The organism is Leeuwenhoekiella blandensis MED217, assembly GCF_000152985.1.
Lineage (GTDB): Bacteria > Bacteroidota > Bacteroidia > Flavobacteriales > Flavobacteriaceae > Leeuwenhoekiella > Leeuwenhoekiella blandensis.
Map to the genome: position 1 here is coordinate 3,259,823 of NZ_CH672395.1, position 57,671 is coordinate 3,317,493.

The window sequence follows — 57,671 nt, forward strand, 5'->3', positions numbered from 1 at the left end:
GCTGCGTAAGCACAGTGTACACCTCGCTACCTGCTGGCCCATCAGGATTTTCATCATTAGTTCCTACATCTCCGCTCACCGGCTGACCTTCGAACGTATCGTTGATGTCATTGATCGCCAGGATGGTGTTTCCACCATTTTCACTTGGATCTACACTGATGTATACCGTTGCGGTATCCTGTGCTCCGTTGGCATCTTCAATGGTATAGGTAAACTGATCTGCACCGCTGAAGCCTACACTTGGTATATAGCTTACGCTTCCGTCTGCGTCAACACTTACGCTTCCGTTTGCAGGCTGCGTATTGCTGATCACACTGATCGCATCTCCTTCAGGATCGCTATCATTAGTAAGCACGTTTCCGGTGATCTCTTCTCCGATGTAACCGAAGAATGCATCGTCATTCGCTACTGTGGTGTTATCGGTATCTGCGATCACTTCAATAGTTACTGTTCCCGTTGCACATAATGATGGATCTGCATCATCACATACCGTGTACTCAAAACTATCCTCGCCTACAAAGCCAGGCTCTGGAGTATAGGTGAAGGTTCCGTCAGGATTTACAGTAACGCTTCCGTTAGTTGGTTGCGTATTTCCTGTTACAGTAATGGTATCACCATCAGGATCAAAGTCATTTACCAATACATTACCATCAACAGGAGTTCCTGTTTCTGTAATGGCCGTGTCGTCATTCGCTACAGGTGCTGCATTATCAGGAGTACCAATCGGTAATACCTGAATGATCACATCTGCATTATCACAAGCCTGTGGACTACCACCGTCACATACTTCATAGCTGAAGGTATCTTCACCGATGAAGTCATCGTTTGGTGTGTAGGTATAGGTTCCGTCAGGATTGAAGACTAACGTACCGTTGGTTGGCTGCGTAAGTACAGTGTACACCTCGCTACCTGCTGGTCCGTCAGGGTTCTCATCATTGGTTCCTACGTCTCCACTTACCGGCTGACCTTCAAACGTATCGTTGATGTCATTGATCGCTAGAATGGTGTTTCCGCCATTTTCACTTGGATCTACACTGATGTATACCGTTGCGGTATCCTGTGCTCCGTTGGCATCTTCAATAGTATAGGTAAACTGATCTGCACCGCTAAAGCCTACACTTGGTATATAGCTTATGCTTCCGTCTGCATCAACGCTTACGCTTCCGTTTGCAGGCTGCGTATTGCTGATCACACTGATCGCATCACCTTCAGGATCGCTATCATTAGTAAGTACATTACCAGTGATCTCTTCTCCAATGTAACCGAAGAATGCATCGTCATTTGCTACTGTTGTGTTATCGGTATCGGCGATCACTTCAATAGTTACTGTTCCCGTTGCACATAATGATGGGTTTGCATCATCACATACCGTGTACTCAAAACTATCCTCGCCTACAAAGCCAGGCTCTGGAGTATAGGTGAAGGTTCCGTCAGGATTTACAGTAACGCTTCCGTTTGTTGGTTGTGTATTACCGGTTACAGTAATTGTATCTCCATCAGGATCAAAGTCATTTACCAATACATTACCATCAACAGGAGTTCCTGTTTCTGTAATGGCCGTGTCGTCATTCGCTACAGGTGCTGCATTATCAGGAGTACCAATCGGTAATACCTGAATGATCACATCTGCATTATCACAAGCCTGTGGACTACCACCGTCACATACTTCATAGCTGAAGGTATCTTCACCGATGAAGTCATCGTTTGGTGTGTAGGTATAGGTTCCGTCAGGATTGAAGACTAACGTACCGTTGGTTGGCTGCGTAAGTACAGTGTACACCTCGCTGCCTGCTGGTCCGTCAGGGTTCTCATCATTGGTTCCTACATCTCCGCTTACCGGCTGACCTTCAAACGTATCGTTGATATCGTTGATCGCTAGGATGGTGTTACAAGTAATTGTCACCTCTTGTGTAATCTCACAACCATTTGAATCAGTTACCGTTACACTATGCACACCTTCAGTAAGGTCTGTCGCCACAGCAGTAGTCTGTCCACCAGCACTAGCACTCCACAGGTAAGTATAATTTCCACTACCTCCAGAAACTGTGGCTGTAGCCGTTCCATTAGAGCACATAAAGTTAGATGATCCTCCTACAACGTCTGTAAACACAAGTTCTAGTTGTTCTGGCTGAGCAACTTCTATATTAAATTCCTTCTCGATACCTACAGCATCCGTAATCACAAGATTGTAAACTCCAGCAGTTAAGCCTGTCTGATCTTCCTGCCCATCAGCCAAACCACTACCATCTATTGTACTCCAATTAAAGCTGAATGGAGCTGTTCCTCCTGATGTGGTTATATCAATTGCACCATTGGCATCTCCAAAACAAGAAACATCTGTAGTACTTACTAAACCATCTAAACGTGGTCCTGAGTAACAGTACGGATCTGATGGAGGATAATTCACTACAATAGTTTGACTAGGATTGATTGAGAATACCACATTTACATCAGGTCTTACATCTAAAAATCCGTCATCACCTTCAACCCAAACACCATCTTCAAGAATCCATCCAGGCCAATTAGTAGGGTTACCATTAGCATCTACTTCTGCACCTAGCCAAAGCACTCTTCCTGTTAAAGGAAGATCTGTGTATTCTAGAAGACTATTACCAGAATTATCTAAGAATGTTATGGTAAGTGGTCCTGTTGCAGCAAAATTGTTTAGGTCAATATCATAAACCAAATAAGGAACATCTCCATCACATTCGCCGTCGGCAATAGATATTGTGAATGATTTTTCCTCCAGGCTTATGTAAACCGTTGCCGTGTCCTGTGCTCCATTTGCATCTTCAATAGTGTATGTAAACTGATCTGCACCATTATAACCTGCATTTGACACATAAGTGAAACTACCGTTTGTGTTAACCGTTACGCTTCCGTTTGCAGGCTGCGTATTGCTGATCACATTGATCGCATCACCTTCAGGATCGCTGTCGTTAGTAAGTACATTACCGATGATTTCCTCTTCAGTATACCCAAAAAATGCATCATCATTGGCTACTGTTGTGTTATTAGTATCGGAAATAACTTCAATAGTTACTTTTCCGGTTGCACATAACGATGGATCTGCATCATCACATATCGTGTACTCAAAAGTATCTTCGCCTACAAATCCAGACTCCGGAGTATAGATGAAGGTTCCGTCAGGATTTACAGTTACACTTCCGTTAGTTGGTTGTGTATTACCAGTTACGGTAATTGTATCGCCGTCAGGATCAAAATCATTTATTAATACATTACCGTCAACAGGAGTGTTCTCTTCTGTAATGGCTGTATCATCGTTAGCAATAGGAGCTGTATTTTCAGGACTAGCTATAGGTAGCACTTGAATGATTACATCTGCATTATCACAAGCCTGTGGACTACCACCGTCACATACTTCATAGCTGAAGGTATCTTCACCGATGAAACCATCGTTTGGTGTGTAGGTATAGGTTCCATCAGGATTGAAAACTAACGTACCGTTGGTTGGCTGCGTAAGCACTGTGTACACCTCGCTACCTGCTGGTCCATCAGGGTTCTCATCATTAGTTCCTACATCTCCGCTTACCGGTTGACCTTCGAACGTATCGTTGATGTCATTGATCGCTAAGATTTCATTTGAAATTATTGTTCCAGTACCTCTTGTCGTAGCATTAGAGGTTGTTCCTGCTACAACAGTACCTACCACTATAAAAGTCTCATCGTCTTCAAAAGCAGTATCGTTGATCGTTGGGAATGTAATACCCTCGCTAGTAGTTGATCCCGCCGGAATCGTCACCTGTAATGGTGTACCATCCCTGTAATCTGCAGGATTCGTCGCTGTTCCATCAGCAAAAGTGATGTCTACTACTATATCTTCAAAGCTCACCTGATCCGTAGTTACATAGAACACTGCATCATCGCCTTCTTCGACACTCACATCTGCAATACTGATTCTTGGAGCGTCTCCGTCATTGTCGGTGATCGTTCCGGTAGCATCTGCACTTGGGTTTGCTGTCGTGCCGCTGCTTACGCTTCCGGTTACCGTGAAGAATTCATCTTCTTCATAGATCGTATCATCCTCGGTAGGGAACGTGATCGCTCCGCTGGTTTGTGTACCCGCTGCAATGGTAACCTGTAATGGTGTACCATCACCGTAATCTGCAGGGTTTGTTGCTGTTCCATCTGCAAAGGTGATATCTACTACGATATCCTCAAAGCTTACCTTATCAGTGGTTACATAGAACACTGCATCATCGCCTTCTTCGACACTCACATCTGCAATACTGATTCTTGGAGCGTCTCCGTCATTGTCGGTGATCGTTCCGGTAGCATCTGCACTTGGGTTTGCTGTCGTGCCGCTGCTTACGCTTCCGGTTACCGTGAAGAATTCATCTTCTTCATAGATCGTATCATCCTCGGTAGGGAACGTGATCGCTCCGCTGGTTTGTGTACCCGCTGCAATGGTAACCTGTAATGGTGTACCATCACCGTAATCTGCAGGGTTTGTTGCTGTTCCATCTGCAAAGGTGATATCTACTACGATATCCTCAAAGCTTACCTTATCAGTGGTTACATAGAACACTGCATCATCGCCTTCTTCGACACTCACATCTGCAATACTGATTCTTGGAGCGTCTCCGTCATTGTCGGTGATCGTTCCGGTAGCATCTGCACTTGGGTTTGCTGTCGTGCCGCTGCTTACCGTTCCGGTGATCGTGAAGGTTTCGGTTACCTCATAGATCGCATCGTCTACCGTTGGTACCGTGATCGCCTCACTAGTAGTTGATCCAGCAGGGATGGTTACCTGTAGTGGATTGGTATAGGTATAATCCTCAGGACTTGTTGCAGTCACATCGGCAAAAGTGATGTCTACTACTATATCTTCAAAGCTCACCTGATCCGTAGTTACATAGAATACCGCATCATCTCCTTCTGCTACAGTGACATCGGCAATGCTGATCGTTGGTCCGTTACCGTCATTGTCGGTGATCGTTCCGGTTCCGCTAGTCGTTGTGTTTGCTGTCGTACCGCTGCTTACGCTTCCGGTGATCGTGAAGGTTTCGGTTACCTCATAGATCGCATCGTCTACCGTTGGTACCGTGATCGCCTCACTAGTAGTTGATCCAGCAGGGATGGTTACCTGTAGTGGATTGGTATAGGTATAATCCTCAGGACTTGTTGCAGTCACATCGGCAAAAGTGATGTCTACTACTATATCTTCAAAGCTCACCTGATCCGTAGTTACATAGAATACCGCATCATCTCCTTCTGCTACAGTGACATCGGCAATGCTGATCGTTGGTCCGTTACCGTCATTGTCGGTGATCGTTCCGGTTCCGCTAGTCGTTGTGTTTGCTGTCGTACCGCTGCTTACGCTTCCGGTGATCGTGAAGGTTTCGGTTACCTCATAGATCGCATCGTCTACCGTTGGTACCGTGATCGCCTCACTAGTAGTTGATCCAGCAGGGATGGTTACCTGTAGTGGATTGGTATAGGTATAATCCTCAGGACTTGTTGCAGTCACATCGGCAAAAGTGATGTCTACTACTATATCTTCAAAGCTCACCTGATCCGTAGTTACATAGAATACCGCATCATCTCCTTCTGCTACAGTGACATCGGCAATGCTGATCGTTGGTCCGTTACCGTCATTGTCGGTGATCGTTCCGGTTCCGCTAGTCGTTGTGTTTGCTGTCGTACCGCTGCTTACCGTTCCGGTGATCGTGAAGGTTTCGGTTACCTCATAGATCGCATCGTCTACCGTTGGTACCGTGATCGCCTCACTAGTAGTTGATCCAGCAGGGATGGTTACCTGTAGTGGATTGGTATAGGTATAATCCTCAGGACTTGTTGCAGTCACATCGGCAAAAGTGATAGCTACTACTATATCTTCAAAGCTCACCTGATCCGTAGTTACATAGAATACCGCATCATCTCCTTCTGCTACAGTGACATCGGCAATGCTGATCGTTGGTCCGTTACCGTCATTGTCGGTGATCGTTCCGGTTCCGCTAGTCGTTGTGTTTGCTGTCGTACCGCTGCTTACGCTTCCGGTGATCGTGAAGGTTTCGGTTACCTCATAGATCGCATCGTCTACCGTTGGTACCGTGATCGCCTCACTAGTAGTTGATCCCGCAGGAATGGTTACCTGTAGTGGATTGGTATAGGTATAATCCTCAGGACTTGTTGCAGTCACATCTGCAAAAGTGATAGCTACTACTATATCTTCAAAGCTCACCTGATCCGTAGTTACATAGAATACCGCATCATCTCCTTCTGCTACAGTGACATCGGCAATGCTGATCGTTGGTCCGTTACCGTCATTGTCGGTGATTGTTCCGGTTCCGCTAGTCGTTGTGTTTGCTGTGGTTCCTAAAGTAACCTCCCCATTTAAGGTAAAGTTCTCATCAACCTCATAAATAGCATCGTCAATGGTAACGATGGTAATATTTTTACTCGTCTCTCCAGGAGCAAAAGTGATCGCCCCTCCAGTATAACCTGTATAATCTTCAGGGTCTAAAGCAGTACCTTCAACTGTAGCAAGGGCTACCGTGATTGACTCAAAACTTGGCTTATCCAGGCTTACCGCAAAAACTGCATCTACGCCTTCAACTACACTTACATCTGAAATGCTCAATGTTGGAGCATCACCATCATTATCGGTGATCGTTCCGGTTCCACTAGCGGTTGTGTTTACTGTGGTGCCTGAAGTTACCTCTCCATTTAAAGTGAAGTTTTCAGTTACTTCATAGATCGCATCATCAATGGTTGCGATGGTAATATTTTTACTCGTCTCACCAGGTGCAAAAGTGATCGACCCTCCGCTATAACCCGTGTAATCCTCAGGATCTAAAGCGGTTCCTTCAGCTGTAGCAAGGGCTACCGTGATCGACTCAAAACTTGGCTTATCCAGGCTTACCGCAAAAACTGCATCTACGCCTTCAACTACTGTAACATCTGAAATGCTCAATGTTGGAGCATCACCATCATTATCGGTGATCGTTCCGGTTCCACTAGCGGTTGTGTTTACTGTGGTGCCTGAAGTTACCTCTCCATTTAAAGTGAAGTTTTCAGTTACTTCATAAATAGCATCATCAATGGTTGCGATGGTAATATTTTTACTCGTCTCACCAGGTGCAAAAGTGATCGACCCTCCGCTATAACCCGTGTAATCCTCAGGATCTAAAGCGGTTCCTTCAGCTGTAGCAAGGGCTACCGTGATCGACTCAAAACTTGGTTTATCAAGGCTTACCGCAAAAACTGCATCTACGCCTTCAACTACACTTACATCTGAAATGCTCAAGGTTGGTGCATCTCCATCATTATCGGTGATCGTTCCGGTGGTGGCTACATTTAAATTTCTTGTATTATTCGTTTGAACCGCACCAGAAATATTGAACGACTCTGCTACTTCGTAAATTTGATCCTCAAGCGAATTCACTACAAAATCAACAGATAGCTGACCAGCAGGAATAGTAATCAACTGATTTACTGCAGCTGTATAATCAAGTCCTGCAATAGCTGTATCATCTGATGTATTTACATTAATAACAATGTCTTCAGCAGAAACTGTATTTATACTAAATGTAAAAGTAAGTGGATCTCCTTCGGTAACCGTTACAGGGTCAACTGAAAGCGTAGGATCTGCCTCAACAAGAATAGTTACAGTTGCAACGTCACAATCGCGATCTCCAACAGGCGTGTCTCCATCGCATATCTGATATTGGAATGAATCAGTACCAAAGAAATCTGCATTTGGAGTATACTCATAAAAATCATCTGAAACATCGCCAGGTGTATTATTATCGTTAAGAACAACAACACCATTTGCAGGACCAGAAAGTACTGAAACTGAACCAGCACCATCATTTCCGAAGTAATCATTTGATAATATGTCTAATACATTATCCCGAGAGTCTTCAGAAACGGTATAGTTGTCATCTTCAGCAATCGGATTATCATCACTAACAGTAACAGTAACTAGCGCGTCATCACAATCCCCATCCTCATCACATATTTGATATTTAAAGGTGACTGTAACTAAATTTTCAGACGGAGGAATGTACGTTATATAATCATCTGTTGGGTCGTTTGGTGTACCTGCATTATTTACTTCTGCACTACCTAGACTAGGTTGAGATACAGTAGTAATAGCTCCTGTTGACGGACCATCAGGACCAAAATTATCATTAGCAAGAACATCAATATCAATAGGTTGAACCGGACGCAACGGACTTACTTCTGCACTATCGTCATTAGCTTCAGGTCTACCATCATCAACAAAATTATTTTGACAAGACGAGATCAAGTTGATGGTGCGTACAATCACATTATCGGTAGGATCACCTTCAGCATCATCAACACTAACATAACCATCCAAATCGGTTTCTGTAATTGTATAAACAACATCTACTAATGCTGACGGAATCGCAGTAGCATATCGATAATCACCATTTGAATTGGTTGTTAAGGTTGTAGAGCTACCATCACTTCCTTCGATTTTTACACTAACTCCGCTTAAAGGCTGACCTCCTTCATCTGAAACATTACCACAAATTACAGGTGCAGTGACAATATAAGATTGCGGGTTGTTATAATTTGCATTACTAAACGCCAAAGAATAGTAACGATCTATATTTCCGTTTTGCTTTCCTATAATATATTTAAGAGAAGATCTTCCTTCATAATACGTACTAAACGTGTAACGTGGATCGGTAGAAATATCTCCACCTGGTGCAGTACTCTCATTTGCAGCGGTTCCTCTTACTGAGTTAGGTCTGCGCTCAATATTGATGAGTGTATTTCCTGATTGATAATAAGCATCAGAAAGCGTAAGCTCTGCATACTCTCTTGTCTGCACACTATCCCCATCAATATCGAAAGGCGTAGCAAAAAATGAAATCACAACTTCATCGCCATAAGTTCCTCCAGACTCGACAAAAGTGATATCAAATTCAATATTTTGATCTCCGTTGTTGGTACTGTTTAACTGTGGCTGAAAGTTTGAATCTACACCATCTCCAGTCACATCAATATTCGCTAGCGTCGCTCCATTACGCATCGCTTCAATTCGCACTAATGCATCAATAGGCTCAGGACTATCTAAAAATACATTTGAAAATCTATAAACCGCACCTACCTGACCACTTGAGCCAGATACCAATGTTGGATTTTTGAAATTCGTACTGCTGTATAATGGCGCACAATCACATCCACGTTCTCCAGGAGGCACAACAATCACATCAGAAATTGTTATCTCTACGGTTGCTTCGCTCTCGTCACCATCTAGGTCTACAATCTTATACTTAAAAGTATCAACACCATCATAATCTTGGTTTGGCGTATAAACTATAGTATCATCTGCTAAGTTTGAAGGAGTTCCGTTGTCATTTATAACTACTGAGCCATTTGCAGGTTGCTCGGTAATTATCAATGGTTGAGATGCAGACGGGCCATCCCCTCCAAAATCATCATTTGCCAACACATCAATATTCAGGGATGTATTTAGACTTACTTGTCTTTCATCGTCGATTGCTGTTGGCACATAACAAGCAGAAATTGAATTATCTATTACCGCTTGTGCATTTCCTTGAGGCGAACCTGCTATGGTAGGCACCCCAAATTCATCAACACCGTCTGGTGTGTTAGCAAGATTCAAGTCTGCCGTAAGGTGTGTTTTATTAAAAGACCCTGCACCCTCAATAGCATCAGGACAACCGTCATTATCTGAGTCAACATCCTTAGAATCTACGATCCCATCACCATCTGTATCTCTAAATCGCTCTTCAAGCACTCCGAAAATGATTCCGTGCGGATCTTCATTCTGAAATTCAATCTCAAATTTAGAAACATTCTCATCGTCGATATAAAAGAACGTATACCCTTGAAAAGTTCGTGGTTCTGAAGATGAAATTGTATTGCCTAATGTATTTCTTTCGGGCGGTGTATTACCAGCAAAAGTGGAATAAGTATCTGTATCAAAAACATCAACATTACCAATAACTCTTAGCGTAACATTGGCTATGTCAACCCCCATTTCATCTCGCGAAGAAGGACCACCTAAACCTGCGATTCCTACAACATATCTATATTTTGAGGTAGTCGTAGAAAGCTCACTCGCTGACTGGCCATAATCAAACTCTACAGTTCTCGGAATACCATTTATAACATCTAGATATTCTGTAGCAAACTCAACATCACCTCCGTTTATATTGATTATCCCGTTATCAAGAACAGGCTGAAAAATACGCCATTTATTAGGGTTAGGATTTGAGTTATTATAACTTAAAACACTTACTCTAACACCTCCACTAGCTAAAGAAGCCGGTCCAGGAACATTTAACTCAAATAGTCCTGTCCCTGTATTATTTAAATCATTCACTGTTGCTTGACTAGGATTTGCTAATACCGCTACAGAAGAATTTCCTTCGTCAGCATCCAAAATACCATCATTATCATCATCATCATCACAATTATCAGGTATTCCATCACCATCTGTATCAACTCCAGAACAATAGTTATTGAAGAACACCGTAAAATCATCAGTAGCTGAAACTTCGGTATCTAATTCATCAATCCCTCTTACTGTAGCCTCATTATAAACTGAACCTGTTGTTAAATCAGCTGCAATTACCGAGTAAGATGCTGTTGCCGTAGTGGATTCCCCCGGATCTAATGTTCCAGGCACACTTAACGTACCCAGACCAAGCTTACCGTCTTCAATAACAATATCCCTAAGTACTTTTTGACCAGTATTTGTAATCTCAAAAGTATAATCAATAGTCTCACCAACTTGCGTTCTACCATCTCCATTTTCATCTTGAAAAACACCAGTCTTAACTAAAGAAATAGCTGGAAAATTACCAGAAAGATCAGGACAAGGAAGACCTGCAGAAACTTTCTCTGCAGCGCAAGTTCCTGACTCACAATCGTAAACAACTCCAGGCAAAATAGTTAAGCTTCTTGCATTATTTCCAAAAACAGATCTAGCATTAGAAGGCCCAGCAGTTCGTTTGAAATTTAAATTAGGTCCAATGGTTCCACTATTTAAAGTTGAAGCATTAGCCAACTCAAAATAACCAAGTTTAGAATTATCTGTAGGTCCTAAAATATTCCCTGAAGCCTGAAAATTATTATCTAAAACAACGCTACCCTCATTATAGAAACCACCATATAAAGAACCATCAACTCCAGAAAAGTTAACTTGTTCTACCTACACTATACCGTAATTTTCAAATCGCGCGGTACTGCTTCCAAAATCTATAGAACCGTTATTTGAAATAAATGAACCCGTGTTTACTACACGGCCACCACCTAAATTAAAACCTGTAGCAGTCTCTATAACCCCACAGTTTACGTATACACTGGTAGCATTACAGTTAAAACTAGCCCCAACATAAATATCTTTTTGATTGCGAAACTCTGTATCTCCAGAGATATTAATATTTCTTGAAATAGTGAAGGTTCCTGAATTATCGATCGTGTTAGTAGACGATCCACTGGAAAAAGTCAAAACTCCCACTTTAACTTCCCCACTATTTAATATTCTATTTACTCCAGACCCGGCTATATTAAAATCAACTGTCCCACTGCTTCCGGTTTGAAATACACCACCCTCAGCAATAGTCATATCAAGATTGGCGTTGAAATTGACCGCCTGATTGAATTGCAAAGTTCCTTCAACATTAAACGTTACCGCTCCAGAAGCATTAATGTTGTTCTGAATGATTAACGTAACATTAGGACCAACACAAACGGCAGTTCCGTTTTGAAAGTTCACATCGCCTAATATAATTGTCGTTGGCGTTGCACTTTTAAATGCATAGCGCTCTCCAGATTGAAATGTGTAATTTCCTGAGGTCACAGACACCTCATCATACCCATCACATTGAGCATAAAGTGTATCATTAACACCCAACGCTAAAAGGTTCAAAAATAAAAACATCACAAAGCGTTGGACACACTTTGTGTAAGTGGGAGTAGTTTTATATTTCATATATTATTCTATTTGAAGTTGGAATCATTTGTATTCGACTGTAAACAAGAAAAACTCACTTAAATCAAACACATCCCGATCATCTATGCTTTAACGTTAATACAGCTAAACTTCGGGAAGCTAAGCCGCTATTTATATTTTTATTGTTTAAAATGCTCGACTCCAATGTCTGCACCTTTAGTTTGCAAAATAAATTTCTCATCGCACCACTAGCAATTGTAACAACAGTATTAACCACTGCTAAGCTCACTAGATTTATAAAAGCAGATAACGACACAAAATATTTTACATAGTTCCTCGTTATCATTTTAAATACCCGAATAATTATTTGAAAAGAACTCTACCAAATCCCGCAAGCATAGCTTTATAGCTCGCTTTTTTTAGCCAACGTTTGATTGAAAAAATTGGTAAAGTTGTTTTAATAATATTCGATTTAAAGTATACTTTGCGAGTATACGTATTGAACAAAACAAATGTTTCAATTGATGTTCAAGTTTCTTGCTTAAATAGTTCAAGAATGCTTATCGTAAAACCCTTTACCTTAAAGTGGAGAAGAATCAACTTAATACACGCCTGCGTCAATAAGAAATAGCTCTACTGATCAATTTATAAACGTATTTTAAGTTGGGACAACAAATATATTAATCGATTAAGCGCAAAGACAAAAGCTTGATGGTTTTTAGACATAAGCACACATTAATCGATAAAATACACATTAGTAGTTCATACAAGTAAGAAGCATTAAAGATAAAACTTACAAAACATAGTAATTTGTGGCAAAAATGAGATTTCTACACCCCTCATTTTCAACTGTTAATGTTTTGCCAAATTCAAGAAATACTAGTCTGTATTGAATACTTCAAAGTGGCTGACTTAATGTATATTTGCCCTCTTAAATTTGACATCCATGAGCATTAAAAAGGAAATTGCGCGTAGACGTACTTTCGGAATAATCTCGCATCCTGATGCAGGGAAAACCACGCTAACAGAAAAACTTCTTTTATTTGGTGGCGCCATTCAAGAGGCCGGTGCTGTAAAATCAAATAAAATCAAAAAGGGAGCCACGAGTGACTTTATGGAAATCGAACGCCAGCGTGGAATTTCGGTAGCTACCTCTGTACTTGCCTTTGAATATAACGGTACAAAAATCAACATCCTAGATACACCGGGACACAAGGATTTTGCTGAAGACACCTTTAGAACGCTTACTGCAGTTGATAGCGTTATCGTTGTTATTGATGTAGCAAAAGGGGTTGAGGAACAAACCGAAAAATTAGTTCAGGTTTGTAGAATGCGTAAGATCCCGATGATTGTTTTTGTAAATAAACTCGACCGGGAAGGTAAAGATGCTTTTGAACTTCTTGACGAAATAGAACAGAAGCTAGATTTACACGTCACTCCTTTAAGCTTCCCTATAGGAATGGGATATGACTTTAAAGGAATCTATAATATATGGGAAAAGAATGTCAACCTTTTTAGTGGAGACAGCCGTAAGAACATCGAAGAAACTATTGAAATAGAAGACCTAAATTCTGAAGAATTAGACACGTTAATAGGTAATGAATCGGCAGAAACTCTAAGAGAAGAGCTTGAATTGGTCACTGGTGTTTATCCCGATTTTGATCAAGAGGCATATTCTAAAGCAGAGCAACAGCCGGTCTTTTTTGGATCTGCGCTTAACAATTTTGGCGTTCGCGAACTCCTCGACTGTTTTATAAGTATCGCTCCGCCTCCACGCCCTAAAGAAAGCGAAGAACGTGTTGTAAAACCAGAAGAAAAAGATTTTACAGGTTTTGTATTTAAAATACACGCCAATATGGATCCCAAGCATCGAGACCGTTTGGCCTTTGTAAAAATCGTTTCCGGTGTTTTTGAACGCAACACCCCCTATTTACACGTGCGAAATGGCAAGAAACTTAAGTTTTCTAGCCCAAATGCATTTTTTGCTGAGCGAAAAGAAATCGTAGACATATCCTATCCCGGTGATATCGTAGGACTTCATGACACGGGTAATTTCAAAATTGGTGATACCCTTACACAAGGTGAGGAAATTCATTATAAAGGGATTCCTTCGTTTTCACCGGAGCATTTCCGTTATATTAACAATGCAGACCCTTTAAAGTCTAAGCAATTAGCAAAAGGAATCGATCAGTTGATGGATGAAGGTGTTGCGCAGTTGTTTACGCTTGAACTCAACGGCCGAAAAGTTATAGGTACCGTAGGAGCACTTCAGTATGAAGTGATTCAATACCGTTTAGAACATGAATACGGTGCTAAATGTACTTACGAACCTTTAAGCGTGCACAAAGCCTGTTGGGTAGAACCTAAAGATCCTAAGAGTGAAGAGTTCAAAGACTTTTTACGGGTGAAACAACGCTTTATGGCCAAGGACAAAAGAGGACAACTTGTATTTCTTGCCGACTCCCCTTTTACATTACAGGTGACGCAGCAAAAATATCCTAACGTTAAGCTACATTTCGTTTCAGAATTCAAATAAGCGCTTTAAATAGACCATCTTACACCAACGGGAGGATTTATTCAGATAATTTCAAAAAGCGATTTAAACAAGCTTAAAACAGATCGTTTTTTTAGACTTATCACCAAAATTTATTGAAACGAGAAAATTATCAATATTCGTTATAAAAAGAAAAACTCCTGAGATGATCTCAGGAGTTTTTCTTTTTATGCTTGACCTTTATTATTCTTAAGCCTGGCCAGTAGGACCAAAATTTAATGGAATAGGCTGCTTTTCATAGTCCTTAATTTCGCCATGCGCTTTTTCAAAACGCTTTACATTTTCCTGTAACGCTTTGGCAAGTCGCTTTGCGTGTTGGGGAGTTAAGATAATTCTTGACTTCACTTTACTCTTAGGAGTTCCCGGCATAATACTTATAAAATCAACCACAAACTCAGAGACCGAGTGATTGATTATTGCCAGGTTTGAATACTGTCCCTGAGCTGTTGCTTCATCCAATTCAATATTTAACTGCCCGTTTTGATTTTTATCTTCTTCTGCCATAAATCACAAGTTTAGCTATAAAAAAACAGCTTCATTTCTGAAGCTGTTTTTCTGTATTTGAATATTCTTAATTAAAATTTACTTCTTCGCGAGCTGCATTGAGTTCTTCAAGCTCTTGCTTGCTACCTACGATTAGTTTGTCGTAACGACGTAAACCGGTACCAGCAGGAATTCTATGACCTACAATAACATTTTCCTTAAGACCTTCTAAAGTATCTACTTTACCGCTTACAGCAGCTTCGTTAAGTACTTTAGTTGTTTCCTGGAAGGAAGCAGCCGAGATAAATGATTTCGTCTGAAGTGAAGCTCTTGTAATACCCTGTAATACCGGAGTTGCCGTAGCAGCTACAACATCACGTGCCGTTGCAAGATTTTTATCTTCTCTTCTCAAGATAGAATTTTCATCTCTCAATTCGCGAGGCGAAATAATCTGCCCTGCTTTTAAGGTTTCAGAATCACCAGCATCTTCAATAACTTTCATTCCAAAAATAGCATCATTTTCAGTGATGAAGTCATCTTTGTGTACTAGTTGATTCTCTAAGAAAATCGTATCACCCGGATCCTGAATTCTTACCTTACGCATCATTTGACGTACAACTACCTCAAAGTGCTTATCGTTAATTTTCACACCCTGTAAACGATAAACTTCTTGCACTTCGTTTACTAAGTATTGTTGAACCGCTGAAGGCCCTTTAATCGAAAGAATATCTTCTGGAGTTACAGAACCATCAGATAATGGCATACCTGCTCTCACAAAGTCATTCTCCTGAACCAAGATTTGATTAGAAAGTTTAACCAGATATTTCTTGATTTCACCAAGTTTTGACTCAACAATGATCTCACGGTTACCACGTTTAATTTTACCGAAAGAAACAACACCATCAATCTCACTTACAACAGCTGGATTAGAAGGGTTACGTGCTTCAAACAATTCTGTTACACGTGGCAGACCCCCTGTAATATCCCCTGCTTTTGCAGACTTACGAGGAATCTTAACCAAAATCTTACCTATTTTAATTTTCTCATCATCATCTACCATCAAGTGCGCTCCCACAGGTAAGTTATATGAACGAATTACTTCGTCTTTTTTACCCATAATATGTAAGGTAGGAATCATTCGCTTGTTACGAGATTCTGAAATTACTTTCTCTTGGAAACCGGTTTGTTCATCAGTTTCAACTTGATAAGTAACCCCTTGTTCTATATTCTCATATTTGATTTTACCGGCAAATTCTGAAATAATTACACCGTTAAATGGATCCCAAGTACAGATAGTATCTCCCTTAGTAACTTTATCTCCATCTTTCATAAACAGTTGAGAACCGTAAGGAATGTTATTAGTACTTAATAAAATTCCGGTCTTAGCATCAACAATTTTTGCTTCTGAAGTACGTGAAATTACAATTTGTGAAATTGAACCATCTGGCGCTTCTCCTTCAACCGTTTTAAGATCTTCGATCTCAAGACGACCATCAAATTTAGATATAACTTTATTTTCTTCTGAAATGTTACCTGCAATACCACCCACGTGGAAGGTACGTAGCGTAAGCTGTGTACCAGGCTCACCAATAGACTGTGCAGCAACAACACCAACAGCTTCACCCATTTGCACCATTTTATTGGTTGCAAGGTTTCGACCATAACATTTAGCACAAATTCCTTTACTAGCCTCACACGTTAATGGTGAACGAACTTCAACACTTTCGATTGGAGCTTTAGAAATCTCAGCACCTAACTCTTCAGTGATTTCTGCACCAGCCTCAACAATTACCTCACTGTTAAGTGGGTTGATCACATCATTTAATGCAATACGACCAATGATACGTGCCTCAAGCGTTTCAACGATTTCCTCATTCTTCTTCAATGCTGAAACTTCCACACCTCTAAGTGTACCACAATCATCGCTATTCACGATAACATCCTGAGATACATCTACAAGACGACGGGTCAAGTAACCTGCGTCTGCCGTTTTAAGTGCGGTATCTGCAAGACCTTTACGAGCACCGTGCGTTGAGATAAAGTATTCAAGAATTGATAAACCTTCTTTAAAGTTAGAAAGAATCGGGTTTTCAATAATTGCTCCTCCACCATCATTTGATTTTTTAGGCTTGGCCATCAAACCACGCATACCGGTTAACTGACGAATCTGTTCTTTAGATCCACGAGCTCCCGAGTCAAGCATCATAAACACCGAGTTAAATCCTTGTTGATCCTCACGAATACGCTTCATAGACAATTCAGTCAATGATGCGTTTGTAGAAGTCCACACGTCAATAACCTGATTATAACGCTCAGAGTTGGTGATAAGACCCATATTATAGCTAGACATAATTCCGTCTACCTGTGTATTTGCCTCTTCGATCATTTCATATTTCTCTGCAGGAATAATAATATCCCCTAAAGAGAACGATAATCCACCTCTAAATGCAAATGTATATCCAAGCGTCTTGATACTGTCAAGGAACTCAGCGGTACGCGGAACACTTGTCAATTTAAGAATACGTGCAATTACATCTCTTAATGACTTTTTAGTCAATACTTCGTTGATGTAACCACATTCTTCAGGAACGCTTTCGTTAAATAAAACACGACCTACAGTAGTATCAATAATCTGGTAAACGAGTTCACCTTCTTCATTGAAATCTTTGGTACGTATTTTAATGTTAGCGTTAATATTTACACGCTTTTGGTTGTGCGCAATAACAACTTCTTCTGCACTGTAAAAAGTAATCCCTTCTCCTAAAATTGGATGTTCTGGAGTACTCTTACGTCCTTTGGTCATATAGTAAAGACCCAATACCATATCCTGAGAAGGTACCGTAATAGGAGCACCGTTAGCAGGATTAAGGATATTGTTTGAAGCAAGCATCAACATTTGCGCTTCTAAGATAGCTTCAGGACCTAATGGTAAGTGAACCGCCATCTGGTCACCATCAAAGTCGGCGTTAAATGCCGTACATACTAATGGGTGTAATTGAATAGCTTTACCTTCAATAAGTTTTGGCTGAAATGCCTGAATACCAAGACGGTGAAGCGTAGGAGCACGGTTTAGCAATACCGGATGTCCTTTAAGAACATTTTCTAAGATATCCCAAACTACTGGCTCTTTTTTATCTATAATCTTTTTAGCAGACTTTACGGTTTTTACAATTCCTCGCTCGATCAATTTTCTGATCACGAAAGGCTTATAAAGTTCAGCCGCCATATCTTTAGGCAAACCACACTCGTAAAGTTTTAATTCTGGTCCTACAACAATTACCGAACGTGCAGAATAATCAACACGCTTACCAAGTAAGTTTTGACGGAAACGACCTTGTTTACCTTTCAATGAATCTGAAAGTGATTTTAAAGGACGGTTAGAATCGGTTTTAACCGCTGAAGATTTACGTGTATTATCAAATAATGAATCTACCGCTTCCTGAAGCATGCGCTTCTCATTACGTAAGATTACCTCTGGAGCTTTGATTTCCATCAAACGCTTCAAACGGTTGTTACGAATGATCACACGACGGTACAGATCATTTAAATCTGAAGTCGCAAAACGACCACCATCAAGTGGTACAAGCGGACGTAATTCTGGTGGAATTACCGGAACTACTTTCATAATCATCCACTCTGGCAAGTTCTCGCGATTCTTATTTGCATCACGTAAAGACTCTACCACTTGAAGACGTTTTAACGCCTCGTTCTTTCTTTGTTTTGAAGTCTCATTGTTTGCTTTATGACGCAGGTCATAAGACAACTCATTAAGATCGATACGTCTCAATAAGTCTACAAGACACTCCGCACCCATTTTAGCGATAAACTTATTTGGATCGCTATCTTCAAGGTACATATTTTCTTGAGGAATTGACTCAAGAACGTTTAGGTATTCCTCTTCAGTAAGGAAATCCATTTTTTGTAATGGCTCACCTTCTTCATTTTTAGCAATACCCGGCTGAATAACTACATAGCGCTCATAATAGATGATCATATCTAATTTCTTAGACGGAAGACCTAAAAGATACCCTATTTTATTTGGCAAACTTCTGAAGTACCAGATGTGTGCAACCGGCACAACAAGGTTAATGTGACCTACACGATCTCTACGTACTTTTTTCTCAGTAACTTCTACACCACAACGGTCACATACAATTCCCTTATAGCGTATACGCTTATACTTTCCACAAGCACACTCATAATCCTTAACAGGACCAAAGATACGCTCACAGAACAAACCATCACGCTCAGGCTTGTGCGTACGGTAGTTTATAGTTTCTGGTTTTAACACCTCACCGCGCGATTCAGCCAAAATCGCCTCTGGAGATGCAAGACCAATAGAGATTTGATCAAATCTCTTTACTGCATTCTTATCATTATCTCTTGCCATAATACCTTATGTCGAAAATTATTCTTTTTTAACTGCTTGATACTTTATAAAATCAAGTTACGCTTCCGCGGAAGCGTAACCTGTAAGTATCTATTCTTCTAGACGAATGTCTAGTCCAAGTCCTTTAAGTTCGTGCATCAATACGTTGAACGATTCTGGTAAACCAGGCTCCGGCATTGGCTCTCCTTTTACGATACTTTCGTACGTCTTGGCTCTACCAATAACATCATCAGACTTAACGGTTAAGATCTCACGCAGGGTAGCTGAAGCTCCATAAGCCTCAAGTGCCCAAACCTCCATCTCACCAAAACGCTGACCACCAAATTGTGCTTTACCACCTAATGGCTGTTGCGTTATTAATGAGTAAGGCCCAATAGAACGTGCGTGCATCTTATCATCTACCATATGCCCTAGTTTAAGCATATAAATCACACCAACGGTTGCAGGCTGATCAAAACGATCACCAGTACCACCATCGTATAGATACGTGTGACCAAAACGAGGAATACCTGCTTGATCTGTAAGCTCATTGATTTGATCTAAAGTAGCCCCATCAAAGATTGGCGTTGCATACTTACGACCTAATTTCTGACCTGCCCAACCAAGAACAGTTTCATAAATCTGACCAATGTTCATACGAGAAGGTACACCAAGTGGGTTAAGCACGATATCAACAGGAGTACCATCTTCTAAGAATGGCATATCTTCTTGACGTACAATACGCGCAACAATACCTTTGTTACCGTGACGACCCGCCATCTTATCACCTACTTTAAGCTTACGTTTTTTAGCAACATAAACTTTTGCCAGTTTGATGATTCCTGATGGAAGTTCATCTCCTACAGAAATGGTAAACTTCTCACGACGTAAATTACCTTGAAGATCATTTTCTTTAATACGGTAGTTATGCAACAAGTCTGCGATTAAAACATTAGTCGCGTCATCTGTTGTCCAAGTACCTTGATTAAGGTGTGTATAATCTTCAACTGCATTAAGCATTTTAAGTGTGAATTTCTTTCCTTTTGGAAGCACTTCTTCACCTAGATCATTCTTAACTCCCTGAGCAGTTTTTCCGTTAACTAACTGGAAAAGTTTGTCAACTAAAACAGCTTTCAAGTCATCAAATTTCTGATCGTACTCTGCCTCTAATGCAGCAATGTCTTCTTTATCTTTAGCGCGTTTACGCTTATCTTTAATGGCACGGGCAAATAACTTCTTGTCAATAACAACCCCTCTCAATGATGGAGAAGCTTTTAAAGAAGCATCTTTAACATCTCCGGCTTTATCACCAAAGATCGCGCGAAGTAACTTTTCTTCCGGAGTTGGATCTGACTCTCCTTTTGGAGTAATCTTACCAATCAAAATGTCTCCAGGCTTAACTTCTGCACCAATACGAATCATACCGTTTTCATCAAGGTCTTTTGTTGCCTCTTCAGAAACGTTAGGAATATCGTTTGTTAATTCTTCGTTACCTAATTTAGTATCTCTAACATCTAAAGAATACTCATCAACGTGAATAGACGTAAAAATATCATCGCGTACTACTTTTTCTGAAATTACGATCGCATCCTCAAAGTTATACCCTTTCCAAGGCATAAAGGCTACTTTCATATTTCTACCAAGTGCCAGTTCACCAGCCTCAGTTGCATAACCTTGACATAGAACCTGACCTTTCTTAACTCGATCTCCTCTTCTTACGATAGGCTTCAAGTTAATTGAAGTACTTTGGTTTGTCTTACGGAATTTGATCAACTGATAGGTTTTGCTATCTCCATCAAAACTAACCATACGCTCTTCGTCGGTACGGTCGTATTTAATGGTGATTTCATTAGCATCTACATATTCTACCTCACCATCACCTTCAGCGTTAATCAATACACGTGAATCAGAAGCTACCTGACGTTCAAGACCTGTACCTACAATAGGTGAGTCTGCACGTAAAAGTGGTACTGCCTGACGCATCATGTTTGATCCCATCAACGCACGGTTTGCATCATCATGTTCTAAGAACGGAATTAAAGAAGCTGAAATAGAAGCAATCTGGTTTGGAGATACATCGGCATAATGAACCGTATTTGGCTCAACAACCGGGAAGTCACCTTCCATACGCGCAATTACACGTTCTTCTTCAATCTTTCCAGAATCGTCCATAGGGTTGTTTGCTTGCGCAATCAACATACCCTCTTCTTCTTCAGCACTTAAATATTTTGGCTTAGTCTCTAAGTCAATTTTTCCATCGGTTACAGTACGATATGGAGTCTCGATGAAGCCCATATTGTTCACTTTAGCATATACTGCTAAAGAAGAGATCAAACCAATGTTTGGACCTTCAGGAGTTTCAATAGGACAAAGACGACCATAATGTGTGTAGTGTACGTCACGAACCTCAAAACCTGCACGCTCACGAGAAAGACCACCAGGTCCTAATGCTGAAAGACGACGCTTGTGCGTGATCTCTGCAAGAGGATTGGTTTGATCCATAAACTGAGATAACTGGTTTGTTCCAAAGAATGAATTGATTACAGACGAAAGGGTTTTCGCATTAATCAAATCAATTGGAGTAAACACCTCGTTATCACGAACGTTCATACGCTCACGAATAGTACGTGCCATACGAGCAAGACCAACACCAAACTGCGTAGATAATTGCTCCCCTACGGTACGTACACGACGGTTAGAAAGGTGATCAATATCATCAATCTCAGCTTTAGAATTGATAAGCTCAATTAAATATTTTACGATGGTAATGATATCCTGCTTGGTAAGCACTTGCTTATCCATACCGATATCAAGACCTAACTTCTTGTTCATTCGATAACGACCAACTTCACCTAAGTTGTAACGCTGATCACTAAAGAATAATTTATCAATAATACCACGCGCTGTTTCCTCATCTGGTGGCTCAGCATTACGCAATTGACGATAAATATGTTCTACTGCCTCTTTTTCTGAGTTAGTAGGGTCTTTTTGAAGTGTATTATGAATGATCGCATAATCAGCTAATTGATTATCTTCTTTATGAAGAAGAATCGTCTTAGCTCCAGCGTCTAAAATTTCTTCTACATGTTCCTTCTCAAGAACAGTATCACGGTCTAATACAATTTCGTTACGCTCAATAGAAACTACTTCACCAGTATCTTCATCAACGAAATCCTCGTGCCATGTATTCAATACACGTGCAGCAAGTTTGCGACCTAAATATTTCTTCAAACCTGTTTTTGAAACCTTAACCTCTTCTGCAAGGTCAAAAATCTCAAGAATATCTTTATCACGCTCAAAACCAATTGCACGGAAAAGTGTTGTTACAGGTAATTTTTTCTTACGATCGATGTACGCATACATCACGCTATTAATGTCTGTAGCAAATTCTATCCACGATCCTTTAAAAGGAATCACACGTGCAGAATATAGCTTAGTACCGTTAGCGTGAAAAGACTGACCAAAGAAAACACCAGGTGAACGATGCAGCTGCGATACAACAACACGCTCAGCACCATTGATACAAAAAGTACCACTAGGTGTCATATAAGGAATAGTACCAAGATAAACATCTTGAACTATGGTTTCAAAATCTTCATGTTCTTCATCAGTACAGTATAATTTTAAACGGGCTTTTAATGGAACACTATAGGTTAAGCCTCGCTCGATACACTCTTGAATAGAGTATCTAGGTGGATCTACAAAATAATCCAGAAATTCTAGTACAAAATTGTTACGGGTATCCGTAATTGGGAAGTTCTCTAGAAAGGTGTTGTAAAGTCCTTCATTTCCTCTTTCTTCAGATTTGGTCTCTAATTGAAAGAAATCCTGAAAGGATTTAATCTGTATATCCAAAAAGTCTGGATATTCAGGTCTGTTCTTTACCGATGAGAAATTCAGTCTTTCAGCTTGTTTTGCTTGCATCTTCAACGAACGGAATTTAATTAAAATAAATTGAGAGCTTGTTTATACAAACTCACTGACTTCTTAACTTAAGAAATCTAAGGCAATTTTAGTCGTATTTTTTAAGAAAACCTTATATACGACAAATGGTTTAGGCCCATTTCGATAAATCGAACAGACCTAAACCTTTGTATTTATAGTAGCTAAGCTTACTTAAGCTCAACTTCAGCTCCAGCTTCTTCTAATTGAGATTTGATAGCTTCTGCTTCGTCTTTAGCAATACCTTCTTTGATTGGGCTTGGTGCGTTATCAACAAGCTCTTTTGCATCTTTAAGACCAGCTCCAGTTAATTCTTTTACAAGTTTTACAACTGCAAGTTTAGAACCACCAGCGGCTTTAAGGATTACATCAAATTCAGTTTGCTCTTCAGCAGCGTCATCACCACCAGCAGCAGGACCAGCCATTGCTACAGCTGCAGCTGCAGGCTCGATACCATACTCATCTTTTAAAATAGTAGCTAACTCATTTACTTCTTTTACTGTTAAGTTAACTAGTTGTTCTGCGAAATCTTTTAAATCTGCCATTTTTCTATCGTTTTAAAAAAAAATTCTTTATTATAATTATTAAGTGCGTACTTGATTAACCTTCTCTTTCTTGAAGGGTTTTAACAAGGCCAGCAATAGTAGAACCTCCTGATTTAAGAGCGCTAATAACGTTCTTAGCAGGCGACTGAAGAAGTCCAACGATCTCTCCAATAAGTTCCTCTCTTGATTTGATATCTACAAGGGCGTCTAATTGATCGTCACCGATGTAAATTGCCTCTTCAATAAATGCTCCTTTAAGTAAAGGTCTATCAGATTTCTTACGAAACTCTTTAATTACCTTAGCAGGCGCATTACCAGTTTCAGAAAGCATGATTGAGGTATTCCCTTTTAAAATTTCAGGTAATTCACCAAAATCTTTTTCTGAACTTTCCATTGCTTTAGCAAGCAATGTATTTTTAACCACGGCCAGTTTTACGTTTGCCTTAAAACAAGCTCTACGTAGCTTAGACGTAGTGTCAGCATTAAGACCTGATATATCTGCTAAATAAATATTAGCACTATCAGCCAACTGCGCAGTCAAATCTTCTATTACTTGTGATTTTTCTTCTCTTGTCATAATTTAACTTTTACTGCTCAGCAAAACGTTTTGAATCTACTTCAACACTAGGACTCATAGTACTAGACATAAAGATGCTCTTGATATAAACACCTTTTGCTGCTGTAGGCTTCAATTTTACTAATGTGGTTATCAATTCTCTTGCGTTAGCTGCAATCTTTTCAGCATCAAAAGACGCTTTACCAATTGCCGCGTGTACAATACCAGTCTTGTCAACTTTAAAGTCAATCTTACCAGCTTTAACGTCAGAAACTGCTTTAGCAATATCCATTGTTACTGTACCGGTTTTTGGGTTTGGCATAAGTCCACGAGGACCTAAAACACGTCCTAAAGGACCTAATTTACCCATAACGCTTGGCATAGTTACGATAACGTCAACATCTGTCCAACCGCCTTTGATTTTTTCTAAATACTCATCAAGACCCACAAAGTCAGCTCCCGCTTCTTTAGCTTCAGCTTCTTTATCTGGAGTTACCAGAGCAAGAACCTTAACATCTTTACCGGTTCCGTGAGGAAGAGTTACCACACCACGCACCATTTGATTCGCTTTACGCGGATCTACATTAAGACGTACAGCTAAGTCAACAGAAGGATCAAAATTTACTTTGCTTACTTCTTTTATTAAAGCTGAAGCTTCTGCTAAAGTGTAGGTAGAACCTGCATCAACCTTAGCGCGTGCTTCTTTTTGCTTTTTTGTTACTTTTGCCATTTTAAATTGCTTTTTTGGATGTTAAAAAGGAGCCTGCCCTTTTACAGTTATTCCCATAGACCTTGCAGTACCTGCAACCATTCTCATTGCGCTTTCAACAGTAAACGCATTTAAGTCTGGCATTTTGTCTTCTGAAATAGCTCTAATTTGATCCCAAGTTACACTAGCAACTTTTTTACGGTTAGGCTCACCAGAACCCCCTTTGATCTTTGCTGCTTCCATCAATTGGATGGCAGCAGGTGGTGTTTTTACCACAAAGTCAAAAGACTTATCACCATAAACAGTAATAACTACAGGAAGTACTTTACCAGCTTTATCTTGAGTTCTAGCATTAAATTGCTTACAAAACTCCATGATGTTAACGCCGGCAGCACCTAAAGCTGGTCCAACTGGGGGAGAAGGGTTTGCAGCCCCTCCCTTAACTTGCAACTTAACAACCTTACTTACTTCTTTTGCCATTTTTAAAAATTTAGTTTGATATGCTCTTTAGTGGAAGCAGAAGAACGATATCTTATATATGTTGTAACACTTATACTTTCTCAACTTGCATGTAACTTAATTCTAATGGTGTTTTTCTTCCGAATATTTTCACCATCACCTCAAGCTTACGTTTCTCTTCGTTAATCTTTTCAACAGTACCATTAAAACCGTTAAAAGGACCATCGATTACTTTTACCGTCTCTCCCAAGACGAAAGGTATTGCAACATTGTCTGTCTTTACAGCCAATTCATCAACTTTACCTAACATTCTATTAACCTCTGAAGTTCTGAGCGGCACAGGATCTCCTCCTTTAGTTTCACCCAAAAATCCAATAACACCGTTAATAGATTTTATCATATGCGTTACTTCACCACCTAGATTCGCATGAATCATAATGTAACCAGGGAAGTAAACACGCTCTTTATTGATTTTTTTACCGTTACGTATTTGAACCACCTTCTCAGTAGGCACAAGTACTTGCTCGATATAATCTTCAAGATTAAAGCGAGAGATTTCTTGCTCGATATACCCCTTTACTTTATTCTCTTGACCACTTACGGCCCTTACCACGTACCAATCTTTGGTATTGTTTGCTATAGCCATTGTGATTGTTTTAAGCTCCTACCAGATTAAAATAAGCCTTAATCGCTCTACTAAACACAGTATCTACACCCCAAATCGCCAATGAGAATACAATTGTAAAAACAATAACTACAACGGTTAGACGTTGAGCTTCTGAAAGCGGAGTCCAAGTAACGTGATTTTTTAATTCGTTATAAGACTCTTGAAGGTAATTAATTAATCCAGCCATATCGTTTAACTCTTTTAAAAAGACACTTTGCCTTTTAACAACTACTCTAAGTAGTCTGAAAAATTATAATCAAATTAAAATTTGATTCTGTTTTGCACGGGTTGAGAGGCTCGAACTCCCGACACCTGGTTTTGGAGACCAGTGCTCTACCAACTGAGCTAAACCCGTATATTTAACACCGCAAGCAGTGCTAAATTTTATTATAAAAATCAAGGCATTCGTTTACACGAACGCCTTGATCTATAAATCTATAATTCGTGATTATTCAAGAATTTCAGTTACCTGACCAGCACCTACTGTTCTACCACCTTCACGGATAGCGAAACGTAGACCTACATTCATCGCGATAGAGTTAATCAACTCTACAGTGATTGTAAGGTTATCACCAGGCATAACCATCTCAACTCCATCAGGAAGAGAAATGTTACCAGTAACATCAGTTGTACGTACGTAGAACTGTGGACGGTAGTTATTGTGGAATGGAGTGTGACGTCCACCTTCTTCTTTCTTAAGGATATAAACCTCAGCTTTGAATTTAGTGTGTGGAGTTACAGAACCAGGCTTAGTAATTACCATACCACGAGAAATTTGAGTTTTCTCAATACCACGCAATAAGATACCTACGTTATCACCAGCTTCACCTCTATCTAAAATCTTACGGAACATCTCAACCCCAGTGATAGTAGAAGTAAGTTTTTCAGCACCCATACCAATGATCTCTACAGGATCTCCAGTGTTAGCAACACCAGTCTCGATACGACCAGTAGCAACAGTACCACGACCTGTAATAGAGAATACATCTTCGATTGGCATTAAGAAGTCTTTATCAACCTCACGCTTTGGCTCTTCGATCCAGTTATCAACAGCCTCCATAAGCTCCATAACTTTATCAACCCACTTTTGCTCACCATTAAGTGCACCTAAAGCAGAACCTTGTACAACAGGACCATTATCACCATCATACTCATAGAAGCTCAATAGATCACGCACTTCCATTTCAACAAGCTCTAAAAGCTCCTCATCATCAACCATATCAACTTTGTTCATAAAAACAACGATACGAGGAATACCTACCTGACGGCCAAGAAGGATGTGCTCACGAGTTTGTGGCATAGGACCATCAGTTGCTGCAACAACAAGAATAGCACCATCCATCTGAGCAGCACCAGTTACCATGTTCTTTACGTAATCCGCGTGACCTGGACAGTCAACGTGCGCGTAGTGACGGTTAGCCGTAGCATACTCTACGTGAGAAGTGTTAATAGTAATACCTCTTTCTTTTTCTTCAGGAGCGTTGTCAATAGAGTCAAAACTTCTTAATTCAGAAAGACCTGCGTTTGCAAGTACAGTAGTAATAGCAGCAGTCAAGGTAGTTTTACCGTGGTCAACGTGCCCTATAGTACCAATATTTAAGTGAGGTTTGGAACGATCAAATGTTGCCTTTGCCATGATTTAAATAATTTTAATCTTAGTTATTATTAGTGTTCAATTTTTAAACTTACCTGATACGCAGCTATATGGTTTTTCTTAAACGCACAAAAACCGAGCACCAAGGGTACTAGTTTAAGTAGCAGCGACTGCTGTTGAGCCAACGACGGGATTTGAACCCGTGGCCTCTTCCTTACCAAGGAAACGCTCTACCCCTGAGCTACGTCGGCTTATATTTACCCTATCAAAAACGACCGAAGTCAGATTTGCCCGGGCTGACCTATGCAGCTAAAGGGCTTTAAAAGTCATCTAATGACTAAAACCAAAGCCTATCAGGTTTGGTTTAAATAAAAATCGAATATTATCGACTTAGAAAAATCACCTCCAAAGGAGGATATTTTAGAGCGGGAGACCGGGTTCGAACCGGCGACATTCAGCTTGGAAGGCTGACGCTCTACCAACTGAGCTACTCCCGCATTGTGGGCGCCAAAATTAATACATTTATTAATACTGGCAAAATTTTTGTGGGGAGAGCAGGATTCGAACCTGCGAAGTCTAATGACAACAGAGTTACAGTCTGTCCTCGTTGGCCGCTTGAGTATCTCCCCGATTGGTATTTTCAATATTTCAAAAAACGCTTTAACCGCGCTTTGCGCAAGCTCCAAAAGAGCTTTATTTTGAGCCGATGGAGGGACTCGAACCCACGACCTGCTGATTACAAATCAGCTGCTCTAGCCAGCTGAGCTACATCGGCTTTTTATCGCCCCGAGAGGCATAAAAAAGTCCGCTATTTCTAACGGACTGCAAATGTAGAATAAATTTACTATTCACAAAACTTTTTTCAATTTTTTTTCACGCAGAAGCACGAATTTTTTGTTTTCGACGCATCAACAAGCGCTCTAAAGAATGTGCACAGCTGTCAGCCCCCTCCTCAAAGGACTTAGCTTGTTTTTTCACTATCAGCTCATTACCGGGAACACTGAGCAAAATTTCGACAATTTTATTCTGTCTATCGCTAGTGTTTTCCAATTTTAAAAAAACATCAGCACAAATTATGTGATCATAAAATTTTTCTAGCTTATCCATCTTTTTTTGGATGAAGTTGATGAGTTTTTGATCTGCTACGAAATGGGGGGTTTGCACATTTACTTTCATAGATTCACATATTAAAAGTTACTATTAATTGAAAAATCACTGTTTTTTTAAATTACGTGGGTGTGCATTTTTGTAGACTCTTCCCAACTCTGCAATACTTGTATGTGTGTAGACTTGGGTAGAAGCTAAACTCGCATGGCCCAGCAATTCTTTTACAGCATTTAAATCTGCCCCGTTATTAAGCAAATGAGTCGCAAAAGTATGCCTAAGCATATGTGGACTTGTTTTGGTTTTTTGGGAGGCTCTACTAAAATAACGATTTATGATTCTGCAAACAAACGTTTCATATAATTTATCTCCTTTATCAGTCAGCAATAAAAAGCCTGAATTTTTATCAACCCCATAGTTTTCACGCACACTCAGATATTTCTTAAGCCCATCTTCTAACCAAGGAATTAATGGAATAATTCGCTCTTTGTTGCGTTTTCCAAGTACTTTTATGTTGTGCTGATCAAAATCTATATCAGCAACTTTCAAATTTATCAATTCACTTCGCCGCATTCCGGTTGCATAAAAGAGCGTGACAATAGCCAAATCTCTCAATTCAGAAAAATCCTCACCTGACTGAAGCATTTTTATCACTGTATTCACTTCAGTCTCTGAAAAAGGAACCTGTATTTCTTTTTTTATTTTTAAGGACTTATGCTTAGCAAGTGGAGAAACTTCGATATCACCGGTTTTCTGCAAGAATTTAAAAAAGGCTTTTAACGAAGATATTTTACGATTGATACTACGATGCGATACACCCACATCTGTCAAATGCACAATCCAGGCACGAACATACACATAAGAAACCTCCTTTGGGTCTTCTACCGCATAGTGCTCGTTAAGAAAGAGAAAAAATGCCTCTAAATCTTTCTGGTAAGCAAGAACCGTATGTTTACTATACTTACGCTCGAGCTCCAGATAATTTATAAAAGCAGAAAAATACATGACTTCAATTTTTAAGTAAGATAGACAATCCCAAAAACATGGTTTAAAAGAAAAATCATAAGTCAAAAAGTAAGAAACAAAAAAATCCGCTAAGAAATCTTAGCGGATTTAATATTTTGAAAGAGGATTAGTCTTTCTGCTAATAACCATAGTAAGCTATAACTTACCGACGGAAATTATTAAATATTCTCTTGATCACGAAGGCCTTGAATGTAAGACGCTTTCTGAATCTCTCTTCTACGCTCTACAGAAGGTTTTGTGAAAGCTTGACGATCACGTAGCTTACGCATAGTTCCCGTTCTATCAAATTTTCTTTTAAAACGCTTCAGCGCTCTATCAATATTTTCTCCGTCTTTTACTGGTATAATTAACATAGTGGTACCTCCTTTCTTTAAAATTCTTTTCAGTTTTCAGGCTGCAAATATAATCCAATCTTTAGAACTGGCAAGCAGCTTTTTAAATTTATTATCTCCAATGAATTTAACAACCCGAGGCTTGCCTCTGAATTGAAAATTCGTTTCCAACTAACGTCTCATAGACTTACCATGAAGTAGCCTGCTATTTTGTGGCCGGTCGATACTCTTTTTTATCAACTACCATCTTAGCAATAATTTCTTTGAGTATCTCTGAGGTTCCGCCCCCTATAGGGCCTAACCTGCTATCGCGAAACATTCGAGCGAGAGGATAATCTTCCATATAGCCATATCCGCCTAACATTTGTAAGCACTTATAAATGACCTCATCTGCTATTTTAGTCCCCATTAACTTAGACATGCTCGCCTCTTTAACGACATAATCCCCTTTATCTAAGTTATAAGCAATACTGTAATTAAAGGCTTTTACCATCTCAATCTCACTTGCCATCTCTGCCACTGTGTGTCTCAAAGCTTGAAATTTATTAATGGTTTTACCAAAAGCTTCGCGCTCGCCCATATACTCTAAAGCATATTCAAGAGCATATTCTGCTCTTGCGTGCGCATTAACTCCCATAATAAGACGTTCTAACGCAAAATGCTGCATAATATAAGAGAAGCCTTTATCTTCTTCTCCCATTAAATTAGCTGCCGGAACTTTTACATCTGTAAACGCAATTTCGCCGGTATCTGATGCTCGCCAACCCAATTTATCTAATTTGGTTGCACTTACACCTTCGGCCTCACGATCTACAACAAAAATGCTCAATCCTTTATTACCTTTTTCAGGGCTTGTTTTTGCAGCAACGATCAAATAGTCTGAAAACACACCATTGGTGATAAAGGTTTTTGAACCATTTAAGACATAGTGATCACCTTGGCGTACAGCCGTACTACGCATTCCTGCCACATCAGAACCACCAAAAGGTTCTGTAATACATAAACAGCCTATTTTATCTCCGCTAATACTTGGAGCTAAATATTTTTCTTTTATCGCAGCATCACCTTCAGCTTTTAAATGCGTCATCGCGAGATATGCGTGTGCCCACATTGCAGCAGCAAAACCACCGCTATTGATGCGTTGTAATTCTTCTAGAAAAATTAGTGTGTAAAAGATGTCAAGATCAAGGCCGCCATATTCTTCCGGATATGCCAAACCAAAATAGCCCATATCGCCCATCTTTTTCCAGATGAAGCGTTCTATCTCTCCCGTTTTTTCCCATTTCTCAATATGAGGAACCACTTCCTTTTGTAAAAAATCTCTCAAGCTTTCTCTAAAGAGCTTATGCTCTTCTGAAAAATAAACGTTGTTCATTTAATCTTCTTTAATTAATAAATAGGCAATTGGAAAGGAAGTTTTGCCGGTAGGAACTACATTATCTTAAAAATGCCTACTCAATTTTGATTGGTCGACAAATATAATTTAATTCGATCTAATTTATATGCGGTTATTCCGTCAATTTTTAGAAGGTCATCAAGATTAGACACCCCCTCATGCAAGGTTCTATAATCTATAATATCACGTGCAATTTCAAAAGTAATGTATGGAATTGTAGCCAAATCTGAAGCGTTTGCCGTATTTACATTCAGCTTTTCAATATCAGGTTTTGTCAATACGGTAAAATGGGTTTTAAGCGCCCGCACTTGCGCCGAAGACAGCCCGTAAACATCATAAAGTTGATTATCTTCTAAAAATCCGCCGAGGCGTTTACGATAACTAAGTATGCGCTTGGCGAGTTCTTCTGAAATATCAGAGACCGCCATTAATTCCTGAAAGCTTGCTTTATTTAAATCTGAAACAGGTGCTTTCTCTACATCTCGTTTTTTAGTGGAAGGTTTCTGCTCTCTTTTTGTTACCCAATCAGGAAACTTAAAATAAGGCGAGAGCACCGCTAGCAAAGAATCTGAAACGCCGGTCACTTTTTGAAAATCTTCAGCGGAGTTGATCCATTCGTTTTTTTCGCGAAAGCGCAACAATTTATCAATTTCCTCAGGCGACATTCCTAACGTGTAGCCTTTATAATCTGTGATGTAATTAGGATTGAAAGGGTAGATTTTCGGCTTCTCCTCTAACTCTTGTACCTTGAGTTTACGCAGAGAATCTATTTGAAGCTCAAAATTTTCAAGATCAACATCACTTATTTGCTCCGGAGTCCAAAAATAACTTCTAGAAAAATAGAGCAGCCAGCTTAGCACTAGTATAAGCACAAAAAGCAAAATCCCACTTCGTTGTCTGCTATCCAGAAAGAAGTGGGATTTTAGTTTCATAATTAAGTTCTTAAGTTAAGAAGCCTTTTTGGTGCTTTTTGAATCTTTATCAATGGTCGCATCCATTCGCCCAATCTTAATTGCATTGAGATAGGCTTGCAGTTCTTTCCGCACTTTGGGCGACAACAGGACCAGACCTATAATATTTGGAAATACCATTGCAAAGATCATCGCATCAGAGAAAGCGATTACCGCTCCTAAACTTGATGAAGCTCCCACAATAACAAAAACTAAGAAGAGTACCTTATAAACAATATCGGTTACTTTGCCTTTTCCGAATAAAAACTTCCAAGACTGAAGCCCATAGTAAGACCAAGAAATCGCCGTAGAAATAGCAAACAGCACCACCGCGATAGTCAGTACGATAGAGAAGTAAGGAATTGCCGAATCAAAGGCTACCGAAGTAAGATCTACACCATTAATAGGCTCATTGGTTTCATTAAGCATCACATTACTTGCCGCATCAAGGTTTCCGTAAGTAAACAGATTGTGTTTTGCGTTTGTAATAATAATTACAATTGCGGTCATCGTACAAATGATCACTGTATCAACAAAGGGTCCTAAAGAAGCCGTTAAACCTTCACTTGCAGGATAACGTGTTTTAACTGCAGAGTGTGCAATTGCTGCAGAACCTACACCTGCCTCATTAGAGAACGCTGCACGTTGAAAACCTACAATCATCACACCTACTACACCACCAAAAGCAGCATTAGGATCCATCGCCCCATCCCAAATCTGGCCAAGTGCAAAACCTACCATATCTACATTGATCGCGATGATTATAAAACCAGCCAATACATAAATGATCGCCATAAAAGGAACCACTTTTTCTGTAAAAGAACCAATACGCTTGATTCCACCGATGATCACAAGACCGATAACTACGGCCATAATGATCCCAAGATATAATCCTGCGTTAGGACTATCCCAACCGGTCATTTGAATCAACTGTGAAGAAGCCTGGTTAGACTGAAACATGTTTCCACCTCCAAAAGAAGCACCAATACACATTATCGCAAAAAAGCCGGCCAAAATTTTACCCAGCCAAATCATTTTGAGTTCGTTTAAACCTTTTGAAAGGTAATACATTGGTCCACCGTAGGTTTTACCTTGCTCATCAACTTCGCGGTATTTTACACCAAGCGTACATTCTACAAACTTTGACGCCATACCTAAAAGTCCGGCGATGATCATCCATACCGTTGCTCCTGGCCCACCAATTGCGATGGCTACAGCAACCCCGGCGATATTACCCAAACCTACAGTTGCAGAGAGCGAAGCGGTTAAGGCCTGAAAGTGTGTTACCTCACCTTGAACTTCACCGGTAAGCTTGACGGTATCTTTTACTTTGCCGTCCTCAACTACAATATCTTCTTCGGCGGGAACGTAATGATCAAGATCATCATATTTTCCCCACGCGGTTTTAATACTATCTTTAAAATATCTTAGGTTAACTCCTTTGAAGTAAAGTGTAAAAAACAAAGCCCCTAAAAGCAAAATAAGAATTACGATAGGTAATTCTTTTCCGGCGATAACAATCGGGTACATTATTGTTTCTACAATAGGGGTGGTATATTTTTCGAAAGCTGCATTAATCGATTCCCCTACACTCATCTCTTCTTGAGCAAATGTCATAAGAGGAAACATTAGACAACAAATGGAAAACATAATTTTCTTCATAAGTACTTTTGTATTTGAATAAAATTTTTGAAGTAAAAGCAGCAAGATGCTAAAAAAATAGGCTTTTTCAAAGGTAAATGCCGTTAAAATAGAATTCCGTTGCATAATTCGCAGCAAAACCTAAGCTTGTTTTTAAGGCTAAAAAATCTAGAATTTATTGCGATAGCAATTTCAAAAACTCAAGAGCAATTATCCTAAAACAATAAAGCCCAATCTGTTATACAGATTGGGCTTTTCTATAGAAAACTTCAATATTATTTTAAGGCTTCCTTCTTCAGCTTAATTGCGTCAAGGTATCTGTTGAGTTGCTTTTTAACAACCGGAAACAAGAAGAACAGTCCAACCATGTTAGGAAAGATCATCGCAAAGATCATTGCATCTGAAAAATCCCAGATCGATCTCATGTTTGCCGCAGCACCAATAATTACAAAAGTTAGAAACAAAAGTTTGTAAACCATATCTGCAGCTTTTCCTCTTCCGAATAAATATTTCCACGCCTGAAGTCCATAATACGACCAAGAGATCATCGTAGAAACTGCAAACAGCACTACCGCAACCGTCAGGAAAATATTAGAGAACGGAATATATTCTGCAAAGGCTTTTGAAGTGATTCCTGCACCTTCGTAAGACAAACCATCAATGATCACAGCTCCAGAACCGTCTCCTCCATATTCAAAAAAGCCTCCAAAGTTAAAAATAATGATCACGAGCGCAGTCATTGTACAAATTACAACCGTATCAATAAATGGCTCTAGCAATGCCACAAGACCTTCACTAGCAGAATACTTTGTACGTACTGCTGAGTGTGCAATAGATGCCGAACCTGCTCCCGCTTCGTTAGAAAAAGCTGCACGTTTAAAACCTACCAAAAGCACTCCTATGATTGACCCAACTCCAAAAGCAGTAGGATTAAAGGCTTCTTCAATTATAAGCCCTATAGCATCATCGATTAATGAGAAGTTTGATCCTATAATATAAATACAAGCAAGAAGGTACATAATTGCCATAAACGGAACCACTTTCTCTGTTACCTGAGCAATTCGTTTAATACCTCCAATGATGATGATACCAACCAATATCGCGATTACTACTCCAATCCAAAATCCTGCTCCTGCACTTTCTAGGTTGAATAGTTCTTTAATAACAATGGTTGCCTGATTACTTTGAGCGGCATTACCGCCACCAAATGATCCACCAATACAAAAGATTGCAAAGACTACTGCTGCTATTTTACCCAGCGTAGCAAAACCTTTTTCTTTTAAACCTTTAGTCAGGTAAAACATAGGACCACCATACACAGTACCATCCTCTCCTACATCTCTGTACTGAACACCCAAAGTACATTCTACAAATTTGCTAGACATACCCAGAAGTCCGCACACGATCATCCAGAATGTAGCTCCGGGACCACCAAGTGCGATTGCAAGTGCCACACCTGCGATGTTTCCGTTTCCTACAGTTCCTGAAACTGCAGTTGCAAGGGCCTGAAAATGGCTCACTTCACCTGCTGAGGACTCGTCTCTTATAGTTTCAACAATATCACCATCAATTGCCAGATCATCATCAAGCGTCTCGATATGTTGTTCAATATCTACATCATTCAAATCTACACCATTAGCGATTCCATCTTCACCGTATAAAACTTTGGCTCCGTGATTTTCAATATCTTCATATTTCCCGCGAACAGTTTGAATCGCTCTCCAGAAATATCTAAAGTTTGGAAACCCAAAATAAACAGTAAAAAACAAAGCACTAAAAACGAGTAGAATCAGTACAAAAGGAATATCAAAAACAGTAAAAAACACCACACTTGAAAAGAAGTTAGAGACTGGTGCAAAAGCCTGATCGATCTGATCATCTATTCCTATTTCGGCTGCTTCCTGAGCAGCACCAATAAAAGAAATGAATAGGAAAACAAGTAGGGATAATTTGTGTTTCATGCGCAAGCAAAATATTTAGTTAGTGATTGAAGCGGCCTTACAATCATTAAATAATATGTATTGCACACTACCGAAACGTAAACATAACACTAAATCGCAAATTCTCTATGTAAATTTTCAATCTGTTCGGGCCTTCCTATGACAATAAGTATAGAACCTCGCTCTAATTTGAGCGAAGCTTCAGGATTTATGATATAATCACCATCTGCCGATTTATATCCAATAATCGAGCACCCGGTTTTATTCCGCAGGTCAATATCCCGTATCGATCGTGTCTTTAAATCAGGACAAACCGCCTCAAAAGTTATTTGCTGAACGTTCACACGACCTTCGGTAGCTACTTGTAAATTATCGAGAAACTCCACTAAATCTGGCACTACCACCAGCGAAGCCATATGGTCTCCACCAATTTTATCTGGCATAATCACATTATCTGCCCCGGCAAATTTCAGTTTTTGATAGGTGGTTTCTTCTGAAGCCCTACTGATGATCTTAAGCTGCGGATTTATCTGACGCGCAGAAAGCACCACAAACAAATTGTCTGAATCATCGGGCAACGCAGAAATTAAAGTCGAAGCGCGCTTTACACCGGCTTGAACCAAAACCTCATCCTCGTTTGCATTCCCGGTGACAAATAGATTGGTGTCAGAATGAAATTTATTCACGATTTCCTCGTCACGTTCGATCACAACAAAAGGCCTCCCGTATGTAGTAAGTTTTTGGGCAGCTTGCTTACCGTTGCGACCAAACCCCACAACAATAACATGATTATTTAAACTGTCTATCTTTTTTTGCACACTACGCTGTTTTATAAGTTCAAAATTACTGCGACTCAAAATGTATTCGGTAATGATCGAAATGGCATACCCCAAAACGATCACACTCACCAAAATTAAAATTACCGTAAAAATCTTTGCTGAATCATTAAGCGGCTGCACTTCTCCAAAACCTACCGTACTAATGGTGATCATCGTCATATAAACGGCATCAGTCCAGGAGTATTCCGCTAAAAACCGAAACCCAAAAACACCGAGCATCAGCATACTTATGATTAAAAGTATGGCTACGTAGATTCGGCTTCTAAAAATTTTCAGCATAAATTATAAATCAAAAACAGAGGTTCGTTTAGTATAAACCAGATCTTTCAGCCTAAGCCAAAAAGCTAAAACCAAATACACAGCAAAGCCCAAGCCTGCTGTAGCAAAAGACAGGTAGATAAAAAACAAGCGTACATTCTTGGCTCGTATTCCTAAACGATCTGCAAGTCTTGACGACACATAAAAACCGTTTCGCTCAAAAAAGTGCCGTATCGCATAAATTAATTTCATAGGATCAGGTTTTATTCAAGTGCAAAATACAACTACTCTTCAAAAATAAAAGTATAGTTGCTAAGCATTAGCAATTAAATAATTGCCTAACTCACACTGCAAACATCTATTTAAATCACAATATTTCGTTTTTAAATGGAGTAACGCCTGACTGTGCAGGGCATCTTTTTTAAACTTCAGTATTTCTTCAAAATTTTTAATCACCCTATTGTTCTCTAACGGAATGCTCGCCAACAGCATCAATAATTGCTCCTGATTATCCAAACCTCGGGCGCGAGCATAAGCAAATTGCACCGGGATGATCGTATTTATAATAAGTACATCTATAAAGGCTTTGGATAAATATTTAGACCGAGGCGTATGTGATTTGTCAAACGTAAAATGGGTCTTCCAATAAGTTGAGGTTTCTACTTTAAATATATTCTGAATCTCATCTCGTGTTTTTGCGTTCATAAGGCTAGAAAAGAGCGTATCATTTTTGGTGTACAACATCGCCAATTGAGATAACCTGATCGTAGGAAAATTAGGTGGTCGCAATTTAAAGAATTGAACCTGATGATCAATAGCGCTTGGAAGGTCAAACTTTTTTTGATTATAGTCAAAATCGGCTTTCCACTGCACAAGTTCTTGACTATCTAAACGCGCTTTAAGCAAACCGGCAAGACCTAGCAAAATAGGCTCAAGCTGTTCTTGACGCGCGAGTTTACGCACTGTTTTAAAAGGTATTTTCTGAGCAAGCTCTTCAAAAGCATCAGCATTGATGACAGTACCAAAATTGCGCATCAATGTTTGAAACAGCACAGCTTCCCAATCGCCTTGGGTCGCTGTCAATTTTTGCTGCACTTGAGTCACTTTGTACTCCAGGCGCTCAAAATAAACACGCTCTAGCCAATGTTCCAAACGATCAGTCGGAACCTCAGCGATAGAAGTCTCACAATTGATAAAGCCCGACTTTTGTATTTCGACCAGATTGCGATAGTTATGAAGCAATGTAGTAGGTATTTTATTTTTTAACACCAATGTAGGTATTGGCAAATTGGCCTTATCATACACCGCACAGTCATCTTCCCAAACGACGTGCAAAATCACATTATCGTAGGCCGCATCGGTCTCGTGTCGATGCATATACCAATCGGAGCTTTTACTATGAATCTCTACGTTGCCCGCCCAAAGCTGATCATCTATGCGTACCTGAGCATTAAAAAAATCGGGGCCTGCCAATTGGTTATACCTTCCCGGATTAAGAATTTGAATCTTTTTCTTTTCATCAGATAGCAGAATTTGGCCCGAAGTAGCTCCTTCAAACTTTCTAAACTGCCATATATAATGTAAAAAGGACTCCTTCATTAGCTTAAAGTTAAAGCAATTTTAGCATAACCTTAATAGCCTCAACACTTAAGCCTGACTAATTTTATAAAAAACTAAAAAACAACTATGAAAAATTCAATTTTAACCTTAGGCCTAGCGGCATCTGTATTAGTTGCCTCTTGCGGAGACCGAAAAACAGAAGATAACGGCGAGATCGAACTTGAAGCACAAAACCAACAAGTAACTCCTGAAGATATGTTTCAAACCTCTGGGGAAGATGGAGAAACTTCGCCTGAAGATTTAGCAGAAATCAATAGCGCAAAAAAAGTCATCAACGACTATTTTGATGCCATCGAGCGAGGAACTTTTAACGAAGCTTACGAGAGCTTGGCAAAAACCAACAGCGACCGTACAACCCCTTCTGAATTTGCCGAAAAATATGCCGATGTTGAATCTGCTACGGTAAGCTATACCACCAATCCTGAAGTTGTAAAAGGAGCCAACGGAACCGACGTGAAGCTACCGTTTAGATATACCATTTTAACCAAAGACGGCAACTCGATGACCTACAATGGCTCTGCAATGATCGTTAAAAGTAGTGAAGAAGATGCTGATTATATGATTCAAGGAATGACGATGAATCGTGAAGAAAGCTAAAATAACTCTCATTTAAAGTTATTCTAAAAATCCTTTTTCGCGCATCCACACGTCATTATATATTTTATTGATATAGCGACTTCCGTGATCGTGAAAAAGGATTACTACTATATCGCCTTTTTTAAAATGCTGCTTCAACTGCAACAATCCTTTTATTGCAGCTCCCGCTGAATTCCCTAGGAAGAAGCCTTCCTCTTTTGCCAATCTTCTGGTATAAATCGCAGCATCTTTATCGGTTACTTTGGTAAAGCCGTCGATTACTTCAAAGTCTACATTTTCTGGTAGAATATCCTCCCCTATCCCTTCGGTAATGTATGGGTAGATTTCATTTTCATCAAAAACGCCGGTCTCGTGATACTTTTTAAAAACCGAGCCGTAGGTGTCAACACCCCAAATTTTAATATTGGGATTTTTTGATTTCAAATAATTCCCCACACCCGAAATGGTTCCACCGGTTCCTACACCACAAATAAAATGAGTCACTTTTCCATCGGTTTGTTCCCAGATCTCGGGTCCGGTAGATTCAAAATGCGCTTTGGTATTGCTAGGATTATCATATTGATTAACATACCAAGAATTGGGCGTCTCTTCAGCTAAGCGCTTTGAAGTACTGTAATAAGATTGCGGATCATCTGGCGCAACATCTGTGGGACAAACCACAACTTCACAACCTACTGCTTTAAGCACATCAATCTTTTCTTTACTCTGCTTATCTGAAATTACACAAATCATTTTGTAGCCTTTAACAATTGCTGCAAGCGCCAATCCCATTCCTGTGTTTCCCGAAGTTCCTTCGATTATGGTCCCACCCGGCTTGATCAGACCTTCAGCTTCAGCATCCTCAACCATTTTTAACGCCATCCGATCTTTAGTAGAATTTCCGGGATTGAAGGTTTCATACTTAGCGAGTACCAGGCAAGGTAATTCCGCAGTGAGCTTGTTCATTTTTACAAGCGGCGTGTTCCCAATTGTTCCTAATATATTTTCAGCGTAATGCATAAGGTTCGATTTTTGAAGCCTACCAGTTTGAAGAATTTGCTACTGAAAACCAAAACCGATAAACTATTTCTAAAAATTATAGATAAAAACCGACCCTCACTGAAGGTTTAACAACAATTTGATGTTTTCAACCTTAGATTTAAGAATTTACTTTTTTACGCTTTTTAAATCCGCCACGTATTTTTATGATATAATAAATGATGAACGCATTACCTATAATCGAAGGAAGAATCCAAACCATTAGGCCCTGCACTTTCATACCTCCAACCAGAAACGCCGTTACCGATGCAATGTAAGCGCCTGTGATTTTACCAATGTGCTGCGCCAACCAGCCTGTTTTTGATTTTCTGGGATTACGCCAAAACCTAAAGTCTTGAAAACACAATACAAGGCTGATTATTCCGAAGAAAATAAAAAGAATCTTGTTTCCAAAAACATTTAAAACTCCGGAAAGAATCATCATTAAAGACAAGATAGTCATCGTGATTGTGATCGCCCAGTCTGCTTTTGTTACTTGTGCCGTTTTAAGTTTAAAACGTAACACACGTTTTCCCACAAGAACCATATAAATGGTAAAAAGCCCGATCAAAAATAAAAACGGACTGTAATGCCCGGGCATACTGGCGATAGGTAAAGAAAGTCCTGAGCTCACCAACATACCTATAACAAACCACTTCCCTGATTTTTTGTGAATTTTACTTCCCTTTTTGGTTACTAGACTTAAGGTTCCCGAAATCAAACCTATTCCTCCAAAAAAAGCGTGAATATAAATTGCGATGCGTATTGCTGTTTCCATAATTGAAGTTTTAATTACACCTCAAAGATGCAGGCTTACAGCAAGTTGCTCAATTAGATCTTACTCAATTGTCATAAAAACGTTCTCAATTGTAAAGGAAGCACTAATCAAACTTTATCGTCTTCACCGGAGAAATACGCGTGATTACATAAGATGGAATCAAAAGCATAAGCGCGCACAATAGAAAAGTACCCAGATTGAGTAATACGATATAATACCAATCGATATAAACCGGGGCTTCACTTACATAATAGGTTTCTGGATTTAAGGTAATGAGTCCAAAATACTTTTGTATCAATAATAAGCCGATGCCTATGATGTTCCCCCAGAACAATCCAACGCCCACAAGATACAGCGCGTTGTACATAAAGATCTTTCTTATACTCCAATTATTTGCTCCCAATGCTTTTAAGATCCCTACCATTGGAGTGCGCTCAAGAATAAGTACGAGTAGTGCAACGATCATATTGATCCCGGCTACAATGATCATCACCACAATGATGAGCGCAATATTAAAGTCGAAAAGCGATAACCACTCAAAAATAGAATAGTATTTCTGTGTGATCGTCATGGTATTTAAAAACGAGTCTGTATGCTCATAAATGGCAGTACCAATCTCATCAAGACGATCAAAGTCGTCTACAAAAACTTCAAAACCGCCTACCTGATCCTCTTCCCATTTGTTCAATTTTTGAATATGCCTGATATCAGCAAATAGAAAACTCTCATCAAATTCTTGAAATCCGCTATCGTAAATCCCTACAATATCAAATCTTCGGTTTAGAAAGCCTCCATCTTCCTTCAAGAAAAATACAATGACCTTATCTCCGTTTTTAAATCCTAAGCGATTAGCTTGATAGCTGCTTACGAGTATTTCAGTATTTAAATTTTGGGTGTAATCGGGAACACGACCTTCGATTAGAAAATCTTCCATATAATCCCAGCGATAGTCTGCTCCTACTCCTTTTACAATAATGCCTTCAAAATCTGTCGCGGTGCGTATAACTCCGGCTTTGGTTGCGGTCGTCTGCACGTGAGTAACTTCGGGTACCGATTCAAAATCAGGATAGAAAGGTTGATTTTTAGGAATAGGATTTAAGGTGATGTCGCTATTATTTCCATCAAATTGCGAAATAATGATATCCCCATTGAAAGCTGAAACTTTCTCTTTGATCTTTTGCTGAAGCCCAACACCCGTCGCAATGGTGATCATCATCATAACCATTCCCAAAACAATGGCGATAATTGCAATTTTAATTATAGGAGTCGAAGCAGTACTTTTATACTTCTTTGCGCCAATTATGCGTTTAGCTGTAAAATATTCAAAATTCAATCGTCCTATGGCGTTTCGTTTATTCAAAAGTACCTTTTTTTTAGTTTGTGTAATTAGTATTTCCTGCGGAAACGCTTCCGAAACCAAAAATCAAACTGAAGCTGAGCAACCCATAAATTTTAATCCGACTGATAGTAGCACCGCTAAACTGAAGGAAGCTTTAGTCTTGGGTGCAAATCAAACCGAAGCTTACTTACCTATATTAAAAGACAAAAAAGTAGCGGTAGTAGGAAACCCAAGTTCGCTTATTCTAAAAGCTCAAACTACTTCTGCAGAAAAAAAGTATACGCACTTAGTAGATTCTTTAATAGCACACAACATCACTATTGTAAAAGTATTTTCTCCTGAACACGGCTTTAGAGGAACCGCCGATGCTGGTGAAGCTGTCAAAGATGGTAAAGATCCTAAAACCGGCTTACCGGTAATTTCTTTATACGGAAGCAATAAAAAACCTAAACCAGAACAGCTGGTAGGTATTGATATTTTAGTTTTTGACATTCAGGATGTGGGCGTTCGGTTTTACACGTATATCGCTACGTTACACTACGTGATGCAGGCTGCCGCGGAAGCTTCGATACCTATTCTTGTTTTAGACCGTCCTAATCCTAACGGAAGTTATGTAGACGGCCCCGTTATGGAAGCTGAACACACCAGCTTTTTAGGAATGCACGCCGGTGTACCGCTCGTTCACGGGATGACCATTGGTGAATATGCACAAATGATGGCTGAAGAAAATTGGTTAGAAACAAACAACACACCGCAACTCACGGTGATTCCTATGAAAAATTACACCCACGATATGCATTACTCCCTACCGGTGCGCCCTTCTCCTAATTTACCTAATGACCAGGCCGTCATGCTTTATCCAAGTTTAGGTTTGTGTGAAGGAACCACGCTTAACGCAGGTCGTGGTACAGAAATGCAGTTTCAAATTATAGGCGCTCCATATCTTCCGGCAGAAAAGTATACGCTGAATTATACTCCGCAACCTAATTTTGGTTCTAAAAACCCCAAGTTCAAAGGACAAACTTGTAACGGATTAGACTTGAGAAACCAAGCCCCTTTACAAAAAGTAGATCTGCGATTTATTGTGGACGCGTATCGCAATTATGAGAAGAAAGAAGAATTCTTCAATACTAAAAATTTTACGGCACACGCAGGGACTGCACAACTGCAAAAGCAAATCGAATCAGGATTATCTCTAGATGAGATAGAACAAAGCTGGCAAATTGATTTGGAACAGTTCAAAAAACTACGCAGCAAGTATTTGTTATATAAATAGATCTTAAGCACTGTTTCAAACCGCAGAATTTCCAATTGAACAATTCCACAACAAATTCAATATCAAAAATCTAGCAGTAAACCACCTCAGAGCAAACCCATGAGGCATTGTCTGGAAACGAATGTTCGATATCGTGGCAAGCCTCGGAGTATTTGACCCTTTGGCGGTGCCAATAAAAATGCTAGATTAATCGAGCTTACGCTGAACTTAGCGCCTTTAAAACAGCATTTTTACGTTAATTAACGCAATTAAATACGGCGTTAACGTTTTAAAACGTTTAAATTATTTAATTTCCCAACCTGTTATAACGATGTAGTAAATCACTATATCGTTTGATATCCGAAATACTTCGGGGTAGCCCTAAGGTATTCGTTAGAAACAGGTTTTCAATTTCGCGGCAAGCTCGGCTATTAAAGCCTTTGGTCTTGCCAATAAAATTTAAACTATGAAGTCTATTATAATTTTAATTTGTGCGTTTTTCTTCAGCATCCCATTTTACGGCCAGCGCCTTTATGGCTCCATCACCGATGCTAAAACACAAGAACCAATTGAAGGCGTGAACGTTTTTATAAAATCAATTAAAAAAGGGGTTACTTCAAAGAGTGACGGTATTTTTTATTTTGAACAAGCACACGGACTAGAAAAGAAAGACACGATCCTCTTTAATATGGTTGGGTATCATACGCTGAAACTGACCTTAGAACAATATCAATCTCAAGATAACGAAGTGCGATTGATTGAAGAGCAATTTGTCAATAGCAAACCTATTAAGGGTACAAATCGTGTGATCACACTTGGTGAAGCCAAGAGCAATATTAAATGATTACGCAAACGATATATTATTTTTAGAATCTAAACTTGTCTAAATTTATACCTCGGGATTTTCCCGGGGTATTTTTTTTCAACTAATTCAATCTACGCAATGAAACCTATTTTAAATCTGTGTACCATCTACTGTTGCTTGTTCCTTTTTCAAATTTCCGGCTATGCGCAACAAGAAAGCTTGCTCCCTAAGATGCGACCGGAAGCCGCGGGAATGAGCAGTTCACGACTTGCTTATCTTGATACGATGGCGCTTGAGGCTCTCGCTCAAAAGCAAGTACCGGGAATGGTCGCTCTGGTTGCCCGTAATGGTAAAATTGTATACCACAAAGCATTTGGAGCCGCAAATGCAGCAGGTGAACCCCTTGATCTGAACTCCATTTTTAGAATCGCATCACAAACCAAAGCAATTACCTCAACTGCAGTGATGATGCTTTGGGAGCGTGGGAAATTTCAACTTGACGATCCTATTTCAAAATACATTCCTGAGTTTAAAGATGCTCAGGTCTTAGATTCCCTATTACCTGACGGAAGCTATACAACCAAGCCGGCAGCACGTCCCATAACGATTAGACATTTGCTTACGCACACCTCAGGAATTGGCTATGGTGCTATCGATGGCGACCCCAGATTTAAGAAGATCTATAAAAAAGCCGGCATCACCGACCTTTTTACTACTGAAAAAATCACGATTGAAGAAAGTGTCAAGAAACTTGCAAAACTGCCATTGCATCACAATCCCGGTGAGAATTTCACGTATAGCGAAGGGCTCGACGTATTGGGGTATTTTATTGAGATCATTTCCGGCAAGCCGCTTGACGAGTTTTTTAGAACTGAAATCTTTGAACCTTTAAAAATGAACAACACGTTCTTTTATCTCCCAAAAGAAAAACGAGACCTTCTGGTTTCTGTTCAAACGAAGAAGGAAGGTGATTGGATTGATTTCCCAACCACCTTTTACGATCCTGATTATCCAAAAAAAGGAAAAATGACTTTCTTCTCCGGTGGCGCCGGACTTTCAAGCACTCCGGTAGATTATGCGCAATTTCTTCAAACGTACCTCAATAAAGGTATACTCAATGGAAACAGAATTTTAAGCCGTACAACCGTCGATTTTATTCTAAAAAATCAAATTGGAGATATTTGGAAAGGTAATGGTTCACATCACGGCCTTGCGTTTAGTGTAGTTGATGACCTAGGTGCTGCCAAAGGCGGTAATGGAAGTGCAGGCACTTTTGAGTGGGGCGGTTATTTCAACACGCAATATTTTGCTGATCCTGAAGAACAACTCATCGGTATTATAATGAAGCAAACACAGCAAGTAGGTGGAGATGAAACCTCTTGGAAGTTAAGAAATATTGTTTTTGCGGCGATTGCTGATTAATTCTGAATTTTTCTCGATTAAATCTATTTTTCGATAAAAGTAAAAAGCGAGAATGATTAATCGCTCTTTTTATTCAGCAGAACCAATCGAAGTTTTAATTTTAAGGTCTAACACTTAAAAGCACTTAAATTTATTTTAATGAAAAAAACGTTTTACTTATGTATGCTTGGCGCCAGTCTGAGCACCGGCCTTTTTGCGCAAACGCAAGAAGAAACGGTTGACGCGATCGTTAAAGAAGCAACCGAAAATTCACAACTTAAACTACTTGCTCACCAACTTCTGGATGTTGTGGGACCACGACTTGTAGGAACTCCAGAAATGAAACAAGCGCACGATTGGGCTGTTGACACCTATACCGATTGGGGTATCGAAGCTGAAAATCAGCAGTGGGGCGTTTGGAAAGGTTGGGATCGTGGCATCACCCATATCGATTTGGTTAGTCCGCGCAGTGTAAGTCTTGAAGGTATGCAGTTGGCTTGGTCTCCTGCAACCAAATCAAAAGGTGTAGAGGCTGAAGTTGTAGTGCTTCCGGAAGCTAAAGATTCGGTTAGCTTTAAAAATATGCTTTCTCAGGTAGAAGGAAAATTTGTTTTGGTTTCTATGCCACAACCTACCGGTAGACCTGACGACAATTGGGAAGAATGGGCGACTCCTGAGTCTTTTGAGAAAATGAAAAAAGACCGTGATGCGCTTAATGACGCTTGGAATGCGCGCATCAAAGCTACAGGATATTCTTCAAGAGAACTTCCTAAAATATTAGAAGAAGCAGGAGCTGTTGGTGTGATTACCAGCAACTGGTCACGCGGTTTTGGTGTAAACAAAGTATTTTCTGCCTATACCGAAGAAATCCCGATGGTGGATATCGCTTTAGAAGATTATGGTCTGCTTTACCGTCTTGCAGATTACGGCGACAAGCCTGTGATCAAAGTGGTTGCAGAATCTGAAGAATTGGGTGAAATGCCAACATTCAACACCATCGCTCAAATAAAAGGAAGTGAAAAGCCTGATGAGTATGTGATTCTTTCAGCCCATTTTGACTCTTGGGATGGTGGCCAGGGAGCAACAGACAACGGTACAGGAACTTTGGTAATGATGGAAGCTATGCGCATCTTAAAGCAAGTTTATCCTAATCCAAAACGCACCATTCTCGTAGGACATTGGGGAAGTGAAGAGCAAGGGCTTAACGGGTCTCGTTCTTTTGTAAAAGATCATCCGGAAATCGTAGCGGGTGTTCAAGCGGTATTTAATCAGGATAATGGTACAGGTCGCGTGGCTAATATTTCAGGAAACGGATTCTTAAATGCTTACGATTATTTAGGCAGTTGGTTAAGCGCTGTTCCTGATGAAGTAGCACGTATTGAAACCCATTTCCCGGGAACTCCTGGTCGTGGTGGTTCTGACTACGCTTCTTTTGTAGCGGCTGGTGCTCCTGCATTCAACCTAAGTTCGTTAAGCTGGAATTACTGGAACTACACCTGGCACACCAACCGTGATACTTATGATAAGATCGTTTGGGACGATGTGCAAAACAATGCGATCCTGACTGCGGTTTTAGCGTACATGGCAAGTGAAGACGACGAAAAAACTTCTCGTGAGCAAATCGTTCTTCCTATAAACAGAAGATCTGGTGAGCAAATGACTTGGCCAACACCTCGTGATGGAAACCGTCGCGGTGGACTAGACGACTAAAGTCGATTAAATATAAAAATAGAAATGCCTGAGTAACGTACTCAGGCATTTTTTTATGCTTTCTAAAAAACTTCAAGTTGAATTATAAATTCTGAATTTGCTCAACTTCTGATGCGCTCACGGTAAGCAATCCCGGTTTTACTAAGCGTCCTATCATTTCGCGCCAATTTTCATCCTGTTCAAAAATCGCCTTAAAAATAGGTTTTGCTTCCTCAAGTTGACCGTCATTGGCCATCGCTACCGCCTTCCAAAATTTCATTTCCAAATTATCGGGAAACATTGTTTCGGCGGTACCATATTGTTTTAACGCTTCGGGCATATCACCTGCTTCTACAGCCAGATCGCCGCGGTTCATATATTCGTATGCTCGGGCAACCTTCAGTAACCGATCTAATTCTTCAATGGGATTTTGGTGATCATCTACACGCAAATTGATCTTATATTCTTCCCACGGATTCTCAACCAATTCTGGTCCTACAACGATCAGTGCAGCAGATTGCTTTCCGCGGATATCACCACCTGCAGCTTGGGCCGCTTTTAAAACCTCAACCATACGCTCTGCTAACGGAAGTTTACTATGCTTCTCAAAAGCCGCAGCCATCGCAGGAACAGTTTGATCGGTCAACATCATATTAGCCTGCACCGAAAAATTATCTCCGGTAATCTGACTGGCATAAACTACACATTTTTCACCCGTGTAGGCTGAAGCATTTCCGTTGACATCTAAAAAAGCGACTTGCCGATAGGCTTTCCCTTCATCTTCGGCGATAAGCTGTGCAAGTGCAGCTTCCGCAGACATTCCTTCCTGCATCAAGGCTAAACCTTTAGGACCGTAAGAAGGATTCACGAAAGATTGTGTAGCAACCACTCCTACTCCACTCTTTCCCCAACTTACCAAAGAACCCACGCTAAACCAATGGCTTTGTACCGCAACAGCCATTTCTCCGGTCTCAGCGTCGCGAGCAACAATAGAAAACGTGTGTGCAAACGCACTTTTATCGGCGTCAATTTGTTGGCTAAAACCTGTTGCTGTAAAAGCTAGAATTAAAATACTTATAATGCTTTTCATACGTCTTATTTCAGTTTAATGCGTTCTTTCATTTGCTCAACGATATTATACGCCGCCGGGCAAATCGCAACATTTTTTAAGGTTAGATTGGTGATCTGCTGAAATTTCTTTCGGTCTGTATGCGGGAATTCGGCACAGGCTTTGGGGCGCACATCGTAGATCATACAGTAATTATCTGCTCCCAGAAAGGTACACGGCACTTCCTGTAATACATAATCGTTATCTTCATCAACGCGCAAATAGGTCTCAATAAACTGCGCATCTTTCATTCTAAAATGCTTGGCGATCCTGCTCACATCACGATCGGTAAATAACGGTCCTGTTGTTTTACAGCAATTTGCGCACGTAAGACAGTCGGTGCGCTCAAACTCCTCCTCGTGCAACTCCTGCATCTGATAATCCAGATCTTTGGGCGGTTTGCGCTTCAGCTTTTTAAAATAGGCAGCAGTCTCTTTATGCTTATCTTTGGCCAGATTGGGCAACTGCTCAATAAATTCATCCATACCGCAAAAATAAGCATTTAAAGCCCCTATAGTTTATGGCCAAAAAAGATTCTAAAAACCCCGATATATTTGGTCAAGCTTTACTTGATTTTCACAACGACAAGTATTCTGAAGATATTACAGTGATCTCGTCACTTACCGAAGATGATGAGATTCCTGTTCCTTATCTCTTCCGCAGTTATGAAGAAATGCCTGAAGTGGAACAAAAAGCGCTTCAACTGGCTCAAGGAAAAACCTTAGACATTGGTGCCTGCGCCGGAAGCCACACTTTATACCTTCAAAATAAAGGTATTGAGGTTACTGCTTTAGATATTTCTGAAGGAGCTATTGAGGTTTGTAAAAGTCGCGGAGTTAAGAGCACACAAATCACAGACATCTTAGATTATAGAGAAAGTGGCTACGATACGCTTTTATTAATAATGAATGGCACCGGTATTTTTCAAACGCTTAAAAAGACTGAAAGCTATCTCACCCATTTGCGTTCTTTACTCAAAACCGACGGTCAAATTCTGGTTGACTCTTCAGACATCGCTTTTATGTATGAGGAAGAAGATGGGAGTTACTGGCGTGACGCAAGTCGTGATTATTATGGGGAGGTCACCTTTCAAATCAACTATAAAAACCAGACCTCAGCAGCTTTTGACTGGTTGTATCTAGATTTTAAAACTTTAAAAAAAGAAGCAGAAAAAGCAGGTTTTACTTGCGAAAAAATTTGTGACGGGCCACATTATGATTTTTTAGCACGCTTGATAAAAACTGAATCCTAAAAATTAGCGTAAATATTAAAAACATCACAAAGCTTTTACAACAAGAGCTCAAGCTAAAACGTTTAGTTATTTTAGCGAAACCTAAATTAATACAATGATTTTACAGAAAATTACCCCCTATTTTACGCTACTATTTGCCTTTTTAATACTATCCTGCTCTAGTGATACTAATAATTCTGAGACCACACCTCCAGATCCAACGGCAGCAAATAGACAATCCTTGGGAGCATCTGCCAGAGCTTTTTTGAGTGCAGAAGAGTTCACCTCGATGAATGTAGAGATCGCCTATGTAGACGGCTTTAGACCTTCTGAAAATACGCTGAATAATCTTAGAAGTTTTTTTACTGCCCGCCTTAACAAACCCGGCGGTGTACGTTTTACTGAAACGGTAGTTCCTGCAACTACAGTAGGTGCTCTCAATCGAGATGAATATGTTGAGATAGAAAATGACAATCGCACTGTTTTTAATGAAGGAAGCGAGTTAGGCGTCTGGGTCTTTTTTGCAGATCAGAATTCTGAAAGTGACGAAGGCAACAGTAGAATTCTTGGTACAGCCTATCGCAATACCTCGTGTATCATTTTTGGAGAAACGCTTAGAGAATTTAGCCGCGGCATAACGGGACCAAGTTTAACCCAGTTAGAAACCATCACAACCGAACACGAGTTTGGTCACTTATTTGGTTTAGTAAATCTGGGTACAGAAATGGTGCGTGATCACGAAGATGAAACCGCAGATGACGACGGTGGCGCAACACCAAATAAACACTGCGATCAGGAAAACTGCCTGATGTATTTTCAAACCGTCGCAGATGCTACCAGTACAGATATGAGCGGGTTACCGACTTTTGGTGAATTCTGTTTAGAAGATTTACGCGCTAACGGTGGAAAATAAAGCGCCTTGGAGTATAAAACCCTTTGACGGTGTTAATAAAAAAAGCTTCGGATGTTCTCCGAAGCTTTTCTTTTTATCCTTTTTCTATTGCTACCTAGTCAAGAACCAGACTTGTTGAAGCGATCATTTTACCACCATCAAAAATGTTGATTTTGTATAAACCTTCAGCAAACTTGTCACCTCTTGGCGCAACATTTTCACAGATATCTAAAGCCGTTTTCTCATAATAAAACTTAGAGATCGCACTATACGTGATCGAGGTCACACTATCGATCGTCACCGTCTTGTTTTCTCCCAAGATGTTATTCTGCGGATCTAAAACTTGCACGTAAAGCTGCTTATCTCCGGCTTCTGCGATTCGGTTTTGAGGTACTGTATAACACGCTCTAATGCGATCAACACGGCGCGCGTTATCATTCTCTACCAGTTTACCACTGTTTCTCACGATCACTCCGGTTCCCACAAGTTTGTTAGCAGCAAGACTAGAACCCAGTGCAACTTTTTCTGCAAGCTCTTCTTTAACCATCGCCAGACTATCGCGTTTCATCTTAGAAACTTCAAGTTCGTAAGTCGTACTATCCACGCGCATAGCGAGCATTTTGTTCATTCCCTTTAAGCTGTCGTTTTGGGCAAAAAGATACTCACGCTCCTTTTTAAGTTTATACACCTCATCACGATAACGACGCAAAACAGAAATATTAGCTTCCATCTTTTGCACCGAATCTATAAGAACTTGTATGCGGTCTCTCGCTTGGTTCAGTTCGGTATCCTTTAAATTGTTTTCTTCGATCACCGCGTCATATTTGGTAACCATTTGCTTTAGATCATTAAGCACAAGCTCCTTTTCTTCGGTCAACTCGGCCTTTGTATTCTTTTCTTGATTGTACAACTTTATAGCAAAAGCCCCTGCTACCACAAGAAGTACTGCAAGAATACCGGTAATGATCTTAATGCCGGTGTTTTTATTTTCACTTTCCATAAATAAGTATTGATTAGATTCTGTTTTATTTTTAAACGTTAAAGCTGCTTCAAAAGTGTATAAAAGTGATAAAACAGCCTTTATAATTTACTGTTTTTTAACGAAAAAAACTTTTAAAATGCACTTTAAAAATCGCAATCAAACATACAAAAAAGTCAAACACAGCTGCTTTAATTTTTTATTAATAGCCTACTAAACAAATTGCAGAACTGTATCTTTGAAGTATGAAGGCAGAACATAAACGCGCAGCGATTCTCTTTGGTGTATTGGCTGTTATCGCTATAAGCATTTGGTTTTTTCAACCCAGTTTTGGCAAAGGTTTACTTTTAGGATTGGGCATCGCCGCAGTGATATATACCCTGCGCAGCTTCTTACCACGCAGACAATAAGACCTAAAGAATATCTAAAAGTTCACGAGCACTTTTAAGCGCCTTGAATTTTGAGTGATTGATCTCCTCATCTACCTGTTCGTGTGACCACGTGGTATGAAATGGAATATGAAAAGCGTGACCGCCCATTGCAAGTACCGGGATAACATCTGATTTTAGCGAGTTACCGATCATCAAGAATTCCTGAGGCTGAATATCTAAATGTTTTACCAGTTTCTTGTATTGTGTTTCTTTTTTATCTGAAACGATCTCCACGTGATGAAAATAATCGATCAAGCCGCTTTTGATCAATTTACGCTCTTGATCAAGCAGGTCACCTTTAGTCGCTACTACCAGCTTATATTTTTTTGAAAGTTGGCCTAGAACTTCTTCAATATGCGGAAGTAACTCAACAGGTTCAGCGAGCATTTGCTTGCCTTTATTCAATATAAAATCTATGGTTTCAGCATTCATCTTTTTGCCCATCAACCGATGTGCAGTCTCTAACATCGACAAGGTAAATCCCTTGATCCCGTAACCGTAGGTGTCTAAGTTTTTTATTTCGGTATCCAGAAGTTTTTGAACGATCTCGTCTTGGTCACCATACGCAGCAAGATGCTTTGCAAACGCAACTTCTGCATCTCTAAAAAATGTCTCATTCACCCAGAGCGTATCATCTGCATCAAATGCGATGGCTTTTATATTTTCAAAACTCAAAATTATCTGTGTTTATTAGTTTCTCTAAAAGTACTAAAAGTAAACTTCCTCGAAACAAGCCCGGGACTTGTTTCTGTTTGGCGGTGCCAAAAAAAACCTCACAGGTTTTAGCTGTGAGGTTTTCTTATTAAACTACCTCAGGGCAACCCCTTGAGGCATTGCTTGAAAACGAATTTTCAATTTCGAGGCAAGCCTCGGAGTATAAAACCCTTTGGCGGCGCCAATAAATTGTTTTTTACAGTAATTAGCGCACCAACTTTTTATACTTGATACGTTTTGGCATAAGATCTCCGCCTAAACGTTTTTTCTTATTCTCTTCATAATCAGAGAAACCACCTTCAAAGAAATAGACTTGACTATCCCCTTCAAAAGCTAAAATATGTGTACAAATTCTATCTAAGAACCAACGGTCGTGAGAGATTACCACCGCACAGCCTGCAAAGTTCTCAAGTCCTTCTTCAAGAGCTCTTAAAGTATTTACATCAAGGTCGTTTGTAGGCTCATCGAGTAGCAATACGTTACCCTCTTCTTTAAGGGTCATTGCCAGATGTAAGCGGTTACGCTCCCCTCCAGACAACATACTTACTTTTTTATTTTGCTCGCTTCCGCTGAAGTTGAATCGACTTAAATAGGCTCTACTGTTAACTTGGCGACCGCCCATCATGATTAGCTCCTGTTTATCACTAAAGTTTTCCCAAATGGTTTTCTCAGGATCAATATTACTGTGCGACTGGTCTACGTATGCGATTTTTGCTGTTTCTCCTACAGTAAATTCGCCTTTATCCGGCTCGATCTCTCCCATTATCATTTTGAAGATCGTGGTTTTACCGGCACCGTTAGGACCAATAACACCAACGATTCCTGCCTGCGGAAGTACAAAATTCAAATCTTCATAAAGCAGTTTTTCGCCGAAGGCTTTACTTACGCCTTTTGCATCGATCACATTAGTACCTAAACGCGGGCCGTTGGGAATGTAGATTTCTAATTTCTCATCGGTTTGTTTTTGATCTTGAGAAAGCAGCTTGTCATAATTACTCAAACGTGCTTTTTGCTTGGCTTGACGTCCTTTTGGTGCCATACGCACCCACTCTAACTCACGCTCTAAGGTTTTTTGACGTTTGCTGGCTTGCTTTTGTTCTTGTGCCATGCGCTTAGACTTCTGGTCTAACCAAGAAGAATAATTTCCTTTCCAAGGAATTCCTTCTCCACGATCTAGCTCAAGAATCCATCCTGCTACATTATCTAAGAAATAACGGTCGTGCGTTACGGCAATAACCGTCCCTTTATATTGTGCCAAGTGATGTTCTAACCAGTGAACACTCTCTGCATCTAAGTGGTTGGTAGGCTCATCAAGCAGCAATACATCAGGTTCTTGTAATAACAAACGACATAAAGCAACACGACGGCGCTCTCCACCAGAAAGCACACCAATCTTTTGATCTGCAGGTGGTGTACGCAACGCATCCATCGCTACTTCAAGTTTATTGTCTAACTCCCACGCGCCTCTTGCATCAATCTCATCTTGAAGTACAGCCTGACGGTTCATCAGCTTTTCCATTTTATCTGGATCACTGTACACCTCTTCTAATCCAAACTGATCATTGATCTTATTATATTCATCAAGAATTGCAACCGTATCTGCAGCTCCTTCTTTTACTACCTCAAGAACCGTTTTGTCATCGTCTAACTGTGGTTCTTGCTCTAAATAGCCTACAGAGAATTCTTTATCTGAAGTTACATCTCCTTGATAGTTCTTGTCAATCCCGGCAATGATCTTCAGCAAAGTAGATTTACCCGAACCGTTAAGCCCCAAAATTCCGATTTTGGCTCCGTAGAAAAAACTCAGGTAGATATTTTTAAGTACCGGAGTATTGGCACCGGGAAAGGTTTTACTCACCCCGGTCATTGAAAATATTATTTTTTTATCGTCACTCATGTTCCGTTTGTTTTATTTTTTTGAATCTAAATTTTATCCTTCAACTTACAAGAATTCTTGGCTTAAAGCAAACCCAACAACCTAAGAATAATGGCTAACTGCCCTGCATGATATGCGTTGTGCTCGATGACGAGCATCAATTCGCGTAGCACCGTTTGCTCTTTACCGTGCTTAACCACATCTAGTAAATGGGTATCTACAGTTTCGACAAACACAGCCAGTTGTTTTTGATCGTCTTTAAATTGATTTTTAAGCGCTTCCCAAGACTCCTTTGAAACTGCACTACTGGCATCAGGCCAATAATCGCGTGGCCAAGCCGGTAGTTTATAATCTTCAGCTGTGCAATAGCTCAAAATATCTTTCTGGGCATACACCATATGATAGAAAATCTCATAAAAGGAATACGGCAACCCCACCGGGCGCTTACCCGATTTTTTAAATGAGATTTTCTCAAGAAGCTCACTTACGGGCATAAATGCCTCGCCGCCCTTAAGGTGTTTTAGAAGTTGTTCTTTGAGCGCTTGGTCTGCCATTAAACTCTTCCTTTTAATGCATTAAAAACCCAGGCGATTGCAAAGAAACCTATACCTACTGAAGCAAATCCCCAACCGGCAACTTCAGAATATTTAAAGGCTCCTAATGCTATAAGTCCTAAGCCTACAACGATCATTATAAACGTTGCCCAACCTAGTACTGTATTCTTATTCATCATAATAATTTGTTTGTAGCTCTGACAGGCATCAGAAGCTAAAATTTACCCAACTCGTTTTCAAGCTTAACAGCATTTCAAGCGTCCTTGGGTTTTGGTTTAAAAAGCAAATATCGCGTTTTTCACATAAGTATAACGATTTCATGAGGGAGTGATTTCGTATTTTCGTTAACATTCAATTTTACAATACGTGAGTGTTTCCGGTTTAATTCTTAAAGCCTCTGGGAATGCTCTTTATATAATTTATAGATGGATTTAAAATTCAATAAAAACGAAGATCACAATAAGCTTCTTGTTTCCGATTTAAAGCATCGCTTGGCCAAAGTAAAGCTGGGCGGTGGCGAAAAACGCATCGCTAAGCATCACGAAAAAGGAAAACTCACCGCTAGAGAGCGCATTGATTTTCTACTGGATGACGCCGAAAAAGCTATTGAAATCGCTGCCTTTGCCGGTGAAGGAATGTATGAAGAGCACGGTGGCTGCCCTAGTGGCGGAGTTGTGGTTAAAATAGGACACATAAGTGGAAAGCAATGTATTGTCGTTGCAAATGATGCTACTGTAAAAGCCGGAGCATGGTTTCCTATTACAGGAAAAAAGAACCTGCGCGCGCAAGAACTAAGCATAGAAAATAAATTACCCATCATCTATCTCGTTGACAGTGCCGGGGTCTACTTGCCAATGCAAGATGAGATCTTCCCTGACAAAGAGCATTTTGGTCGCATTTTTAGAAATAATGCGGTGATGAGCAGTATGGGCATTACTCAAATAAGTGCCGTGATGGGTAGCTGTGTTGCGGGAGGTGCTTACCTGCCCATTATGAGCGATGAGGCGATGATCGTAGATAAGACCGGGAGTATTTTTCTCGCCGGAAGTTATCTCGTGAAAGCCGCCATTGGTGAAACGGTTGACAATGAAACTTTAGGCGGAGCAACTACGCATTGCGAGATTAGTGGAGTAACCGACTATAAAGCTTCTGACGACCGGGATGCACTTACACGCATTAAAAATATAATGGGTAAAATAGGTGATTTTGAAAAAGCCGGATATAATCGAATCGAAGCCGCAAAACCCAAAGAAGATCCGCAAGATATCTACGGAATCCTGCCTGCCAAGCGTAGCGACCAATACGATATGACCGAAATTATAAAACGTCTGGTTGATAATTCGGAATATGAAGAGTATAAAGAAGGTTATGGTCAAACCTTGATCACAGCATATGCGCGCATTGACGGCTGGGCAGTAGGTATTGTTGCCAACCAGCGCAAGATCGTAAAAACTAAAAAGGGCGAGATGCAGTTTGGTGGTGTGATCTATAGCGATAGCGCAGATAAAGCCACTCGTTTTATTGCCAATTGTAATCAGAAAAAAATACCCTTGGTTTTTCTACAAGATGTTACCGGCTTTATGGTGGGAAGCAAAAGTGAACACGGAGGCATCATAAAAGACGGGGCCAAAATGGTAAATGCCGTGAGCAATAGTGTAGTGCCTAAATTCACCATTGTAGTTGGAAACTCTTATGGAGCCGGAAATTATGCGATGTGTGGTAAAGCTTATGATCCTCGATTGATCGCTGCCTGGCCTTCGGCTGAATTAGCGGTAATGAGCGGTAACAGCGCTGCCAAAGTCTTACTCCAAATTGAAACGGCTTCGCTTAAAAAACAAGGCAAAGAGATCACGCCCGAAGTTGAAAAAGAACTTTATGACAAAATCAAAGCTCGTTATGACGAGCAGGTTTCACCATATTATGCCGCTTCTCGTATTTGGACCGATGCGATCATCGACCCGCTAGATACGAGAAAGTGGATCTCTACGGGTATTGAAGCAGCAAACCATGCACCTATTGAGAAAAAATTCAATCTTGGTGTGATTCAGGTTTAATGTATTCCTTCTTGGTAAAGCTCAAGCCTTTTAATCTTGATTGT

At 40.0% G+C, this 57,671-nt stretch carries 42 protein-coding genes and 5 tRNA genes; 10 read left to right on the forward strand and 37 right to left on the reverse strand.

Annotated elements, in window-relative coordinates; all coding sequences use genetic code 11:
• Both MED217_RS18935 and MED217_RS13815 read right to left on the reverse strand, forming a co-directional pair.
• On the reverse strand, positions 1 to 10,915 hold a 10,915-nt coding region (locus MED217_RS18935), incomplete at its 3' end, for an Ig-like domain-containing protein (RefSeq protein ID WP_230199276.1).
• Positions 10,916 to 11,179: 264 nt separating this feature from the next.
• Positions 11,180 to 11,962: a hypothetical protein gene (locus MED217_RS13815; protein ID WP_040532876.1), complete on the reverse strand. Its 783-nt coding sequence runs from the start codon at positions 11,960 to 11,962 to the stop codon at positions 11,180 to 11,182.
• A gap of 907 nt (positions 11,963 to 12,869) precedes the next feature.
• Between MED217_RS13815 and MED217_RS13820 the strand changes: the two genes are divergently transcribed.
• Positions 12,870 to 14,459 (forward strand): peptide chain release factor 3, encoded by a 1,590-nt coding sequence (locus MED217_RS13820; RefSeq protein ID WP_009781161.1) that lies wholly within the window; start codon positions 12,870 to 12,872, stop codon positions 14,457 to 14,459.
• A 207-nt stretch (positions 14,460 to 14,666) separates the two neighbouring features.
• Here MED217_RS13820 and MED217_RS13825 read toward each other — a convergent pair whose 3' ends face one another.
• The 25 genes from MED217_RS13825 to MED217_RS13945 all read right to left on the reverse strand — a co-directional run bounded on the left by MED217_RS13825 (position 14,667) and on the right by MED217_RS13945 (position 38,886).
• Positions 14,667 to 14,981, reverse strand: a complete 315-nt coding sequence (locus MED217_RS13825) for a DUF3467 domain-containing protein (protein WP_009781162.1) — start codon at positions 14,979 to 14,981, stop codon at positions 14,667 to 14,669.
• Between the two features lie 67 nt (positions 14,982 to 15,048).
• On the reverse strand, positions 15,049 to 19,350 hold the full coding sequence (gene rpoC / locus MED217_RS13830; protein WP_009781163.1) for a DNA-directed RNA polymerase subunit beta': 4,302 nt from the start codon (positions 19,348 to 19,350) through the stop codon (positions 15,049 to 15,051).
• Positions 19,351 to 19,440: 90 nt separating this feature from the next.
• The gene (gene rpoB / locus MED217_RS13835; protein ID WP_009781164.1) at positions 19,441 to 23,253 is read right to left on the reverse strand and encodes a DNA-directed RNA polymerase subunit beta; all 3,813 of its coding nucleotides are present in this window, start codon (positions 23,251 to 23,253) and stop codon (positions 19,441 to 19,443) included.
• A 188-nt stretch (positions 23,254 to 23,441) separates the two neighbouring features.
• Positions 23,442 to 23,816 carry a 50S ribosomal protein L7/L12 gene (gene rplL, locus MED217_RS13840; RefSeq protein WP_009781165.1) on the reverse strand — a complete coding sequence of 125 codons (375 nt, stop codon included), beginning with the start codon at positions 23,814 to 23,816 and terminating at the stop codon, positions 23,442 to 23,444.
• Between the two features lie 55 nt (positions 23,817 to 23,871).
• A complete protein-coding gene (gene rplJ, locus MED217_RS13845) occupies positions 23,872 to 24,393 on the reverse strand; it encodes a 50S ribosomal protein L10 (protein WP_009781166.1) in 522 nt (173 codons plus the stop codon).
• 10 nt (positions 24,394 to 24,403) lie between these two features.
• Entirely contained in the window at positions 24,404 to 25,102 is a 699-nt protein-coding gene (rplA, locus tag MED217_RS13850; RefSeq protein WP_009781167.1) for a 50S ribosomal protein L1, read from the reverse strand.
• 21 nt (positions 25,103 to 25,123) lie between these two features.
• The gene (gene rplK / locus MED217_RS13855; protein WP_009781168.1) at positions 25,124 to 25,561 is read right to left on the reverse strand and encodes a 50S ribosomal protein L11; all 438 of its coding nucleotides are present in this window, start codon (positions 25,559 to 25,561) and stop codon (positions 25,124 to 25,126) included.
• A 70-nt stretch (positions 25,562 to 25,631) separates the two neighbouring features.
• A complete protein-coding gene (gene nusG, locus MED217_RS13860; RefSeq protein ID WP_009781169.1) occupies positions 25,632 to 26,186 on the reverse strand; it encodes a transcription termination/antitermination protein NusG in 555 nt (184 codons plus the stop codon).
• 10 nt (positions 26,187 to 26,196) lie between these two features.
• On the reverse strand, positions 26,197 to 26,394 hold the full coding sequence (gene secE, locus MED217_RS13865; RefSeq protein WP_009781170.1) for a preprotein translocase subunit SecE: 198 nt from the start codon (positions 26,392 to 26,394) through the stop codon (positions 26,197 to 26,199).
• A gap of 95 nt (positions 26,395 to 26,489) precedes the next feature.
• Positions 26,490 to 26,562, reverse strand: a tRNA-Trp gene (locus tag MED217_RS13870).
• A gap of 93 nt (positions 26,563 to 26,655) precedes the next feature.
• Complete coding sequence (gene tuf, locus MED217_RS13875; protein WP_009781171.1) at positions 26,656 to 27,843, reverse strand: elongation factor Tu; 1,188 nt, start codon at positions 27,841 to 27,843, stop codon at positions 26,656 to 26,658.
• A 137-nt stretch (positions 27,844 to 27,980) separates the two neighbouring features.
• A tRNA-Thr gene (locus MED217_RS13880) sits at positions 27,981 to 28,052 on the reverse strand.
• A 173-nt stretch (positions 28,053 to 28,225) separates the two neighbouring features.
• Positions 28,226 to 28,298, reverse strand: a tRNA-Gly gene (locus tag MED217_RS13885).
• 49 nt (positions 28,299 to 28,347) lie between these two features.
• Positions 28,348 to 28,430: transfer RNA gene (locus MED217_RS13890), tRNA-Tyr, on the reverse strand.
• A 72-nt stretch (positions 28,431 to 28,502) separates the two neighbouring features.
• Positions 28,503 to 28,576 (reverse strand) — tRNA-Thr (locus tag MED217_RS13895).
• Between the two features lie 98 nt (positions 28,577 to 28,674).
• On the reverse strand, positions 28,675 to 28,977 hold the full coding sequence (hpf, locus tag MED217_RS13900) for a ribosome hibernation-promoting factor, HPF/YfiA family (RefSeq protein ID WP_009781172.1): 303 nt from the start codon (positions 28,975 to 28,977) through the stop codon (positions 28,675 to 28,677).
• 36 nt (positions 28,978 to 29,013) lie between these two features.
• Positions 29,014 to 29,910: a tyrosine-type recombinase/integrase gene (locus MED217_RS13905; protein WP_009781173.1), complete on the reverse strand. Its 897-nt coding sequence runs from the start codon at positions 29,908 to 29,910 to the stop codon at positions 29,014 to 29,016.
• Positions 29,911 to 30,089: 179 nt separating this feature from the next.
• On the reverse strand, positions 30,090 to 30,284 hold the full coding sequence (rpsU, locus tag MED217_RS13910) for a 30S ribosomal protein S21 (protein ID WP_009781174.1): 195 nt from the start codon (positions 30,282 to 30,284) through the stop codon (positions 30,090 to 30,092).
• A gap of 184 nt (positions 30,285 to 30,468) precedes the next feature.
• Entirely contained in the window at positions 30,469 to 31,638 is a 1,170-nt protein-coding gene (locus tag MED217_RS13915; protein ID WP_009781175.1) for an acyl-CoA dehydrogenase family protein, read from the reverse strand.
• Positions 31,639 to 31,718: 80 nt separating this feature from the next.
• A complete protein-coding gene (locus MED217_RS13920) occupies positions 31,719 to 32,591 on the reverse strand; it encodes a ComEA family DNA-binding protein (protein WP_009781176.1) in 873 nt (290 codons plus the stop codon).
• A gap of 15 nt (positions 32,592 to 32,606) precedes the next feature.
• Positions 32,607 to 34,271: an alanine/glycine:cation symporter family protein gene (locus tag MED217_RS13925; protein ID WP_040533641.1), complete on the reverse strand. Its 1,665-nt coding sequence runs from the start codon at positions 34,269 to 34,271 to the stop codon at positions 32,607 to 32,609.
• A gap of 254 nt (positions 34,272 to 34,525) precedes the next feature.
• Positions 34,526 to 36,211 (reverse strand): alanine/glycine:cation symporter family protein, encoded by a 1,686-nt coding sequence (locus MED217_RS13930; protein WP_009781178.1) that lies wholly within the window; start codon positions 36,209 to 36,211, stop codon positions 34,526 to 34,528.
• Between the two features lie 89 nt (positions 36,212 to 36,300).
• Entirely contained in the window at positions 36,301 to 37,308 is a 1,008-nt protein-coding gene (locus MED217_RS13935) for a potassium channel family protein (RefSeq protein ID WP_040532879.1), read from the reverse strand.
• Positions 37,309 to 37,311: 3 nt separating this feature from the next.
• Positions 37,312 to 37,539, reverse strand: coding sequence for a PspC family transcriptional regulator (locus MED217_RS13940; RefSeq protein WP_009781180.1), 228 nt, complete (start codon positions 37,537 to 37,539; stop codon positions 37,312 to 37,314).
• 60 nt (positions 37,540 to 37,599) lie between these two features.
• Positions 37,600 to 38,886 carry a DUF2851 family protein gene (locus MED217_RS13945; RefSeq protein WP_009781181.1) on the reverse strand — a complete coding sequence of 429 codons (1,287 nt, stop codon included), beginning with the start codon at positions 38,884 to 38,886 and terminating at the stop codon, positions 37,600 to 37,602.
• 87 nt (positions 38,887 to 38,973) lie between these two features.
• On the opposite strand from MED217_RS13945, the gene MED217_RS13950 reads away from it, so the two are divergent.
• Positions 38,974 to 39,504 (forward strand): hypothetical protein, encoded by a 531-nt coding sequence (locus MED217_RS13950; protein WP_009781182.1) that lies wholly within the window; start codon positions 38,974 to 38,976, stop codon positions 39,502 to 39,504.
• A gap of 18 nt (positions 39,505 to 39,522) precedes the next feature.
• On the opposite strand, the gene MED217_RS13955 is transcribed toward MED217_RS13950, so the two are convergent.
• From MED217_RS13955 to MED217_RS13965, 3 genes are all read right to left on the reverse strand, one after another.
• Entirely contained in the window at positions 39,523 to 40,503 is a 981-nt protein-coding gene (locus tag MED217_RS13955; protein WP_009781183.1) for a PLP-dependent cysteine synthase family protein, read from the reverse strand.
• 139 nt (positions 40,504 to 40,642) lie between these two features.
• A complete protein-coding gene (locus MED217_RS13960; RefSeq protein WP_009781184.1) occupies positions 40,643 to 41,299 on the reverse strand; it encodes a DUF2306 domain-containing protein in 657 nt (218 codons plus the stop codon).
• Between the two features lie 103 nt (positions 41,300 to 41,402).
• The gene (locus tag MED217_RS13965) at positions 41,403 to 42,632 is read right to left on the reverse strand and encodes an ABC transporter permease (protein WP_040532880.1); all 1,230 of its coding nucleotides are present in this window, start codon (positions 42,630 to 42,632) and stop codon (positions 41,403 to 41,405) included.
• Positions 42,633 to 42,639: 7 nt separating this feature from the next.
• On the opposite strand from MED217_RS13965, the gene MED217_RS13970 reads away from it, so the two are divergent.
• The 4 genes from MED217_RS13970 (at position 42,640) to MED217_RS13985 (ending at position 47,809) form a co-directional block, all read left to right on the forward strand.
• Positions 42,640 to 43,914 carry an exo-beta-N-acetylmuramidase NamZ family protein gene (locus MED217_RS13970; protein ID WP_040532882.1) on the forward strand — a complete coding sequence of 425 codons (1,275 nt, stop codon included), beginning with the start codon at positions 42,640 to 42,642 and terminating at the stop codon, positions 43,912 to 43,914.
• 445 nt (positions 43,915 to 44,359) lie between these two features.
• Positions 44,360 to 44,737, forward strand: a complete 378-nt coding sequence (locus MED217_RS13975; RefSeq protein WP_009781187.1) for a carboxypeptidase-like regulatory domain-containing protein — start codon at positions 44,360 to 44,362, stop codon at positions 44,735 to 44,737.
• A 99-nt stretch (positions 44,738 to 44,836) separates the two neighbouring features.
• Complete coding sequence (locus MED217_RS13980) at positions 44,837 to 46,120, forward strand: serine hydrolase domain-containing protein (protein WP_040532885.1); 1,284 nt, start codon at positions 44,837 to 44,839, stop codon at positions 46,118 to 46,120.
• Positions 46,121 to 46,258: 138 nt separating this feature from the next.
• Positions 46,259 to 47,809, forward strand: a complete 1,551-nt coding sequence (locus MED217_RS13985) for a M20/M25/M40 family metallo-hydrolase (protein WP_040532887.1) — start codon at positions 46,259 to 46,261, stop codon at positions 47,807 to 47,809.
• Positions 47,810 to 47,891: 82 nt separating this feature from the next.
• Here the strand turns inward: MED217_RS13985 and MED217_RS13990 are convergent, their stop codons facing one another.
• Both MED217_RS13990 and MED217_RS13995 read right to left on the reverse strand, forming a co-directional pair.
• Entirely contained in the window at positions 47,892 to 48,878 is a 987-nt protein-coding gene (locus MED217_RS13990) for a DUF1028 domain-containing protein (RefSeq protein WP_009781190.1), read from the reverse strand.
• Positions 48,879 to 48,883: 5 nt separating this feature from the next.
• Positions 48,884 to 49,381, reverse strand: a complete 498-nt coding sequence (locus tag MED217_RS13995) for a YkgJ family cysteine cluster protein (protein WP_009781191.1) — start codon at positions 49,379 to 49,381, stop codon at positions 48,884 to 48,886.
• 35 nt (positions 49,382 to 49,416) lie between these two features.
• Between MED217_RS13995 and MED217_RS14000 the strand changes: the two genes are divergently transcribed.
• Positions 49,417 to 50,148, forward strand: coding sequence for a class I SAM-dependent methyltransferase (locus MED217_RS14000; RefSeq protein WP_009781192.1), 732 nt, complete (start codon positions 49,417 to 49,419; stop codon positions 50,146 to 50,148).
• Between the two features lie 94 nt (positions 50,149 to 50,242).
• On the forward strand, positions 50,243 to 51,040 hold the full coding sequence (locus MED217_RS14005; protein ID WP_009781193.1) for a zinc metalloprotease: 798 nt from the start codon (positions 50,243 to 50,245) through the stop codon (positions 51,038 to 51,040).
• A gap of 94 nt (positions 51,041 to 51,134) precedes the next feature.
• On the opposite strand, the gene MED217_RS14010 is transcribed toward MED217_RS14005, so the two are convergent.
• Positions 51,135 to 52,019: a hypothetical protein gene (locus MED217_RS14010; protein ID WP_009781194.1), complete on the reverse strand. Its 885-nt coding sequence runs from the start codon at positions 52,017 to 52,019 to the stop codon at positions 51,135 to 51,137.
• Positions 52,020 to 52,243: 224 nt separating this feature from the next.
• On the opposite strand from MED217_RS14010, the gene MED217_RS19045 reads away from it, so the two are divergent.
• A complete protein-coding gene (locus tag MED217_RS19045; RefSeq protein ID WP_009781195.1) occupies positions 52,244 to 52,408 on the forward strand; it encodes a hypothetical protein in 165 nt (54 codons plus the stop codon).
• Positions 52,409 to 52,411: 3 nt separating this feature from the next.
• Here MED217_RS19045 and MED217_RS14015 read toward each other — a convergent pair whose 3' ends face one another.
• The 4 genes from MED217_RS14015 to MED217_RS14030 form a co-directional block, all read right to left on the reverse strand.
• A complete protein-coding gene (locus MED217_RS14015; protein WP_009781196.1) occupies positions 52,412 to 53,104 on the reverse strand; it encodes an HAD family hydrolase in 693 nt (230 codons plus the stop codon).
• Between the two features lie 244 nt (positions 53,105 to 53,348).
• Positions 53,349 to 55,040, reverse strand: a complete 1,692-nt coding sequence (ettA, locus tag MED217_RS14020; protein ID WP_009781197.1) for an energy-dependent translational throttle protein EttA — start codon at positions 55,038 to 55,040, stop codon at positions 53,349 to 53,351.
• Between the two features lie 62 nt (positions 55,041 to 55,102).
• Positions 55,103 to 55,573: a DinB family protein gene (locus MED217_RS14025; RefSeq protein WP_009781198.1), complete on the reverse strand. Its 471-nt coding sequence runs from the start codon at positions 55,571 to 55,573 to the stop codon at positions 55,103 to 55,105.
• The gene (locus MED217_RS14030; protein ID WP_088124396.1) at positions 55,573 to 55,749 is read right to left on the reverse strand and encodes a CAL67264 family membrane protein; all 177 of its coding nucleotides are present in this window, start codon (positions 55,747 to 55,749) and stop codon (positions 55,573 to 55,575) included. The genes MED217_RS14025 and MED217_RS14030 overlap by 1 nt, the downstream gene beginning before the upstream one ends.
• A gap of 249 nt (positions 55,750 to 55,998) precedes the next feature.
• Between MED217_RS14030 and MED217_RS14035 the strand changes: the two genes are divergently transcribed.
• The gene (locus MED217_RS14035; protein WP_009781200.1) at positions 55,999 to 57,627 is read left to right on the forward strand and encodes an acyl-CoA carboxylase subunit beta; all 1,629 of its coding nucleotides are present in this window, start codon (positions 55,999 to 56,001) and stop codon (positions 57,625 to 57,627) included.
• The last annotated feature ends 44 nt before the right edge of the window (positions 57,628 to 57,671 follow it).

Bases quoted from the DNA above. Each gene is read 5' to 3' on its own strand.
- MED217_RS13825 (WP_009781162.1), bottom strand. From the start codon at position 14,981: ATGGCAGAAGAAGATAAAAATCAAAACGGGCAGTTAAATATTGAATTG.
- MED217_RS13915 (WP_009781175.1), bottom strand. From the start codon at position 31,638: ATGAACAACGTTTATTTTTCAGAAGAGCATAAGCTCTTTAGAGAAAGC.
- MED217_RS14025 (WP_009781198.1), bottom strand. From the start codon at position 55,573: ATGGCAGACCAAGCGCTCAAAGAACAACTTCTAAAACACCTTAAGGGC.
- MED217_RS13820 (WP_009781161.1), top strand. From the start codon at position 12,870: ATGAGCATTAAAAAGGAAATTGCGCGTAGACGTACTTTCGGAATAATC.
- secE (WP_009781170.1), bottom strand. From the start codon at position 26,394: ATGGCTGGATTAATTAATTACCTTCAAGAGTCTTATAACGAATTAAAA.
- MED217_RS13920 (WP_009781176.1), bottom strand. From the start codon at position 32,591: ATGAAACTAAAATCCCACTTCTTTCTGGATAGCAGACAACGAAGTGGG.
- MED217_RS13930 (WP_009781178.1), bottom strand. From the start codon at position 36,211: ATGAAACACAAATTATCCCTACTTGTTTTCCTATTCATTTCTTTTATT.
- MED217_RS13980 (WP_040532885.1), top strand. From the start codon at position 44,837: ATGAAACCTATTTTAAATCTGTGTACCATCTACTGTTGCTTGTTCCTT.
- MED217_RS13925 (WP_040533641.1), bottom strand. From the start codon at position 34,271: ATGAAGAAAATTATGTTTTCCATTTGTTGTCTAATGTTTCCTCTTATG.
- MED217_RS13960 (WP_009781184.1), bottom strand. From the start codon at position 41,299: ATGGAAACAGCAATACGCATCGCAATTTATATTCACGCTTTTTTTGGA.
- MED217_RS14005 (WP_009781193.1), top strand. From the start codon at position 50,243: ATGATTTTACAGAAAATTACCCCCTATTTTACGCTACTATTTGCCTTT.
- nusG (WP_009781169.1), bottom strand. From the start codon at position 26,186: ATGGCTATAGCAAACAATACCAAAGATTGGTACGTGGTAAGGGCCGTA.
- rpoB (WP_009781164.1), bottom strand. From the start codon at position 23,253: ATGCAAGCAAAACAAGCTGAAAGACTGAATTTCTCATCGGTAAAGAAC.
- MED217_RS13985 (WP_040532887.1), top strand. From the start codon at position 46,259: ATGAAAAAAACGTTTTACTTATGTATGCTTGGCGCCAGTCTGAGCACC.
- rplJ (WP_009781166.1), bottom strand. From the start codon at position 24,393: ATGACAAGAGAAGAAAAATCACAAGTAATAGAAGATTTGACTGCGCAG.
- MED217_RS19045 (WP_009781195.1), top strand. From the start codon at position 52,244: ATGAAGGCAGAACATAAACGCGCAGCGATTCTCTTTGGTGTATTGGCT.
- MED217_RS13905 (WP_009781173.1), bottom strand. From the start codon at position 29,910: ATGTATTTTTCTGCTTTTATAAATTATCTGGAGCTCGAGCGTAAGTAT.
- MED217_RS14030 (WP_088124396.1), bottom strand. From the start codon at position 55,749: ATGAATAAGAATACAGTACTAGGTTGGGCAACGTTTATAATGATCGTT.
- MED217_RS13945 (WP_009781181.1), bottom strand. From the start codon at position 38,886: ATGAAGGAGTCCTTTTTACATTATATATGGCAGTTTAGAAAGTTTGAA.
- MED217_RS14000 (WP_009781192.1), top strand. From the start codon at position 49,417: ATGGCCAAAAAAGATTCTAAAAACCCCGATATATTTGGTCAAGCTTTA.
- MED217_RS13950 (WP_009781182.1), top strand. From the start codon at position 38,974: ATGAAAAATTCAATTTTAACCTTAGGCCTAGCGGCATCTGTATTAGTT.
- MED217_RS14035 (WP_009781200.1), top strand. From the start codon at position 55,999: ATGGATTTAAAATTCAATAAAAACGAAGATCACAATAAGCTTCTTGTT.
- MED217_RS13995 (WP_009781191.1), bottom strand. From the start codon at position 49,381: ATGGATGAATTTATTGAGCAGTTGCCCAATCTGGCCAAAGATAAGCAT.
- MED217_RS13970 (WP_040532882.1), top strand. From the start codon at position 42,640: ATGGCGTTTCGTTTATTCAAAAGTACCTTTTTTTTAGTTTGTGTAATT.
- MED217_RS13955 (WP_009781183.1), bottom strand. From the start codon at position 40,503: ATGCATTACGCTGAAAATATATTAGGAACAATTGGGAACACGCCGCTT.
- ettA (WP_009781197.1), bottom strand. From the start codon at position 55,040: ATGAGTGACGATAAAAAAATAATATTTTCAATGACCGGGGTGAGTAAA.
- rpsU (WP_009781174.1), bottom strand. From the start codon at position 30,284: ATGTTAATTATACCAGTAAAAGACGGAGAAAATATTGATAGAGCGCTG.
- MED217_RS13935 (WP_040532879.1), bottom strand. From the start codon at position 37,308: ATGCTGAAAATTTTTAGAAGCCGAATCTACGTAGCCATACTTTTAATC.
- hpf (WP_009781172.1), bottom strand. From the start codon at position 28,977: ATGAAAGTAAATGTGCAAACCCCCCATTTCGTAGCAGATCAAAAACTC.
- rplK (WP_009781168.1), bottom strand. From the start codon at position 25,561: ATGGCAAAAGAAGTAAGTAAGGTTGTTAAGTTGCAAGTTAAGGGAGGG.
- MED217_RS13990 (WP_009781190.1), bottom strand. From the start codon at position 48,878: ATGAAAAGCATTATAAGTATTTTAATTCTAGCTTTTACAGCAACAGGT.
- rplL (WP_009781165.1), bottom strand. From the start codon at position 23,816: ATGGCAGATTTAAAAGATTTCGCAGAACAACTAGTTAACTTAACAGTA.
- MED217_RS13940 (WP_009781180.1), bottom strand. From the start codon at position 37,539: ATGAAATTAATTTATGCGATACGGCACTTTTTTGAGCGAAACGGTTTT.
- rpoC (WP_009781163.1), bottom strand. From the start codon at position 19,350: ATGGCAAGAGATAATGATAAGAATGCAGTAAAGAGATTTGATCAAATC.
- tuf (WP_009781171.1), bottom strand. From the start codon at position 27,843: ATGGCAAAGGCAACATTTGATCGTTCCAAACCTCACTTAAATATTGGT.
- MED217_RS14010 (WP_009781194.1), bottom strand. From the start codon at position 52,019: ATGGAAAGTGAAAATAAAAACACCGGCATTAAGATCATTACCGGTATT.
- rplA (WP_009781167.1), bottom strand. From the start codon at position 25,102: ATGGCAAAAGTAACAAAAAAGCAAAAAGAAGCACGCGCTAAGGTTGAT.
- MED217_RS13975 (WP_009781187.1), top strand. From the start codon at position 44,360: ATGAAGTCTATTATAATTTTAATTTGTGCGTTTTTCTTCAGCATCCCA.
- MED217_RS13815 (WP_040532876.1), bottom strand. From the start codon at position 11,962: ATGAAATATAAAACTACTCCCACTTACACAAAGTGTGTCCAACGCTTT.